Raw genomic sequence first — 57,671 nt, forward strand, 5'->3', positions numbered from 1 at the left:
CAAATACCACTTGATAAATGGGTTCTTTCGGAGCAAATTCCCCTTGCTAATGGGGGGCTTTCGGAGCAAATTCCCCTTGTTAATGGGGGGCTTTCGGAGCAAATTCCCCTTGTTAATGGGGGGCTTTCGGAACAAATTCCCCTTGTTCAAGGGGGGCTTTCGGATCTTTCTTCACCCCCCTTAGCAAGGGGGGCAGGGGGGGTCGAATTAATCCTGGTTTCCGGTTACTCCGGCATCGGCAAATCCTGCTTGGTAAATGAAGTTCAAAAACCCATTGTTCGGCAGCGCGGCTATTTTATTACCGGTAAATTTGACCAATTCAAGCGCAATATTCCCTACGCTTCTTTGATTCAAGCATTCCAGTCACTGATTCGGCAGTTGCTAACAGAAAGTGCAGCATCTATCCAGACTTGGAAACAAAAATTACTAGCCGCTTTGGGAACTAACGGCAAAGTTGTCACAGACGTGATTCCCGAAGTAGAACTAATTATCGGGAAACAGCCGGAAGTCCCGCAATTGGGGCCGGCAGAATCGCAAAACCGATTTAATCTGGTGTTTAAACAATTCATTAGCGTTTTTACTGCCAAACAACACCCGCTAGTTGTTTTTCTCGACGATTTGCAGTGGGCAGATTCCGCATCGCTGAAATTCATTGAACTGCTAGTGACGGATTCAGAAAGCAAACATTTGCTGCTAATTGGAGCCTGTCGAGATAACGAAGTCAGCGCCACCCATCCGCTGATTCAAACCATCGAAAACATCCAAAAAACTGAAGCAGGACTTCCAGAAAAAATCAGCAATATTGTTCTGAATCCCTTATACTTGAGTCATGTAGAGCAATTAATTTCCGAAACTTTAGAAAGCCAAATTTCCCCAAGAATCAAACTTTTAGCAGAGCTACTTTTTAACAAAACCCAAGGAAATCCCTTCTTTTTGACTCAGTTGCTGAGAACTCTTTATCAAGAAACACTGTTAGTTTACGATTTTCCATCCAGTAGGTGGCAGTGGGATATCGGGCACATCCAAGCAATCGGAATTACTGACTGCAATGTCGTGGAGTTAATCGCTCGAAATATTCGGAAGTTGTCGGCTGCAGCGCAGTCATCCTTAAAATTAGCGGCCTGTATTGGCAATCGGTTTAATTTAGAAATCCTGGCAATTGTCGGCGAAAAATCTCAAAAAGAAACAGCATTAAGTCTCTGGGATGCTCTTGGGGCAGGGCTAATTTTGCCTCTGAGCAACGATTACAAAATTCCGCTGGTTTTTGAAGGTTCGGAAACGGGGCTGTCTGGGCTGCAAAATGTTAAGGTTGGCTACAAGTTTTTGCACGACAGGGTGCAGCAAGCAGCTTATTCTTTGATTCCCGATGAGGCCAAGCAAGCAACGCACCTAACAATCGGTCAACTGCTGCTGGAGAATACTCCCGTCTCCGAGATTGAAGAAAATGTCTTTGATATTGTCAATCAACTGAATTTTGGTGTTGAATTACTCACAGAAAAATCCGCAAAATATGAACTGGCAAAACTGAATCTGATTGCTGGTAAAAAAGCTAAAGCATCCAATGCTTACGAAGCTGCTGTCAGGTATTTGAATGTCGGTTTGGAACTGATTAATTCCCCTCATTCCCCCGTAAGTATAGGATCGAGTTGGCAGACTGATTATGACTTGACGCTGAACCTGCACGTAGAAGCAGCGGAGGCTGAATATCTCAATACTAACTTTGGGCGATCGCAAGAATTAGCAGATATCGTGTTACAAAAAGCTACAAACCTGCTGGAGAAAATTAAAGTATACGAACTCCAAATCCAGTCTTATATGGCTCAAAACCAGATGTTGAAAGCCATCGATACTGGTTTAAAAGCTTTGGAAATATTGGGATTTTCCCTGTCGGAAATCCCCCCAGAGGGTTTGGCTGGACTTAAGTTACCTCAGCTTGAGGAACTAGAAAACATTCCGGTAATGACTGATGACTATGAATTGGCAGCAATGCGTATACTCTCAATTATTATGCCTCCTGCTTTGAATTCAAAACCAGAACTCTTGCCGAAGATCATCTTCACAATGGTTAATCTTTGTCTGGAACGCGGTCATTCAGCACTTGGGGCGATCGCCTATAGTTGGTATGGCTTGCTGCTGACTGGGGTATTAGGAGAAATAGAGGCTGGATATCATTCGGGACAACTAGGCTTGAAGTTATTAGAGCAATTTAATGCTAAAGAACTTAAATGCAGAGTTTACAATATGTTTAACAATTTCATCCGATCCTGGAAAGAACACGCCCGGGAGACAATTGCACCATTAATAGAGAGTATTCAAAGCGGTATCGAAACTGGAGATTTAGAATTTAGCAGTTATTCTGCTTTCAATACTTGTTTGTTTCTTATTTTGATTGGAGAACCTCTCGAAAAAGTAGATATAAAACAAGTGCAATATTTCAATTTGGTAAAGAATTTCAAACAAGAGTATCAGATAGAATTGCTGAGCGTATGGGGGCAATTTATTTGTAATTTGCAAGGCTTCTCCGCGAATCCATCTCAATTAATAGGTGAAAAATTTAATGCAGAAGAAATATTGCCTAGGTTGCAAGCAACCAATAATCGGATGTCAACTTTTAATGTTTACTTTGCTAAATTGCTGCTTGCGTACTTGTTTAAAAAACTAGATTTAGCAGTTATTAATGCTTTTTTAGCAGCAGAATACGCGCCAGCAGCAGTAGGCTTCATAATGTTCGGCACGCACAATTTTTACTATTCGCTGGCTTTGCTGGCTGTGTATCCAACTGCTGACAGTGCAGAACAGGAAAAACACTTGCGCCAAATTGAAAAAAACCAGGAAAAAATGCAAAAATGGGCTTTCCACGCACCGATGAATTACCAGCACAAATACGAGTTAGTTGAGGCTGAGAAAGCGCGGGTGTTGGGAGAAAAAGACCGGGCGATGGATTATTACGATCGCGCAATTCAACATTCCGGCGAACAGGGATACATTCAGGAAGAAGCTTTGGCTAATGAATTAGCCGCCGAGTATTATCTCTCTCTCGGTAGGGAGAAAGTTGCTAAGGTTTACATGACAGATGCTTACTACGGTTATATCCGCTGGGGTGCGAGTGCTAAAGTTGCTGATTTGGAGGAACGATATCCGCAGTTGATTTTACGGATGCCGGAAACTGATAGTTTAACAATTAGCAACCCGACTCTGATTGCAACTTCTGCAACCGTTACCGGCAGTCACAAAGCTTGGGATTTCGCTACTGTGATGAAAGCATCTCTTGCTATTTCTGGCGAAATTGTGCTCGATGCTTTGCTGGCAAAATTGATGCAGATTTTGCTGGAAAATGCGGGTGCCCAAAGTGGGTGTCTGATCGCGCCGAAAAATGGTGATTTTGCGATCGAGGCTGCGGGAGAAGCGGGCGCAGATGTGCGAGTGTTATCGGGCGCGGGCTTGGATTATCCGTATCCGCGATCGGTCATCAATTTTGTCGATCGCACTCTCGAAGATATTGTCCTCCACGATGCCAGCAGCGAAGCAATTTTCAACAACGACCCCTACATTATCGAACACCAGCCGAAATCGGTGTTATGCGCGCCGATCGTCTATCAAGGCAAATTAACAGCCATCCTTTATTTAGAAAATAATTTAATCGCCGGCGCTTTTACTCCCGATCGTTTGGAAGTATTAAAACTGCTTTCTTCCCAAGCTGCGATCGCCCTGGAAAATGCCCGCCTTTACACTAACTTAGCAACGGCCAACCAACAACTAGCAGAATACAACCTTACCCTAGAAGCAAAAGTCAAAGAACGCACCCAAGAATTAAACAAAAAAAATGCCCTGCTTTCTGCAGAAATTCAAGAACGCCAAAAAGCCGAAGCCGCAGCCAGAGATGCCAGTCGCGCCAAAAGCGAATTTTTAGCTAACATGAGCCACGAATTGCGAACACCCCTCAACGGCATTTTAGGTTACACTCAAATCTTTAAGCGCGACAAACATTTCTCACCCCAACAACAGGATGGAATTGGCGTTATTCACCGCTGCGGCGAACACTTGCTAGCTTTGATAGAGGATATTTTAGACCTTTCTAAAATCGAAGCTAGAAGAATGGAACTCGTACCCACAGAATTTAATTTTCCCGATTTTATTCAAAGCATAACTGCCATTTTTAGCATCCGAGCCGGTCAAAAAAATATAGCTTTTAATTGCGAATATCTTTCATCTCTTCCCGCTACAATCTTGGCTGATGAAAAGAAGTTACGGCAAATTTTAATTAATTTAATTGGCAATGCAGTTAAGTTTACTGAAAGGGGTGGAGTTACTTTTAAGGTTTCTGCAGTCCATTCTGTAAAGGATGGAACCCAGACTGAAGTTCTTACTGCGAACGTGAAGATTCGGTTTCAAGTAGAAGACACGGGAATTGGCATCGCTGCCGATGAATTGCTAAAGATATTTGCACCTTTTGAACAGGTAGGCAATAGTCCGCGCCATACTGAGGGAACAGGCTTGGGATTGGCGATTAGCCACCAATTAGTGGAAATTATGGGCGGTGAATTGAAAGTAGAAAGCACTTTAGGCAGAGGTAGCATTTTCTCCTTTGAGTTGGAGTTGCTGGCTGTTGACAACCCAGCTCAAAATAACAAGTATTATCCCAAAAATATTAAGGGTTTCAAGGGTGCTAATAAGAAGCTTTTGGTGGCGGACGATCGGTGGGAAAATCGCTCGGTTTTAATTCACCTGCTGGAACCGTTGGGTTTTGAAATAATTGAGGCGAGCGACGGTCAAGATTGTGTGAATAAAGCTCTAGAATTTCAACCGGATTGTATTTTGATTGATTTGGTGATGCCGGTAATGGACGGATTTGAAGCGATGCGGCAAATTCGCAAGTTGCCCCAACTGCAAAATGTGGTGGCGATCGGCACTTCTGCTAGTATTATGGAAGCGGAAAAGCAGGAAAGTCTAGCAGTAGGATGCAATGCTTTTATTCCCAAGCCGATCCGGGCTGAGGAACTTTTAAATTGCTTGCAAGTTCATTTGGGCTTAGAATGGATTTGCGAGGATCTGCAATACCCGAACGCAGAATCTGAAGTTTTTCACAACCAATCTCAAATTCAGCATGAAGAAATCATTGCTCCTCCGGCAGAGCAAATCGATTTACTCTTTGAATTAGCCATGATGGGTGACTTAGGAGGTATTCAAAAACAAGCAGAAAAATTGGCAAAACTTGATATTAAATATGTCTCTTTCGCCAACCATCTCAATCAATTAGCTAAAAATTTTGAAGAAGAAAAAATTTTAGAATTTGTCGAACAATACAGGAATTACTAAAAATATGAGCATTTCACCTTGGGAAGAAAGCGCAATTTTGATCGTTGATGATAACCCGAATAATTTGGCAGTGCTGTTTGATTTTTTGACGGAATCGGGGTTTAAAGTGTTGGTGGCGCGGACGGGAGAGAGCGCTATCAAAAAAGCTGAATACTCGCTGCCGGATTTGATTTTGTTGGACGTGCTAATGCCGGGAATTGACGGTTTTGAAACTTGCCGGCGTTTGAAGGCTGGCGATTTGACAAAAGAGATTCCGGTGATTTTTATGACCGCGCTGAATGAGACGGAAGATAAGGTAAAAGGATTTAGTTTAGGGGCCGTTGATTACGTTACCAAGCCGATTCAAAATGAAGAAGTTTTAGCTCGCGCTAAAGCGCATTTGAGCGTCTGCAAGCTGACTCAAAAACTTCAGCAACAAAATGTGCAGATGGAGCAGGAAATTGTCGATCGCAAACTCGCTCAAATTAAGCTGGAACAACTGGCTGCTGAGTTGGAACAACGGGTTGATTCGCGCACGGCAGAACTTTCTCAAGCCAACCAGCAGCTACAAGCAGAGGTTAACCACAGGCAACAAATACAGGATAATTTGCAGAAGTCCCTGCACGATCTCAAGCAGGCTCAATCGCTATTAATTCAAAGCGAAAAAATGTCGGCTTTGGGGCAAATGGTAGCAGGAATTGCTCACGAAATTAACAATCCGGTGAATTTTATCTGCGGCAATCTCAATTACGTTCGCGATTATGCTGAAGATATTCTCAAGGTGCTGGAACTTTACCAACAGCACTATCCCGATCCGGCACCGGAAATAACATCAACAGCAGAAGCCGTGGAGCTAGAATTCATTCAGGAAGATTTGATGAAAATACTCAGCTCGATGCAGATAGGGGGCGATCGCATTCGCGAGATAATTCTGTCTCTGCGGTATTTTTCGCGGCAAGAAGGGCGAGAAATGGAGTTGATTGATATTCATGAAGGTATCGACAGCACGCTGATGATTTTGCACAACCGGCTGAAATTTAAGGCGAACCGCCCCGCGATTGAAGTTATTAAAGAGTATGACCCCAATTTAAAAAATGTAGAGTGCTGCGGCGGGGAAATCAATCAGGTATTTATGAATATTTTAGCTAATGCGATCGATGCGATAGAAGAATCCTGCAGTGAAAAAAACTTCGACGAAATTAAAGCAAATCCCTACGTGATTCGGATTTGTACGAAAGTCAGCAGCTCCAACACGGCAATCATTAAAATTTGTGACAGCGGGCCGGGAATGAGCGAGGAGTTGTGCGATCGTATTTTTGACCCATTTTTTACGACAAAGCCGATCGGCAAAGGTACCGGAATCGGCTTGTCAATTAGCTGGCACATTGTCACAGAAAAGCACGGCGGCAGTTTGCAGTGTTGTTCGACACCGGGCCAAGAAACCGAATTTGCGATCGAACTTCCAATCCGACAAAAAGCACGACAAATGGCTGCCTCCGGTGTCCAAATTGGAGGCTGCTAACCCATCGCAGATTAGACATCTTGCATTCATACCATATCCGGTCAATTACCATAATAAAAGCCGTTCGTAGTGCGAACAGTTGTCCGCATTACGAACCTTGACAAGATCGGCATTAAAAGAGCATTGCATCGGCCTTCAATCTGCGTTTTACGTATTAATCAAATATTTAGGCAATTGCTCACCTAGAGTAACAACAAATAAACCTATAAATCCGGCTGTTCCTGATGATCTTCCGCAGAACTCGGGTCTAATTCCCACCGACTTTCATCTCGATGTTCCAGCATATCTGTTGTGTGCAAAATAGCTCCGTCCGCCATTTCAATGCCCGCTGCAGCTCCAAGTTCGTCAACCATATCTTGGTCGGGAGTTGGAGCGCTTCCCCCCACCAATTCCTCGCCAGTCGCACGTTCTTGTTCCGCCGCAGCAACCTCGCCATCGTCGCCGCTGAGTTGGGAACTGCTCGAACGGTATTCCGAACCGCTGTCGTTCAAGGTTGTGATTTCATATTGGTTCAATCCCGGTTCAACGATAACGCCGGTGCCGTAAGATTCAGTAATTTCTTGAGGCAAATCGCTGGAATTATCGCGTTCCTCTGCTATTTCTTCAGCTCGTTTATTTTGCTGTACCACGATATTTTCTCCTAATTTTTTTTGATTTTATTCAATAGTTCGGAATTTAGCTATTGGCTTTATCTAAATAGTCATTAATTGCCAAATTCTTTAATTAATTGTCAGTATAACTGCTTTTATTTTTTTTAGCTTCTATCCCAAGAAATATCTTGATTTGGATCTGCTACAGCGGTTCGATCGCGTTGTGAGATATGCCCTATGCCCTATGCCCTATGCCCTATGCCCTATGCCCCAGGCCCGATGGCACCTTATCTTTCTGAGAAATGTTATATTTCATTGGGAATACAAAAAACATCGCCCATTTGAAAGGGCGATGCTTTTTCTAAGTAGCGCTAACTTTATTCGGGAAAATCAGGAATTACCCATTTGGGAGGTTCCGTCCGTTTCCTTCTGATCGCTTCCTCTGCCATTTCCAGCATTTTGTCAAGAGAGGTATTTTCAATAAAGTTTGACGTTGCCGCCGCGTATTCTCGCTTCGGGCATTTGTCGCCCAAAACGCAGCCATTGACGCAAGCTACAGCACAATCGACAGTGTTCTCCACCATAACTTTTTTCCTTTCACGGTTCCAACAACAAGCAGGCAGATGCTCTTGGTGAATTTGTCAAGAGACTGCCATTTGTCTTCATTTTACTTTACAAATAGTCGTTAATGTCGATCGCCCGGGCAAAACTGTTATAAAATCAAAGCAACCTACCGAATCAGCCGATCGTGAGTAATTTTCTGCGCCGCTTAAAACTTTTACCTTGGCGAGAAATGCTGCAAATCGCCGCCCTCGTCAACTCAATCGTGATTGGAGTCGAGCTATTTTTAGCCTGGGGTTTCACGCAATCGCGCGCAATCCGCAACGTCGTGACGCTTCTCTACAACCCCCCCCTCGGACTCTTGATACCTTTCGCCGCCGCAGTGGGAATGGGAGCTTTAGCAGTGTACTTTTTAGAGCATTGGCACCAGCAATATTTGCTCAATAAAATTAATTTGTGGGTTTTAGTTTTGTGCGTGCTATTCGGTTTGGTGTTAAAGTCATTTCTGCCCATACCTCCTTTGTTAGCAAGTTTATCGGAAGCCGCACTAATCGGAATTACGGTAGGAGTTTTTTGGAAAGGCAGGCCTTATTGGCGATAGCCCATGCGATTTGAGATTTGAGATTTTAGATTGATTGTCGATTGTCGATTGTAGGGTGCGTCAGGGGAGTGAATATCTTGACTGTAGATTAAGAACTTTTCCCCCTGACGCACCCTACGATTAGTTACTTCCTTCTTCCTTCTTCCTTCTTCCTTCTAATTACGGCAGCCAAAAATCGGGAATAAAAGTATTAGTCAAACTGCGAGCAAACTGATTAATCTGTCTCCCGATTTGAATGTGCGGTTCATCAGCCTCTACAGGAATAACTGCCGCTTTGCTGCCAATTCCGAAACGCGAAATTACCAAATTTGCCGCCTCCAAACCAGTAACATAAGCCTTTTCCTGCGACCAAGAACCGTGACGGGTAACAACCCAATCGCCGCTCATCAATACATTATCATAACTTGTTACCGCCGGCAACAAATACTGATAACTTCCCGGTGCAAAATGCGTCACCGCCCGCGACAAGCGAATCGCGCTGCTGTCAATTACTTTGGCATCCCGAAAAGCGGGAATACAAGTCGCTAAATCCCGCTGCACTAAAGCAACAATTTCCTCATCTTTCAGGGGAATTAATTGATTGGCGTGATAAAAGTCAGCTTCAACAACTGTTCCCGGTTCCGCTCGAAATTCGTCGTGCAAAGCATTCAAATCAAAAAATGTCCAACCCGTAGTCGAACTAAATCCAAAACAGGCATTTGAAGGCAGCGGAATGTTGATTTTCCTGTCAAACCAGAGACGGACAGCTAACACGTCAACAGCACCCAAATTCATTACGTCCCTAAATTCTTGGCGGCTTTGCAAAGCTGGGCTGCTGCTAATAATTTTTTGCATTCCAGTAACGCCAACTGCAAAAATAACCGCATCTGCTTCGAAGGTTTTATCGCCGCAAACCACGCCTGTAGCTCGGTTGTTGCTGTCAACAATTAAATCAGTAACTCGTTGATTTGTCAATACTTTAGCGCCGATTTTTTCCAGGCGATCGACCCAAGGGCGAAAGATTTTTTCTCCGACAGTGCCGCGACACCAAACCACATCAAAATCGGGTTGGTGTGCTAAGATGAAATAATAAAGCATTCCCAAAGCTGCGGCGGCAGAACATTGTTCTCCTGGTGCAAATAAACCTACTAATAACATCGGCTCGAAGGCATCGCGGTACAGCCTCGCAGACACGCCAAACTGTTTGAACAATTCGCGGGCTGTAACGCGATCGTACCTGCGCCAAGCTTCGTCGGAATTGTCGAAATCTAGGACGGCGTAGAGTAAAGGTAAGGCTGAAAGTCGATCGACTAATGGCAGCCTTTTAAATTTGGTGTAGAGAAAGGTTCCTAACGGTGTGGGAAGGATCGGCTCGTCCTGAAATATTGGCGATTCTACTTCCAATCCGGCGGGGGAATACTGACAGGAACGAGTCCAAGGTGTAAACGGATCGAGTCCTAATTCCTTGACTAATGAAAAGATATTTTTGTAGGGATACCAGAAGCCGTGAATGCCTGCTTCTACGGAACGCCCGCCGGCGGTTTTCCACCCCGCAACTAAGCCTCCCGGCTGAGGGCCCGCTTCTAACAAAGTTACGTCGTAGCCTTGCTGGGCGAGGTGATAGGTGGCTCCTAAACCGGCCCATCCTGCGCCGACGACGACTATTTTTGGGGCTGGCGATTCTGCTGACATTTCGTACCTCTTCATTTATGATTTATGATGACACAATTTATGAATAAAAGTGAAATATGCGAGAAATTAGCTAAAATTTATGGTGGTTTTTTTGACGTTGGGAAATGTTATATTAAAACGTTAAGGTTGGTTTTTTCCAGAATTGAGATGAGAGTAAAATACACAAGTTAAACGGGTTGTCAATATGCAATTAATTAATTATTTGACTGCTGTTTTTGGGGTAATTTGGCAGAACAGCATTTTTCACTGGGCGGCGCTAATTTTGCTGTGCGCGGCTGTTTGGGGCGAGTATACTTCTGTGAAGCAGTATCAGCGCTATCTGGGGGCGAAAAGCCGATCGACTTCTGATGCGATCGACTATTTGAACTCGAACTCAGACAGCGGTACATCAGGGGCGATCGCACTGCACCAGTGGGAAACACCTGCAGATACCTGGAAACTGCTGCTAGACTGGTTTAGCGAACACTTGGCGGGCGAAATTACCGCCGGTGGCGAGGCTTACAGGGCGCAGGTAAAATCCGGGCGGTTTGTGTTGTTTCAGTATCCCGCAATTTTAGGGCGATCCGCACCTCGGAGTCAGTGGCGGTTTGTACCGAGCACCTTAGTCGCGCTGGGGGTTTTAGGTACATTTTACGGCATTCAAACCGGCTTGCAAGATGTTAATTTGGGTTCTTTGCAAGATACCAAAGAACTGCTACCGTCGATCGGCACGTTGCTGGAGGGAATGAAAACAGCGTTTTCGACTTCTTTGATGGGTTTGGGCTCTTCTAGCATATTTACGCTTGTCTTGGCTTGGGGCGATCGCGCGCGCATTGCTCAGCGCGACCATTTACGCAATAAATTAGATAAAATCGCCAAATTAGAAACCCCAGAACAAATATTGTCCCGCGCCAATTCTAGCGGCGGTGTTGAAAGTGCGATCGCCCTTGCAACAGAAACAATGAAAACCGGCTTTGCTCAAATCGTTGAAGCCCAAAGCAATGTCAACTCCCAGGAACTCGGACAGCAAATTGGCTTAGCAATGGCCCCAGTTTTTCAAGACATCCGCCAAGAGTTATCCCTACTAAAACAAATTAAAGCCGACCAAGGCGAAGAGATATTAAACAACCTGCTTTCTGGACTCCGCACCGAAGTAATCGAACCAGTAGTAGGGCGATTAGATCAAAGCGCCCAGTTAACTCAATCAGCATCCGAAGCTGTCAGAGAACTGAAGAACGAATTGGGCGGAATATCTTCTAGTTTAGCACAATCTATCCTGACAATTCAAACTTTCCAGCAAGATACATTAGTGCAGTTGCAGGAATTTGCCGCCAACTTGCAGCAGATTTTAGGACAGTTTCAGACAGACACCCACGGCGTTTTGCAAGAAATGGCTACCGAAATGCGATCGGGAGTTGGAGAAAGCATTGAAGGCATGAAAGCCCAAAGAACAGCCTTCCAAGAAAGCGCCCGAGAAGCCGCCAACACCTTTAGAGGAATCCAAGATAACTTGCAAGCATCTCTCCACACTCAAGCAGCACAAGAAAAGGAAATGCTAGAAAAAGTTGAAGCCCGAATGACCAATATTTTAAGTGCTACCCATGCAGCTTTTCAAACTCAGTCAGACACCATAAAAGCAGTAGGCGATGAAGCTTCGGAACTAATGGACAAAGCGCGAGAAAATCTGGTGGGAAGCTTGCAAAATGTTGACACCATGCTGCAAAATACCCGTGTCACAGTTCAAGAAGAATTAGATAACTTCCGGGTAACATATCAATCCTCTCTCCAGCAATTTTTTGCCGCACAAAATAACTTATTAGAAGGTACTTTAGGAAAACAGCAAAAAGGTTTAGCGCAGGTTGTACTGGGGTTGCAAAAAGTTTTTCAAGAAGAATCCCAGAAACGCAAATTGATGTCGCAGCAAGTTGACGAAAGTATGGACAAAATTTTGACAACAGCCGCAGAAGTGAGTCAGTTTGCTAATTCTGTGGGGTTGAATTCCAGCCAGCGTTTGGCACAGTTACAGGAACTAGCCAAGATAACCGGACAAGAAGTGTTGCGGGTAGAAAGCGTGTATGAAAAAATGGCAAATCAGTTCAATGCAGAAGGGGAAAGATTGCAAACTACCTATACCAGTTTGGTGAATCAATTAAATACAGCTTTGCAAGCGGAACAAGAACAAGTGCGGCGGGTTGAGAGTGCGTATCAAAATATGAGCGATCAGTTCGATCGCGCGCTGCAGTCTGGTAACAATCAATTAATTGGCTATTTGGAAAAAACTACGTCATCCCAGCACAAGTTTTTTGAAGAGGCAGATTCTTCGATGGCGAAAGTGTGCAGCGGATTGCAAGAAAGTTCTGATGGTTTAATGCAGGTTGCTCATTATTTGGTGGCGGCGGCTGATAATTTGGGAACGAAGAAATAAGCTGTTAACAGTGAGGTTTGTATTTAGGACTTTACTCATCATAAAGTAAGGACTTCAGTCCTCATTCAGTTAGAGAATACGATCGCGTTTAGGATGATATTTAGAAATAGGTTGAGGACTGAATTCCTCACAACAAACTAATTAACAGTGCAAAAATGAAAGATTTATCCGATTTAGATAATTTACCGGAAATAGAAGAAGAGGAAGATTCCAGCGTCCTGCTGTCCATCGGCGATTTAATGTCCGGCTTGCTGATGTTGTTCGCCCTCCTGTTCATCACTGTGCAAATTCAACTCAGCGAAAAGGTGAAAATGCTCGATGAAAAAATTCTGCAGGTGGAAAAACTGCGGCAGGAATTGCAGCAATATCAAAACGCATTTAAAGGATTACCGCAGATTATTGTCAATGCTTTAGAAGGGAAACTTGGAGACAAAGATATTTTTACAGTTGACCCCGGAACCGGAGATGTCAGCATTCGCGATCGCATTTTGTTTGATAATAACAGTTCTGTCCTCAAACCAGAAGGAAAAAAGTTTTTGCAAGCCTTCATTCCCATTTACAGCCAAGTGCTTTTTGCTAACCAACAGTTTGAAAAACAAATTTCTCGCGTTGTCATTGAAGGACATACCAGTTCTGCCGGTTCCGATTCAAAAAATCTGGAACTGAGTTTGCGGCGGGCTTTAGCTGTGTCTAATTATATGTTTTCCAATGAGGTAAATTTTCCTAAAAAAGCCCAATTGCAGCAGAAAGTATTAGTTTCTGGGCGGGGAGAATTAGATGCGAATCCGAATCAAAATTCAGCGGGCGATCGCAAAGTCGTCTTCCGCTTCCAATTCCGCCGCGAAAACTTGAATGTTGACTTAAACCGCCAATTACCATCCTCCGAAGCCAAACAATGAAAATTCCCGATCGCAATTTACCGCTGAAACCGCTACCGCACGACTCTCATTTGCCTCCGCAGACTGAGAAATCAAGAAAGTATTTAAGCCTGATTTGATATAAAATGTGTTGCATCATTATTAGCCAGAACACGCGCGGGTAGCCACAAACCCTTATGAAATCGCTCCTTCCCAATCGAAAATCGAAAATCGAAAATCGAAAATTGTATAGCCTGTTACTGCTATTATTTCCCGCCACTGCATGGCTGCTCGTTTTCTTCATTTTGCCAGTGCTAATTGTACTTTTGTACAGTTTCTTAGAACGCGGTACTTACGGCGGCGTTACTGCGATATTTACTCTCAACAATTACCAGCGTTTGTTCAGCGGACTTTTTTTAGGAGTAATTGGGCGATCGCTCTTTTTAGCTTTTTTAACAACCGTTGCTTGCCTTTTAGTTGGCTATCCCCTCGCATTTTTCATCGCCACCCGTCCTCCCCGCTGGCGAAATGCCTTGCTTTTGCTGGTAATTATTCCATTTTGGACTAACTTTTTGGTAAGAACCTACGCCTGGATAATTCTGCTGCGTAGCGAAGGAGTAGTTAACACAGCCCTGCAAAGCCTGCAAATAATTAGCGAACCGTTAAACTTGCTTTTTACACCTTTCGCTGTGGCGATCGGTCTGATTTACGGCTATTTACCTTTCATGGTTCTACCTTTATATTCTAGCATAGAACGCTTTAATTTTTCATTAGTAGAAGCAGCTCAAGATTTAGGAGCAAATGATATTAGAACATTCTGGCGCGTATTTTTCCCATTAACAACTCGCGGAATAGTTGCAGGTTCGATATTAGTATTTGTCCCCTCAGTTGGCGCTTTTATTACTCCCGATATATTGGGCGGATCTAAAACAGTAATGGTGGGAAATTTGATTCAAAATCAGTTTATGAAAGCCCGCGATTGGCCTTTTGGTTCCGCCCTTTCTATGTTATTAACAGTAATCATATTGATTCCTGTTTTGCTTTACTTCCGCGTCTCTGATGAAACTTAAAGATGTATAGGTTTTCGAGCGTAGCATGAGGTGCTAGGAGTGGGCATTGGGCATACCTCACTAAGCTTGAGAACCGCTATAAATTGAGATTTACAGTTAGGTGAGGGCGGGTTTATGAGATTATTTATTTGAGGCGATGTTTTTTGGTAGTTGATTGTTGGTGGCGGGGAGTTGATTGTTATTTGTTATTTGTTGGTTCTAATTCCGAATTACCAATGACTACTGACTACTGACTACTAACTACTGACTACTGATTGCTGACTGTTGACTGTTCACTAATAATTACTAATAACCACTAACTAATAACCACTAACTAATAACCAGTAACTAATAACCACTAACTAATAACCACTAACCACTAACTAATGACTAAAACAAAACTAGATTTGCTCGTGCGGGCGACTGGAAAAAAATGGCTGTGGGTACAAGCTGCACTAGCATTTGCCTTTCTTTACTTGCCAATTCTCATCTTAATTATTTACTCCTTCAACGCCTCCAGATTCAATGCCGTCTGGCGCGGTTTTACCCTCGATTGGTATCGCAGTTTGTTTAGCAATACAGGTGCGACGATTGCTAGCAGCAGCGCCGGAATTTTGCCCGCACTCAACAACAGCTTGCTGATTGCAGCTATTTCCACTGTGGTAGCGACAATTTTCGGTACAATGCTGGCGCTAGCATTGGAACGCTTTCATTTTCCGGGACGGAAAGCAGTAGAAGCTTTGCTGTTTTTGCCGATTATTATGCCCGAAATTACGATCGGCATTTCGCTGCTAGTTTTCTTTACCCTCGCATTTCGGATCGTAGAAAATCTCACCGGAATTCGCCTCAATCTCGGCTTACCTACAGTAATTATCGGTCACGTTGTCTTTAATATTTCATTTGTGACAATTACTGTCAGGGCGCGTTTGGCAGAACTCGATCCTCAATTAGAACAAGCAGCTTTTGACTTGGGCGCTAACGAATGGCGGACTTTTTGGCGCATCACTTTTCCGCTGATTTGGCCCGCTATTTTTAGCGCAGCATTGCTAGCTTTTACTTTGTCCCTAGATGATTTTGTCGTGACATTCTTCACCACCGGCGTCGGTTCCATGACTCTGCCGCTATTTGTTTACGGCATGATAAAATTTTCAGTAACGCCAGCGATTAATGCTATTTCAACTTTGATGTTGCTGGCTTCCTTGTTGCTGGTTGTATCATCGCTAAAAGTTAAAAAAAGTTAAATAAATGTTTTTTGTGTCATAATTATTGTTCGATATAACTCACCAAACCTATGAAACGCCTGCTGAATTTTCTACTTTTGTTTGTGATGAGTGCAACGGTAGCTTTCGGCTGCAGCCCCACAGGTGGCAACCAACAGCAAGTCCTCAACATTTACAATTATGCAAGTTATATCGCCCCAGAAGCGATCGCCCAATTCGAGAAAGAGAACAATGTTAAAATTCAATACGACACTTTCGAGAACAGCGACGCACTATACGCCAAACTAAAACAGGGAAACCCCGGTTATGACTTAATATTCCCCGCCGATTACATGGTAAAAGTCATGGCAGCGGAGAATATGATTGAGCCGCTAAATTTGCAGAACATCCCCAACAAAATCCACCTTGATGCTAAGTTTATTAATCAATCTTTCGATCCCCAAAATAAGTATTCTCTACCCTACCAGTGGGGAACAATGGGAATTGGTTACAACTTGAAAGCCACCAAGGGCGATATCAACAGTTGGGCGGCGATGTTCGACTCCAAATATACCGGAAAAGTCGCATGGCAAGATGATGCCAGATACACTTTTGCAGGAGTTTTAATGTATTTAGGATTTGACCCAAATACCACAAATCCCGAAGAAATTAACAAAGCCCGCGATTTGCTGATTAAAAATAAAAATATCATTGCCGCATTTGTCCCAGACACTGGTCAAACTCTGCTGGAGCAAGGAGAAGTCAATCTGACAATGGAATGGAGCGGCGATATTTTTCAGGTGATGAAAGAGAACCCAAATCTCCGTTACGCTATTCCCAAAGAAGGAACCATTGTGTTTTCTGACAATATGGCAATTCCCAAAGGTGCAGCCAACAAAGAGTTAGCCGAGAAATTTATCAACTTCACTTTGGAACCAGAGATAGGAGCAAAAATTTCTAATTTTACCCACTTTGGTTCGCCGAATAAAGCAGCCCTCGATCGAGGTTTAATCGATCCTAAAGATTTAAAAGATCCTCAAATTTATCCGCCGGCTGAGGTGCTTGCTAAAATGAAATTTTTGCAGGATGTCGGGAAAGCAACTGCATTGTACGATCGAGCTTGGACGGAAGTTAAAGCAGGATCGGGAAAGTAGATATCAAACAGGTGGCGGAGCTGGTTTGCTTAAATTTTTAGTTTGTATTGGAGTTGCGCCATCGTTAAGAACGGGTTCTCGGGCCCGTTCCACAATAAAATTAAGTTTTGTGGAACAAGCATCTTGCCCGTTCCTAAACAAGTAATTAAGAATAGTAAAATATATCAGTTTAACCGGACTATAACTCAGATTTTTTATTGCTCATATAGCAGTTCGATCGCCTTGTGAGGTAATGCCCAGCGGCACCTCATCTTTCGCTCGAAATGCTATAACTCATAGATACTAACACAATGCACGCAGTCGAACTTGTCAACATTTCCAAAATATTTAAAAGTGTCCGCAGTCAAGATTTCTTAGCTGTAGATAACATCAACCTGCAAATTTTCGATCGCGAATTCTTTTCTTTGCTAGGCCCTTCCGGCTGCGGCAAAACTACAACTTTGCGAACGATCGCAGGTTTTGAAACTCCCACAGCAGGCGAAATTTACATTCACGGCCAACCGATGCAAAATCGCCCGCCATTTCACCGCCCAGTGAATACGGTATTTCAAAATTATGCTTTATTTCCGCACATGACAGTAGCACAAAATGCTGCATTTGGGTTGGAAATGGAGAATTTGCCTCAGCCAAAAATTCGCGATCGCGTGGCGGCAGCCTTAGCATTAGTACAGTTGACAGATGTAGAAAAACGCTATCCCCGCCAACTGTCAGGGGGACAGCAGCAGCGAGTAGCGCTGGCGAGGGCGTTGGTCAAAGAGCCTTCTGTTTTGCTGTTAGATGAACCCCTGGGAGCGCTGGATTTAAAATTGCGTAAAGAGATGCAATTAGAATTAAAAAAAATGCAGCGAAAATTGGGAATTACATTTATTTATGTAACTCACGACCAAGAAGAAGCGCTCACAATGTCGGACAGAATTGCAGTGATGGAAGGAGGAAAACTGCAACAAGTCGGGACCCCTGTTGATATTTATGAATATCCGAAAACGCGGTTTGTTGCTGATTTTATTGGCGACAGCAATTTTTTGACCGGGCGAGTAGTAGAAAGGCAACAGGGTCAAGTAGTCGTGTTGGTTGACCAAGAGTTGCCCGTGTTAGTTGCGACTGCTGAAGATTTGCCGGCCGGGAAAACTGTTACCTTGGTGTTGCGGCCGGAAAAAGCTGCTATTTATCCGGCTAATTATGATGCTGAAAATACCTGGCCGGGAACAGTAGAAGAGGCGATTTATATTGGCACTGATACGCGCTATAGGGTGCGCTTGACTGCTAAAAGCTCGATCGCCCTTCGCCGACAAAACTTGCACCGAGATGACTTGCAGCGGCACCAAATTGGCGATCGAGTTCGAGTTGCCGTGCCGCCGGAAAGTATCTGCATTCTTTAAAACGTCCCGCTGATTGAAATCTCCCTTATTGCGGTGAAGGCGAAGGAGTTTCCGCTTCCGGCGCGGGAATTTCGGCAGGAGTTGATTCGGGCGACGGCGCGGGAATTTCGCCAGAAGTTGATTCGGGCGACGGCGCGGGAATTTCGGCAGGAGTTGATTCGGGCGACGGCGAGGGACTTTCAGCACCGGGCGAGGGACTCTGTGAACCGGGCGAGGGACTTTCAGCAGGGCTTGGGGCGGAAGTTTCCGGCGGTGGCGGAAGTTGTTCGGGCTCTGGCTGAGGGCTTTGGAGGCTGCGTACCCACAAACCTAAACCTGCAAAGGCTAACATCAGCCCCAACAGCCCCAGCAGCGGCAACCAACGTTTGGACTGTTGTTTTTGAACTGGTTCCGAGGCGGGGGCTGTTTCGGGATACAGCAACTGTTTGGACGATTCTGAAAGCTGAGATTCTGGGATCTTCCCGGTCTTCTGGAGAGATGCTGACCCTGACATTGGCAGGGACACCGACTGGAGAGACACTGGCGCTGACACTGCTGCTGAGGTTGGCGCTGAGGCTGGAGGAAACAGTACCAATCTCTCCGGCGACATCCGACAGTAAGTCGCCACGACAGAGGTGTTATCGTAACCGTTTTTCTCGTTGGCGAGGCTAATCCAAGACTGAACTGCAGCTTCCAAAGACATTTGACCCTCTAGCACCGGAGGGCCGTAATTCTCCCAAGATTTCTCTACCCAGTCGTTGTCGGCCAAACCGTCGGAACACAGCAGCAGTAAGCCTTCCTCTTCGAGAATAAATCGCTGAATCGTCGGGCGCAGGAAATCGCCGTCTCGCGTGCCCAAAGCTTGAGTCAGAGCTCCTGCATCCGATCGCAATTGAGTCTCCCAGTATAAACTGTGTCCTAGCTTGACCTCCCTTGACGCTACGTCATCGTCCACAGTCAGCCGCTGACAGTAATTTTTACCAATCCAATAAGCGCGGCTGTCTCCAACATTGATCAAATAAAGTTCGTGACTGTTATTCGACGGTAAATCATCGGAAACTTTAATTTTTTGAGGCAACTGGAGGGCCATCACCAAAGTCGTGCCCATCCGCTGCCGCAACTCTTTTCCCTGCTCGTTATTTTGATTGGAAATCACATTGTTCACAACTCTGACTATTTCTTCGAGTTGTTTAATTACCATTTCTGGTGTCATCAACTCTTCTTGTTCAGCGATTTCTGCGAGCAAATTTTGAACTAAAGCTTTCAGGGACTGCACCGCTAATTGACTGGCAACTTCTCCTCCTTCGTGGCCTCCAACCCCATCGCAAACCATTGTTAAGTAAGGAATTAGTTTGTCGCCATCTGAATTTTTGCTAAATTGTAAATCCGCAGCAGTCGGATAGCAACTGTCTTCATTTTTGGCGCGCTGCGGCCCGGTATCAGTCATGCCTACTACTTCTAAGTGCAGGGGCAATAAAGCCGCTTGTTCTAATAATAAATCGTTGAGTTCTAGGGCGATCGCCTCTAAATTCATGCTGCTGCGGCGCATAAACAGACAAATCTCTCCGAGTCTCGACTGCACCTCTGGCGCGGCCGATTCCACCAAACCAGACCAAACCTCTCCCAAATCCTTAACCGTCGGTACAAAATTTCCAGGGTGCAGTTGCAGCAGGCGCACCCGCCAACCTTCCACCCGCAAATTTTCCGGTACCAGCAAACTCGCAGCGACTCCTTGTTCCGAAAGCGGTGTCCACAGTTGAAGCATTTGCCACAGCCAGTAAACTTGGCGCGCCGCACCGGTGTGAGCCCAAGCTTCTAAAATAGAAGGATGCAGGCTACCAAAATTATTAACTGGCACATTTTCCAGCAACAGCACCTCAGTGGCTTCGGGTTCTTCCCCCACGGAACAAAAACCGTATACTTCCGGCGTATGCAGCCGTTGGGGATACAAATGCAGGTATGGCGCGATGCTATCGGGCAGTTGTTCGGGGACGCTAGGAGGCACAGATGGACGGCTTTCTAGCCAGAGTTGGGGTGCAATGACAAAATATCGATCGGCTACTACCTTACCCGCCGGTACTTCCTCGGCTGCTGGGCCCACCGCCCACAAATACCGATAAATTAAAGTGGTTTCGCAAGCTGCACAGTGCTGGCGGCCAAAGGTATTGCGGGGTTCGGAACAGCTCAGATTCGGGCAATAAATGGGTTCTGAGAAACTACTAATCATATCGAAATAGTTTGTGTAAAAACATTCTGAAGATATTTGATTCTCCTGCTCCAATTCACGAGCTGAAGAATAAACTGATTTTAGCCCCTATCAATTTTTTAACTGCCTTTGGGGCCCTAGAAATTGTAGTTGCTGTCAATGGAGACCGGCTAAAATTGTAATCTAAGTTACTAAAACTTTAACTTTGAGTACGATCGAACCCTGACGGGGGTCGGAGCAGCCTCAACCCGATACCGCGATCGCGATCGGGCAAGCAAGTCGCAAACCCTTGCAGGGTCTGTTGTTGGTACTTTTTAAATCTCAAATTTCCAATCTAAGATATTTCATAGTATCACCAATTCTTTTATGATCTTGACTCCCACGCTTCTTTGGCTGCTAGCTGGGACTTTGCTCTGTTTGGCAGAGTTATTTCTCCCGACTGCTTTTGTGGCTTTTATGATGGGGCTGAGCGCCTTCGCTGTAGCTGGATGCTCTCTAGTTTTACCTTATGTTAATTTACAGATATTCCTGTGGATGGTATTTTCGACAGTTTTTGTGCTAGTGTCCCGGCGCTTGATACCAAAAGGCAAGGTAAGGGCGATCGCAGATTCTCACGAAGCTAAAACTTTAACAGAAATTCCCCCCGGCGAAGCTGGACGGGTGATTTATGAGGGGAATTCTTGGCAAGCTCGTTGCGAAGACACCAAGGCCACCATCGCTCCCAACCAAAACGTCATTGTCGTGGGACGAAAAGGCACTACTTTGATAGTTTTACCAGAAAACTTATTGCATTCTTAAACCAAATGCGTAATTAGTCAGTAGTCATTAGTCAGTAGTCATTAGTCAGTAGTTAACAGTCAACAGTTAACAGTTAACAGTCAACAGTTAACAGTCAACATTCAACATTCAAAATTGATACGAGGCAACTGTGGAACAATTATTTTTACTCGTGTTTTTAGCATTAGGCGGTTCAGCCCTCGCAGGTTCCGTCAAGATTATCAATGAAGGAAATCAAGCATTAGTAGAGACTTTAGGTAAATATAATGGCAAAAAACTTGAACCTGGTTTGAATTTTGTGAAGCCGTTTCTCGATCGCGTAGTTTACGAGCAAACTATTCGGGAAAAAGTTTTAGATGTTCCCCCGCAAGCTTGTATCACCCGCGACAACGTTTCGTTTACAGTTGATGCTGTGGTTTACTGGCGAATTGTAGACTTGGACAAAGCCTGTTACAAAGTTGAAAATCTTCAGTCAGCAATGGTAAATATGGTGCTGACTCAAATTCGTGCGGAAATGGGTCAACTGGATCTCGAACAAACTTTTACGGCTCGTTCTCAAATTAATGAAATCTTACTCAGAGATTTAGATATTGTTACCGATCCTTGGGGAGTAAAAGTAACGCGGGTAGAATTGCGCGATATTATCCCTTCTAAAACTGTACAGGAATCGATGGAATTGCAGATGGCAGCCGATCGCCGGAAGCGGGCGGCCATTTTGACATCGGAGGGCGAACGGGAGTCGGCTGTTAACAGCGCCAAAGGTAAGGCGGAAGCGCAGGTTTTGGATGCAGAAGCGCGCCAAAAAGCTACTATTTTGGAGGCGGAAGCTCAACAAAAGGCGATCGTCCTGAAAGCGCAAGCAGAACGCCAAAGTCAGGTTTTGAAAGCACAAGCTACTTCTGAGGCCTTGCAAATTATCGGCAAAACCCTGCAAAACGACCCCAATGCGCGGGAAGCTTTACAGTTTTTGTTAGCTCAAAACTATCTGGATATGGGCTTAAAAATTGGCAGCAGCGACAGCAGCAAGGTGATGTTTATGGATCCGCGCAGCATCCCCGCTACGATGGAAGGATTGCGATCGATCGTTGGGGAAGGTAATAGTAATGAGGTGAGCAAATAGAAAGAAAGGGCGATCGAAATCGCCAAGTAAGAACGGAACGATATAAGTTTTTTCTTCTTCCTTCTTCCTCCTTCCTTCTTCCTCCTTCCTCCTTCCTCCTTCCATCTTCCGACGGACTTACATCCGTTATATCCGTTACATCCGTTACATCCCGTACATTGCTCGTTGCCGAACTTCCTTCTTCCTTCTTCCTTCTTCCTTCTTCCTTCTTCCTTCTTCCTTCCCTAAGATTCTTGAGCCAAAGTACACCGATCGCACAATCCGAAAAATTCCAATGTGTGATAATAAATTTTGAAAGAATGAGATTGTTGTAATTGGCTTTCTAAGTGATGAACCGGGCACTCATCGATCGTGATGGATGCGCCGCATTCGAGACAAGTGAGGTGATGTTGGTCTTGATGGGCGGCACCGTAGAGAGATTCGCCGCTAGCAAGGGTTCTGACGTGAACGAACCCCTCTCGCTTTAAACCGTCGAGGGAGCGGTAAACGGTTGCTAAGCCCATGCTTTGGTCGCTGTTACGCAGTTCTAAGTAGATATCTTGCGCTGAGAGCGATCGATTCATGACTTTGAGCAAGTTTAAAATACGCTCCTGACTGCGGGTGCGGTTGGTTCTCATAATTTTTTTGTGTAATCTGCTGGAATCACATTTGTCCCTGCTTCTAGGCTATCTTACTCGGGAGAGTCGGTCGATTTTAGATTTTAGATTTTAGATTTTAGATTTACTTGCTGCAGATTAATCTGAGAGTAGCAACAGCAGTCTAAAATTTTTGGTACTCCACCACGATTTTCCGGGGGTGGTAGCAGTTTATTGGAGTTCCAAGGTCGATCGCGCGCAACCTGGTTGTAGAATACAATGGCGCTAACTTGCACATCACCCACCGCAACATTCCCGTGACTCAGAAATATCTTGCCCAAATCTATGTTACCCTCCGCCCTTCGGTTTTAGACCCGGCCGGCACTGCCGTACAGTCCGGTTTGCAACACATGGGATACGACAATGTTGAGGGCGTCCGCATCGGAAAGTACGTTGAATTGACGCTGACTGCTGCGGGCGAATCGGAGGCCCGCGAACAACTCGATCGCGTTTGCGACCAACTTTTGGCGAATCCAGTTATTGAGAATTATCGCTTTGATTTGACTGCAATTCCTGTTGCTGTGGAGACAGCGGCGGCATAAATGCGATCGTCCCTACCGTGTTTTTAAACCCGGAGACCCCCCTAGCCCCCCTTAGTAAGGGGGGGACAAGAGCGATCGCAGTCTCTATTCAAAAGGCGAGGACAACAGTGTTCAAAGTCTTTGTTAAAAACACGAAAACTCCGAGCAATCAAAGTCTCCCTTCTTAAGGGGGATTTAGAGGGATCTAGACTTTGATACAAGCGAGAGAAACCTAAGATTTCAGTCTTAAGTTAACACCTCTTCCCTCGGACTTCTTCCTTCTTCCTTCTTCCTTCTTCCTTCTTCCTTCTTCCTTCTTCCCTCGGACTTCTTCCTTCTTCCTTCTTCCTTCTTCCTTCTTCCTTCTTCCTTCTTCCTTCTTCCTTCTTCCTTCTTCCTTCTTCCTTCTTCCTTCTTCCCTCTTCCTTCAACATCTGCTTATGAAATTTGGAGTTATTGTTTTTCCCGGTTCAAATTGCGATCGCGATGTGGTGTGGGTAACTCAAGGGTTGCTGCACCAACCGACGCGGATGATTTGGCACGAAGATACCGATATTTCGGATATTGATATCATTGTAATTCCCGGCGGTTTCAGTTACGGAGATTATTTGCGATGCGGCGCGATCGCCCGTTTTTCTCCAGCAATGCGAGCTACGGCAGAACACGCCAAACAAGGTAAACTTGTACTGGGCATCTGCAACGGTTTTCAGGTGTTGACAGAAGCTGGTTTGCTCCCCGGTGCTCTGGTGCGGAATGCGGGATTAAATTTTATTTGCGATCGTGCTTCCTTGAAAGTCGAACGCGGTAATACTCGTTGGACTGCGGCTTATACTACGGGTGAAATCATCGATTTGCCGATCGCCCACGGTGAAGGCAACTATTATGCTGATGCGGATACTTTGGCAGAGTTGGAAGAACACGATCAAGTGTTATTTCGCTACTGCACAGAGGCGGGCAAAATTAACGATGCAGGGAATCCAAACGGTTCGTTAAATAATATTGCGGGCATTTGCAATCGGGCTGGCAATGTGTTAGGAATGATGCCACATCCAGAACGGGCTTCCGATCCGATGTTGGGCGAAACTGATGGAATCAAATTGTTTCAAGGGTTGCTGATGTCAACTGTGGCGGCTGTTTTGTAGTCCATCTTTGCCTATAAAAAAACTGTTTGTAGTAAGGAATTTAGTCCTTCTCAATATGTTAAGAAAGCAAGGAGTACGGAAAACACATCGAAACTCAGCAAAAACTAATACAGATTTTGATGGGATTCGGGGTGATGTGCGGTTTCTGGAGTTGTTGGGATAAAGGCGTGTCAGTAGTTACCCATTCCGACAAAGAAACCGGGTTTTCACCTAATTTTTGGACGAGAATCAAGTATTGTCCTAAAAAACCCGGTTTCTGGCGCCGAGCCACCTAGCAAAGAAACCGGGTTTTTACCTAATTTTTGGATTTTAACGAGATATTGTCGTAAAAAACCCGGTTTCTGGCGCCGCGCCACCTAGCAAAGAAACCGGGTTTTTACCTGATTTTCAGGTTTTAACGAGGTTTTTTCGTAAAAAACCCGGTTTCTGGGGTCGCGCCACCTAGCAAAGAAATGGTTGAGGGGCGATCGGTTTTTCACCGCCGGGAATCTAATCATTTTCATCCAATCCTAGTGGCACAAAATACTGACTGTAAACCACACTATCAGGCTCCCAAAGGGGCCGCCAATAGACATTCTGGATCACCGCCTTCTCCCCATCACCCTCAGCCGGCCACTGAAAACTGACGATCGCAATATTACTGTATCCCACAACCTCATCACCCTCTTGCAGCCAGCGATTGCGCCACAACAGCGCTATAAAATTCCACAACCTGTGCAGCCACGACAATTGTTTGTTTTTGTGAGTTCTAGTTGACATTTCACCATTTTCATGATGCAAAAACACCCTAGCTCTTTGTCGTTTAATCCAATCAATGCGATAGCCCCAGTCAGGAAAAGATTGCCTATTCCTCACAGCAGCAGCCACAGCTTTCTTCCTGCCCCTTCTCGAAATCTTCACCAACTCCAGCGGCTCGTTCCATCCCAAACATTCGTGCGATCGCTCTGGAAACACCGACTTAACCTTAGTATGAATCACATGAGTTTTCCACTCTTCATTAATCAAAGCACTAGCCGTTAACTGCGCCAACACAGAATATTTTCTACCTGCGCTTTGAGATTTTAGATCGAACTCAGATGCAGGGGACAAACACTCAACATCCGGGCGATAAATGCCAAAATTCTTGTCAGACCAATAACTCAGCCGCACAGCAGCAGCATAGTGAATATCCCCAGTCAAAACAACCACCCGATCGCGCTGCTTAAAAAACTCCGACAACAGCTTCATAAAAGCCAATTCATGAAAATTCCAAGCATCCCCCGCATCACTATTAAAAACCTTTCCCTGTTTCAAATCTAACTTTTGCACCGCATCAATAATCCACAAACCCACCAAATTAGTCGGCAAAACTACCAGCGTCGCCTCAATCTCAAACTCCCCAGTTTTATTCAACAAATCAGTCTCCCGCAATGGCTGCTGAATTTGCTCTTCAAAACCCTTGTGAGTCAAAAGCATCGGCGGATCGATCGCACTTTTCACCGGATATCCCCGCCAAGTCCGCGTATCCAGCACAATCACCTCATGCTTAAAACTTCTCACAGTAAAATGCCAACTCAAAACCTCCCTTACACCGTCACAATCGCGATCCAAAATCAAAACATCATCATCTAACTTTAACTTCGACAAACCAGTCTCAATATCAACTGCCGGAATCCCCAAATACGAAGCCGCCTCTTCCCAAACAGCAACATCAGTCCCCGCCGAATCCGACCATTTTTGGGCAGCCTTTAATAACTTATCTCCGACGTTTTCGCGATCGAACTGTGCGGGCGTATTTCCCCAACCCTGAAACACAGCATAGGCCAGCAAAGCATTCTGCACCACCCGGCGGCCAAGCGGCTTACCCAGCACCCGGTAACACCACTCCCGATTCAAATACCAATCATCACTAACATCATGATCGTCACAAATCATATAAGTCGGAATATTAGCCAGCGCCCGCCTCACCCTCCACAAATTGCCAGCAAAACCGCCAAGTTCAACAACTTCTCTATCCCAGACTTTTGCCAGCTTAGAATCTAGACAAATATCCTTACCCTTCGGAAAATTATCGCACCAAAGTACAGGCGACCAAACTAACAAATACATCGCGCAATATTCGCCCAAACCAAACAAATGACTTTTCGCCTTATCCGGTTTATTCACCAACATCGCCGTAAAGCCGCCAAAATCTCTCGCAATATCGCTGCGAGTCCCCGGCTTTAACTCAATTGGCTTTTTGTAGTCAGACTCAGCTTTAGATTGTTTCGGAATAGGCGACTCTCTAAAAATTTCCCTTTTTTGGCCAACTACATTTTCGTTTTCTGAATTTTTAGGTATACTGATACACAAATTCAAATTCTTTTTAATTTGGGCATCATTCATCAGGGGCAAATTTTCTTCCCAGCCCAAAAGTGTATCGCCAGCATCCGTCAAAGCCCACAGCAGGGGATCTGCAACGTCATCCCCGTAAATTTGGTCGCCTGTTAAAAACAGTTGGTGGGGACGGAAATTTGCCATTCCTGCAAACTGTGCGATCGAATTATCCAAGATTGGCAGCGCATCTCTGCCGTCTCCCTGGGGCTTGCGACAAGAACCGTGAACAATACGCAAATAGTTTAAATCCTGCGGTGGCAGGGCAAAAGTCGGCAACCCGTGAGGGAAATAACCGATCGTCTCCGGCGAGGAAACTGACAAATTAGGGGATGCAGGCCACAAGCAAGAAAGGAGATTTTCTTTCTCTTTGTCTGGAACTGCAACCTCCGAGGGCGAATCAGGACTCGCAGCAAACTCTATGTCATAGGCATAAATTTTTCCGTATGTCAAGACTTTGCTGTCGATCGGTTTAGCCGTTACGGCCACTACGTGCAGGTATTTCCCGATCGCCACGGTAGTGTTCGTACCTTGGAGCAACGGTGCACCGAGAATTTCGCAGGTGCCGCCCTCAGTCGCATAAACCTTGAGTTCTACTTCGCGGGGTGCTTTCAGAGCCAGCCAAACTGTCACCGCCCCTGTTTCAGTCCGGCGCAAAATCGGGCCGGCCAGGATGAGCGGCAAGTGATGAATTCGATGATTTAATGGTGTCCACGACATAGGATTTAAACAAATAAAAATTAAATCAGAGGTTTTCTAGCAATCACATTTGAGGCGATCGATCGACCGTAAGTCAATTTTCCATTTTCTTTTTTTTATTCACTCCATTTACTTCACAGATCGATCGCCAGAGTCCGAACATCAGTCTAAAATTTGGGGCTTTCCACCACGGCCAGGGGGAGGGTTGTATCTGTTTATCGGTCGGGTAAACCGCTTAATTAATGCTAATTCTGGCAACCCGCGCGCGCAAAATTGTAACAAGTCATTAAGAAAAATTAATAATCACCATGCTACAAGAAGAACATTTACAGCATTTCCTAGATTCAGTCCCGCAACAAGTAATTAAACCATCAGAATCCCCTGTAGAGCGCAACAGCCCACCGCTCTACTTCTCACCTTTAGATCGGGCGATCGACCGCCACCCCCTCACAGTGGCTCCAGAAACCCCGATCGCCCAAGTGTTAGCTCTCATGAACCCGATGCGCGTCTCGTGTCAGCTTTGTAGCGAAAAACAAAAAGCTCTTCCGGGCCCGGCAAAGCGCAGTTGCGTCATAGTTGTGGAGGACGATCGCCCGATCGGCATTTTTACAGAAAGGGATATCGTCAAGCTAACAACCGTCGAAGCTTGCGCCATCAAACTGACAATTGCTGATGTCATGACTCGATCGCCAATTACTCTCAAACAATCCGAGTCTCAAGACATCTTCACAGCTATGTTCACCTTGCGCCAGTACCAAATCCGGCACTTACCCGTAGTCGATGACGGCGATCGACTCGTGGGCATCATCACCCGCGAAGCCATTCACGAAGCCCTGCAACCGGTCAACTTACTCACGAATTTACGCTCTGCAGAAGATGTAATGACTAAGGAAGTCATTTGTGCCCCAGAAACTGCCTCAGCCCTCGATTTAGCCGTGCTAATGGTCAAACATCGAGTTAGTTGTGTCGTCATTGTCGAAAAACCAATTCAGCATCCACAGCGGGCGATCGTACCAATAGAAAATTACCTTATTCCCGTCGGCATTGTCACCGAACGCGACATCGTGCAGTTTCACGCCCTCGAATTAAACCTCTCCCAAATTTCCGCCGCTGAGGCGATGAGTGCGCCTTTATTTTGCATATCTCCTGCCGATTCCCTCTTCCGGGCCCACCAAGAAATGCAGCGACACGGAGTCCGGCGTTTGGTAGTAGTTGGCAGTCAGAGAGAACTTTTGGGTGTCATCTCTCTCACAAGTTTGCCACAAGTTTTTAACCAATCTGAAATGTACGGGACGATCGAGCTTTTGCAGCAAGCAGTAGACGATCGAGCCGCCCAATTGCAGAAAACAAACCAACTTTTGCAGCAAGAAATTTTAGAGAAGCAGCGCGCCCAAGAAGCCCTGCGCCAAGCCCACGACGACTTAAAAAAACAAGTTGAAGAACGCACGGCCCAACTTTTAGAATCAAACGAATTATTGAGACGAGATATTATTAAGCGCCAGCGAGTCGAAGAAGTGCTGCGGACAAAGCAAACTTGCTTGAAAAATCAAGCACAGCAATTAGAAGAAACAGTGCGGAAATTGCAGCAAACTCAAAGTCAATTAGTCCAAACCGAAAAAATGTCTTCTTTGGGACAAATGATTGCCGGCATCGCCCACGAAATTAACAATCCCGTGAATTTTATCTACGGCAATCTTTCCCACACCAATCATTACATCAAAGAATTGCTCAAGCTCTTGGATCTTTACCAGAAACACTATCCCGAACCAGTCTCGGAAATTCGGGAAGCAGCAGCAGAGATGGAAATCGATTTTTTGGTGGAAGACTTATCTAAGATGCTGTCTTCAATGCAAGTAGGAACCGAACGCATCCGCCAAATAGTTTTGTCCATGCGTAATTTTTCGCGATCGGATCAATCTAACGTCAAACCCGTTGACATTCACGAAGGACTCGACAGCACTTTGTTGATTTTGCAGCACCGACTCAAAGCTCAAGGCGGACATCCAGCAATTCACATTATTAAGGAATACGGCGATTTGCCCCGCGTCGAGTGCTGTGGCAGTCAAATAAATCAAGTCTTTATGAATATTCTCGGTAATGCGATTGATGCCTTAGATGAAGAAATCTATAACGGGGAGTGGGCGAAGAGAAACGGGGAAAATCCACCACCGTCAATTCCTAGTTCTCCATTGACTATTCCCGCTATTACCATTCGCACCGAAGTTGTTGGCGATTCTGTAGCGATCCGGATTTCTGACAACGGGCGGGGCATACCGGATGACATTCGCCGCCAATTATTTGACCCATTTTTTACTACCAAACCAGTCGGTAAGGGTACGGGTTTGGGGCTGTCTATTTCTTACCACTTAGTTGTAGAAAAGCACCGAGGGCGGCTTGAATGCGTTTCCGAAGCCGGACTCGGTACTGAATTTGCGATCGAAATTCCGATCGCCAGCACTCATTAGTTGTTAGTTGTTTGTTGGCACTCATTAGTTGTTAGTTGTTTGCTGGCACTCATTAGTTGTTAGTTGTTTGTTGGCACTCATTAGTTATTAGTTGTTTGTTGGCAGTTGTTTGTTGGCAGTTGTTTGTGGGCAGTTGTTAGTCATTAGTCATCTGTCATTAGTCTGATTTTGGAGGAAGAAGGAAGATTTTCCTCATCTCCCACTCTCCAGCAATCTGCCAAATCTGCCAAATCTGCCAAATCTCCCAATCTCCCCCAAATCTCCCAGTCCCCCAGCCCGTCGCGCTAAATCCTAAAAATTCACAATTTTTTACATAACACCAGAAACCCCAGCAAAATCAATCTTTCCCAATCTCAAATCGAAAAATGCCAAATCTCAAATCGTCTAACTTTGGCATCCCCATACCCAATTAATCGAACTCACTCTCCCCTTTGGCTCATCTACCAGCGCCTTTGTGCGCGTTCCCCTCGCGCCGTACAAGTCATCAACTGCCCGCATCAGAACCCCAAAGCCAAAAGCCCAGATTGTTGGAGAAGTTAATTTTTGTTTTATTTTTGTTCCTCTTTAACCAAAAAAAACATTATAAAATTAACTTAGAATCTAAAAAAAAGCTAAAAATTGATTTGTAAATCAAAAAAGCAGCTAAGATTCCTGAAGATGCAAAATAAATCAAATTACTAGCATTTTCATTTGTCAGCCCCCTTTCTTTTCCTCGCAAGTTAGCTAATAATGCTTTCAACGAGCTAAGACACGGCCGACCCCCAAATAGACAAAAATGGCATAGCAGTAGGGGCATTGGAGGAAAGGCTATTTCATTTGGGCGATCGCAACATCAAAGTGCGAAACCCCAGCCCCGATCGTTTTGATAGAAACCTATAGGAGAACAAAGAGTGAAACTCGCAGTTTACGGAAAAGGTGGAATTGGCAAATCGACAACAAGCTGCAACATCTCCGTTGCCCTAGCCAAGCGCGGCAAGAAAGTTTTGCAAATCGGTTGCGATCCAAAACACGACAGCACATTTACCCTCACAGGCTTTTTAATACCCACAATTATCGACACCCTTCAGCAAAAGGACTATCACTACGAAGACGTTTGGCCTGAAGATGTCATCTACAAAGGCTACGGCGGCGTTGACTGCGTAGAAGCAGGCGGCCCCCCCGCAGGAGCTGGTTGCGGCGGCTACGTAGTCGGAGAGACCGTTAAACTGCTCAAAGAACTCAATGCCTTCGACGAATACGACATCATCCTGTTTGACGTGCTCGGCGACGTAGTGTGCGGCGGTTTTGCCGCCCCGTTGAACTACGCCGACTACTGCATGATCGTCACCGACAACGGGTTCGACGCATTATTCGCAGCCAACCGCATCGCCGCCTCAGTCCGCGAAAAAGCCCGCACTCACCCGTTGCGACTCGCCGGTTTAATTGGCAACCGCACATCCAAGCGCGACTTGATTGACAAGTACATAGACACCGTACCCATGCCGGTGCTAGAAGTGCTGCCCCTGATTGAAGACATCCGCGTTTCTCGCGTCAAAGGTAAAACATTGTTTGAGATGGCCCAAAGCGATCCATCCCTAAACTACGTCTGCGATTACTACCTCAACATCGCCGACCAGATTTTGGCAATGCCTGAAGGAGTAGTGCCCAACGACACGCCCGATCGCGAATTATTCTCCTTGCTGTCAGATTTTTATCTAAATCCTGTGCAACCAGTGGTCAAGAAGGAGGAAGATGAGCTAGACCTGATGATGGTTTAATACGTCTAGCGATCAGGATGAGGATGAGGTTATGGCTTTTTTTGATACTTTTTCAGTTGCTCTCAAACAGAAGTGGTTGGACTACTACCAGACGAATCGCGCTTGGCTGCTCCTGCACATGACGGCTGACAACACGGTCGCTACACCCGACGGCGGGAAAAGGCCTGTTTCTTACCTCATCCTGGGAATTGCGGCTGCCCTGGAGCCGGAACTCCAGCAACTAATGCTGCCCTTCTCAAAACTAAAGCCGGATGCAGACAGTCTGATAGAAGTGTTGGGGCTAAATTTTGACCCAGACATGGCGCTGGGTATGCCCTCAATTACCGGACTGCAGACTGCCGGCGAATCTCCCGCACCCACAGCAACTCCAACAGCAACTGCTGCACCCACAGCAACTCCAACAGCAACTGCTGCACCCGCAGCAACTGCTGCACCCGCAGCAACTCCAACAGCAACTGCTGCACCCACAGCAACTCCAACAGCAACTGCTGCACCCGCTGATGCGAAATCGAATCAATTGGGCGGTGCGGTATTAGCAGCCGGAGTAGTCGCGGGAGTAGCCGGAGTCGCCGGTCTGGTGGCTGCTAATGCACTCAGTTCGGAGGATGAATCCTTCGATGAGTTTGAGGAAGAAGCTGTCTCTGACTTCGACTTGGGCGATGACGAGGAAGAAGTTGTCTCTGACTTCGACTTGGGCGATGACGAGGAAGAAGCTGTCTCTGACTTCGACTTGGGCGATGACGAGGAAGAAGAAGCCTCGGCTTTGGACGGTCTCGGTCTAGGCGACGATGAGGAAGACGCCTTATCTGACTTCGATATGGGCGATGACGAGGAAGATGCCGTATCTGGCTTCGATATGGGCGATGGCGAGGAAGAAGCCTCGGCTTTGGGCGGTCTCGACCTCGGCGATGACGAGGAAGAAGAAGAAGAAGTCTTGGCTTTGGGCGGTCTCGACCTCGGCGATGACGAACTCGACCTCGGCGATGACGAGGAAGAAGAAGAAGCCTTGGCTTTGGGCGGTCTCGACCTCGGCGATGACGATGACGAGGAAGAAGCCTTGGCTTTGGGCGGTCTCGACCTCGGCGATGACGAGGAAGAAGAAGAAGCCTTGGCTTTGGGCGGTCTCGACCTCGGCGATGACGGTCTCGACCTCGGTGATGACGATGAGGAAGAATCCTCGGCTTTGGGCGGTTTCGACCTCGGCGATGACGATGAGGAAGAAGCCTCGGCTTTGGACGGTTTCGACCTCGGCGATGACGATGAGGAAGAAGCCTCACAATTTGGGACTTTGACCTCTGGAGACCTCGAAGCGGCGATATCCGATCCGTTTGGGGAAGAAGAGCCAGATTTTGTCGCCGAAGAAATACCCGATCCGTTTGGGGCATCGACTTCAGATGACCTAGACCTAGACCTGGATCTGGGCGACTTGGACGATGACGGTATGGACGATTTCTCTCTGTCTGATGATGATGATGACCTCGACGATCTCGGACTTGACGATCTGGGAGAAGCAACTACCGGAGATCCTGATGAAGATGACTTAGATGCTCTAGGTCTCGGCGATTTGGATGTCGATGATGAAGATGAAGAAATTTCGGGTTTTTTGTCTGATTTTAAATGAGGTTGTTGCGATCGCCCAAGGCTATCTTAGTCTGAAATTTGTCCGCTCTATTTGTGAGTTGTGAGTTGCGAGTTGTTAATTTTTAATTAACTCAAACTCACAACTATCAAAAGGGTTTTTAGCTTAGCGAGTTGAAAAACAAGGCTCTCCCCGCAGTGAGAGATTGTAAACCCTCGTACCGAATTTTTGAAGTTCAATTTGGGATGCTGCGGCTGCAAATATATTCAGTTTGCTGCATCTATATTGTCAGAGGACTTGCGCCAAAACCAGGTATTTCTATTATTGTTCGCTGCAAGAAAAGCGCGATCGCACAAAACAGATATTTTCTCGCCGCTGCAGCTTTTCTCCTTAGAGATGAAAACAATCTATGCTTTTCCGCAGCAACAGATGCGATCGCACAAAACAAGTATTTACTCGATCGCCCGCCTGTCAATTTCGAGACGAAAAACAATTTAAAGGGAGAACATTTGAGATATGACCGCTATTACTACTACCGAACCAGAAGCTTTAAACTTTGAATGCGAAACAGGCAATTATCACACATTTTGTCCCATTAGCTGCGTAGCTTGGCTTTACCAAAAAATTGAAGACAGCTTTTTCCTAGTCATCGGTACCAAGACTTGCGGCTATTTCTTGCAAAACGCAATGGGCGTAATGATTTTTGCCGAACCCCGCTACGCGATGGCTGAGTTGGAAGAAGGCGATATTTCCGCTCAGTTAAACGATTTTGATGAGTTGAAGCGGCTGTGCTTGCAAATTAAGCGCGATCGCAACCCCAGCGTCATTGTCTGGATCGGCACCTGCACCACCGAAATCATCAAAATGGACTTGGAAGGCTTAGCACCTAAGCTGGAAGCCGAAATCGGCATTCCCATCGTCACAGCCCGCGCTAACGGCTTGGATTACGCCTTTACCCAAGGGGAAGATACCGTTTTAGCAGCAATGGCCGCTAAATGCCCTGACAAAGCTCCTGTAGTAGAATCTCAGAAGCAGGAAAGAAACGCCATCTCTCAACTGCTAAACTTCGGCAAGAAAAAAGAAGAAGTTGCAGCCGATGAATCCGAATATGTCAACCACACACCGCTGGTACTTTTCGGTTCCTTACCAGACCCGGTTGTGACTCAGCTAACCTTAGAATTGAAGAAGCAAGGAATCAAAGTTTCCGGCTGGCTGCCTTCCAAGCGCTACACTGAATTGCCAGTATTGGAAGAAGGTTATTATGTATCGGGCATGAATCCGTTCTTGTCCCGTACCGCTTCTACGTTGATGCGCCGCCGCAAGTGCAAGCTAATTGGTGCTCCATTCCCGATCGGGCCAGACGGAACTCGCGCGTGGATTGAAAAGATTTGCTCAGTGTTGGGAATTGAACCCAAAGGTTTGGACGAAAGAGAAGCACAAATCTGGGCGAGTTTAGAAGATTACCTGCAAATAATTCGCGGCAAATCTGTCTTCTTCATGGGCGACAATTTGCTAGAAATTTCTTTAGCGCGTTTCTTGATTCGCTGCGGCATGACTTGTCCCGAAATCGGCATTCCTTACATGGACAAACGCTATCAAGCCGCCGAACTAGCCTTGTTAGAAAAAACTTGTCACGAGATGGGAGTTCCTACTCCTCGGATTGTCGAGAAACCAGACAATTACAATCAGCTGCAGCGGATTTACGAGCAAAATATCGACTTGGTGATTACTGGTATGGCTCACGCTAATCCTTTGGAAGCGCGGGGAATTAATACTAAGTGGTCAGTTGAGTTTACTTTTGCTCAAATTCACGGCTTTGGAAATGCGCGGGATATTTTGGAGTTGGTGACTCGCCCGCTGCGCCGGAATAATTCGCTCAAGGATTTGGGTTGGGGTAATTTGGTGAAGAATGAAGCGAAAGTTTAATCGTTTTTTGTAAGATGGTAAGGTGGGCGTTGCTCACCTTATTTTTTTTGAACCGCTGATGTAGGCGGATGAACGCGGATGAACGCGGATGAAAGTCAATTCACATCTCTGGATTATTATTTGAGTCTGAAATATCCTATTACTTTTTATCCAGAATCGGAAGGTTATACGGTGATAATTAAAGACCTTCCGGGTTGTATGTCTGTGGGCGAAACTTTGTCGGAAGCGATCGAGAATATTGAGGAAGCTAGGGAATTGTGGATAGAGACTGCTTATGAGTGCGGAGATGAGATTCCTTTACCTTCAACGGAGGTTGAGTATAGTGGAATTTTATCGCTGCAAATTCCGAAATCGCTGCATAGGAATTTAGCATATCAGGCTGAAAGGGAAGGAGTTAGTATTAAAAAATATATTTTGGCTTTATTGAGTAAGGCTGGCTAAATTTTAACCTTCGGAGTGACGGGATATTCCGCTGACGTACTTTTTCCCCAACCCTTCCAGAATCCCAGCCCACACGCCCGCAACACAATTCAGGAAGCGCCGCCTATAATCGAAACTAGCCCCCATTCTCATCACTTGCAGAACCGCCATGAGTCGAGAAAACGAAAAAATCAGCTATTCCGAAAAAACAGAACGCCTCAAGGTGCTCGCTCAGTTTATCAAAACCGTGACACCGATGATTTGGACAGTTGTCATTCTAGTAGTCATCATTCCCCTATTAGGTAACTTTCTCATATCCCAGTCCCTAACAAATACTGCAACCACAGCCGTTGTAGTCTCCCCGCCCCACGACTTCAGCAAAGTCAACCAAGATATTAAAAACGCCATCCAACAATCCCATACAACAGCCGAAGCTTTTGCATCAAAAGAATTGGACAAATGGGAAACCGAAGTAATTGCACGAGTAGACAATAACTTCCTCGATTGGTACTTCGATTACTTCAATCAAAAAAAGATGGAGTTTACAGTCCCTTTCACTTTCGTCAAATCCGCCGTATTCAACAAATTTGACATGACAGCAGCATCTCAATCTGTTGCTGAAAAATTAACCGAAGACTTCCAAAGAGAATTTGCTAACCGCGTGCTGGTTCCCAAAAACGCTCAGATGCGATTTCAATTGATCACTCAAGATACTGCTAACTTGTACATAGCCGAAGTTAGCAAAAATGTAAAAGTAGTTCAAAACAATTATAACATACCGCAAGTACATTGGGACAAACATCTCAACGATATTGCCACCACAATTAACGACCAAGGAAACATTTCTAATTTATCATTAAAAGTATTAGTTGGCGGCAGCGGTTACTTAATTGCCAAACCCTTAATATTAGGAATGGCTGCAAAAATTGGCAGCAAAGTTACCGCAAAAGTTGCCAGCAAAGCCGCAGCCAAAGTCGCTACAAAAACAGGCGGTACGGTTGCAAGTCAGTTGGGAGTAGGTTTAATCGACCCGATTGTCGGCATCGGCATAATCATCTGGGATTTGTGGGATTACAATCACACAGTCACAGTAGAAAGACCGATTTTGCGGGAACACATTGTAGAATACTTGAAAGATGTCAAAAAATCCCTGCTCACAAATCCTGAAACTGGAATTATGGCAGCAATTTATCAGTTGGAAAGCGGCATTTTAAAGTCTGTTTCATAGACTGTAACTCCCTAGGATTTTCCAAGCAAATCTCTCTAGCCAATCACAGCATCATCTATCAACAAAACCCCTGCAAAAGCAGATGTCATATTATTTCCGTTCGATTTACCGCAATCAGATTCGTTCGTAGTGCGGACTTAAGTCCGCAAAATGAAAGCGTATGCAAGTCCGTACTACGAACCTTTTTTGTGACGATCGCAAACCGGAAATGATATCATGCTTTTAGGGCTAGAAGTTGTGCTAGATAAGTTTAATATTGAATTTAGGCAAGCCAATGAGGAAATTATATTTACCAAACGTGAAGATGTTCTCGCCCTTTAATTATCTCACGTTCTCAAAAACAGTTTCAATCTGGTAAACACCATCACAATTAACGCCAAAATCGCCGTATATCCAAAACCCCTCAAAAATCCCATAAACGGATTGCTTGAAGTCATCTCAACAATCACCGGTTCCCATTTAGTTAAAACCAGAATCGGCCAGATAATATTCGCAAATCCTGCGTAGCCAATCATCGGGTTTAACCCATTATCAATAAATAACTGCAAAAACCATCTTTTCTGAAACACATCGATAATTACCGTCAACCCAATTAACAGAAAAATCGCCATTCCCGCCGTTACAAAAAAGTAACTCATCGTCGCCGAATCTTTCTTGATTCCCCCTTGATAAGGCTCAAACAGCAAACCCAAAGCCAACCAATAAAACCCCCATTTGTAAAGGTAGTTCAATAAATTTTCCGTGACATTTCCAGGTTTTTTCAACAAAACCAAACCGCACAAACACAGCATCAGCGTCACTAACGAAGTCTGCCACACCCATCTAGCTTGCAGTCCAATTAACAAGATTAAATCAATCGCCAACATCAAAACCAGAATGCTAAAATAGCGCCAACTCTTCCACTTCGCATAACTCGACTCTGCCGGCGAATAATACTCTATCCACCGATTCAGTAAATCCCCGACAACAGTACCCGGAATCACCACAAACAAATACTTCAAATAATCAAATTGAAACAGCCAAGGTGCAGGAGAGGACGACCAAACTAAGTTAATCCAACCGTCAGCAGAAGAAGACAGTCGCGCCGCTAACAACAGGCCCAAAATTCCTACTCGCAGCCACACATTTGAACGAGTAAACAGCCAAATTAGCGACCCGAAAACGGCCATATTTGCAAGTACCATTAAGATGATGTCGCTGCGGTCAACTGAAAATCCTACACCGCTGGGATATTTGATGTGAGATACGAAGACTATTCCCGCACTCCAAGCAGCCAGAGTCAACCCCCTACGCAGCCATGCAGACCACTTTTGAGACCAGCGAACGTACATCAAAAATAATAGGAAAAATCCGCACAATCCCAGCCACCACTTTAGCCTGGTTGCTTCGTCCGGGCTAATTACAGTCGGGCGAATGTGCTGGAGAAATATTGCAAAAAATGCCAATAAACAGCCTCTTTGCAAAATAAATAAAACTACTTTTTTTGTATCCCATCCCTTGGCGATGCGGCGGGACAAAGCTAGGGGTATTGCGGCACCCATTGCAAACAGAAAAAAGGGAAAAACTAAATCAACCCAGGTTAATCCTGCTAGTTTGTTATTAAAAACGTGGTCTGGTGGAGGGAGTTGGGCGTGATACATCCACGCCGGCAATGTTTTGCGGGCTATGGTACCTGATAAAACCATTGCTAAAACTGCTATTCCCCGCAGCGCATCCAGCGCGTCGGCGCGTTGGGAAACCGCAGCAACTGCCAAAATCTTTTCGTTTTTCACCGTGTTTTGTGACTCTGATGTTGTGTATTCCAATGCACTTACCGATTTGTTTTGACTGCTGTATAGTTGCCAAATTTTATTTGCCAATTAATTTGTGCAGCCAACTTCCTGAAGCTAAGCCGCTTAGTCTTTTTGTCGAATGTTTTTTATTCACCGTCAACCTCGAAATTCGGTATTGATTGGCTGGGAAAAAGCGCAATTTTAGTTTTAAGCTGTTGTACAAGTATCCTGATGTGAAATATTGGGCAACGTATTTTTCAACTTGTTTGTTGACAGCGCCAAACGGGTAGGCTATGTGCGAGGCGACTGTACGATTTTGGTCTAAATCTTGGGTGCATTTCCTCAGTCTAATTTGGTCTTGAGATAATTCTCTGTCTAATGCTTTTAGAGAAATTTTTGTGAGGTTTTCGTGGTTCAGCCCGTGGGATTGAATGTCATAATAACCTTGCTGCATTCCGTCTCTCAAATTTTGACAAGTTACCTTTTTGATGAGGGAGTCTTGATGGCCCAAGAAGCCGGAGTTGATAAATACAACTACTTTAGTTTTTTTGCCGTATTTATTTTCGAGTCTTTGTAAAATCGGCAGTACGTGGGTATAAATGCTTTCGTTTCCATCGTCAAAACTAATCATAACTTTTTTGCGTCCGCGATATTCACTCGGTATCGGCTTTTTGGGATTGGCGATGAAATATTCGTAAAGTTCTTGGGTTGACAAAAACCAATAGTTATGAATGACTAAATCTTCTAAAAAAGGTTCTAAGTTTTGCTGGCTGTAGTCGCCGGGAGAATCTCGCCGCTGCGGCGGTATTTCCTGGGGATTCTGAAGGTTTACAATATCGTGAAAGCCAAAAATCGGAATTTCTACTGTGACGATTTCTAAGATGGTTTGATAGGTGATAAAAGTTAGGAAAAATGCTAGTAAAAAGCTAATAATTCGTTTTTTTTTGGACGTAATACCAGGCTGAAAATACTCGGGCCATTTGTTAATTAAATAATTTACCATTGACAATTACAACCTTATGAGGTAAAGGGTTATGGCGGCAGTATGAGGGTTTTTCGGGGCCTGGTGCTGGGAGCATTGAGATTGTCGATCGCCCGTGTCGTCCTTAAATATCGGCTAAGGCAAGTCTAGCATGATACAATTTATACCGATCGCACTTTTGATGCAACTAGCGCCCAAAGTTGACCGTGCTTATTTCTTACCCGAAGTTTTACCTGTAATTTTTGACTTGTGATTTCCCGCCCTAGGTGGTAGTATCTTTGAGCGATCGCCCGAGCGAACAACAATCACGAAAATCGCAGTAATTAAGCCTGTTTACGACAAAACAAACTGCATAGAGCAAACCTGTGACAAAATTTTAGAAATTTCTCAAAAAAATCACGGTTAGAATTTTATCATTGTTAACGACGGCTCGACCGGCAATACCCAAAAAATCATCTAAAATAAACTGAAAGCTTTCCCCACACATCACATATAACTAATTTCTTACAGCCAGCGTTAAGGCAAAGGATATGCGTTCAAAAAATGATGTAAATATTTAGAGACAGACTGCATCTTTTCATGAATGGCGACTTAGCGTAATCCCTCGAACCCTGAGTATAAAAATTAGAAAAATTTGATATTTTCAACTATCAACTGTTGAAAAGATTCTCCTTCAATGCAGAAGTGCTATTTTTAGCAAAAAAAAGGATAACTTCTCAGCCTGATGTTTTGGCGGCTTGGTCCAAATTGCGGCAAGAAATTCAACCTTTGATGAAGGAGTCGAAAGTTAAGGATGTAGCAGGCAGTTGCGATCGCCCCGCCAAAGAGTAAAATCGAGTAAAATTGCCAAAAGGTCGTTAAACGTAGCTATCCCGAGCGTGAATCGCCCCCGCTGCCAGACAAAATTTTGATTCAAGGTTTGCTATACTCACAGAAATAGACACATATTAACCTTTGGAAAATCAATAGGCCGGAGCTATGACATCCTATGCAACCTCTACAGCAAGAGCCGAGATGAGTGAGATCCGGCGCTTGAAAAATATACTGCCCCCAGAACTCCAAAGTTGGGTAACAGTAGAAAAAACAATAGAAGTTAATCCAACCCTGATCCGCAGCGAAGAAATAGGCAAAGACCAGGTAGAAATTCAAATAGACCTGATCCGCTGGGAACAGCTAGCAATGGATCAGCGCAATCTTTTATTTTGGCACGAAGTCGCCAGAATCCAAAACGACACCATCCCCAGAGACGGTTGGGAAATGGCAGCCCTCGCCATTGGTTTAGGCGGCGCAGTCGGCGAACTTTGGGTACAAGACGGCTTGTTACTGCTGTTGGCCCTATCTTTGTGCGGCGTCTCCGGCTGGAGGCTTTACCAAAAAAACAACGGAGAGAAAAGTTTAAAAGAAGCAGTAGATGCAGACGAAAAAGCCCTCGCCCTCGCCACCCGCTTCGGTTACACTCTCCCAAACGCCTACAAAAGCCTCGGTAGCGCCTTAAAAACCTTAATCGAGCAAACCTCCAAAAAACAGCAGCGGGCTAAATACGAAGCTCGTCTCCAGGCCCTCAAACGCAACGCAGCCAAGGCCAAAGCCAAAGTCAAACCCATCACCCGCGAAACCTCCCAGTCAGAAAACGTCTACAATTCTTAACCTCATTTCCCGACGTTTGGTGCAGGGATTTTTTAGTTAACGGTTAACTCTTGACTTTCCAGTTAACTGTTAAGCGTTAACTGCGCTTGCTATCCCGCTACAAGACAGACATCGGAATTTTTCAAGACAAAATTAATCGGCCAGAAGCGATCAAAATCTTGATTCACATCATGTCCGGTGGATTACCAGAACAAAAACGGATCGCCCGTTTCCAATGCAAGTCCTCCGGCTGAGGCCGGACGGTCGTCCGCACTACATATTCCGGTCAATGGAACGTATCTGATATCAAAGATGAAAGTTGGGCGGCGGCTGCGTTCAAAATTATTTTTCCGCCCAAACAGGGACTGGTAGACTAGAGTTTACCTCGGCCTTCGATATCGGGACGATCGGCAACCAGCTTTTCTGGCATTTTTGTAAAGTTGCGATAAAGCTAGCCCGGTAAAAACAATATTTGGTAAAGGTGGAGCGGGTAAGACAGAATAGGTTAAAGATATCAGTTTGAAATTTGAAACTAGGACTTCATGGTCAGCACAACCCCAGAGGCAGAAGATTTTCGGGTTACGTACTTCGACGAGATTCCCTCGGTTCACATACCCGTGCGCTTGAGCGTACTTGAAGCCGTAAACTTCAAAAAAACCTGCCAGCAACTTTTCTCTGAAAGCACCGTTCCCAGCAAAATTGTCCTAGACTTCACTCACACGACGTTTATTGACAGTAGCGGAATTGGTGCTTTAGTCAGCAATCTCAAATTTGCCAAACAGCGCGGCAGCGACTTGGTGCTTCGCAGCCTTAAGCCGCAGGTGATGGCAGTATTCGCTCTCACCAGTTTAGATCAAGTGCTAACGATCGAGCAGACCCCTGCCACCTCAACTCCGGCAGAAACCAACTCCCCGGACAACCACCTACCGATGACGCACCCCTCAGTGCAATCGTTGGTGAAACGGCTGATAGACATTCTTGGGGCCATAGTCGGTTTGGTGATTACAGCAATTTTGTTCGTACCCATAGCCGCAGCCATCACCATCAACGATCCAGGCCCGATATTTTTTGCACAAACCCGCTGCGGCTGGATGGGGAGAAAATTTCAGATTTGGAAATTTCGATCGATGTGTACCAACGCCGAAGCTATGAAAGACCAAATTACAAACCAAGCTTCTGGCGCATTTTTCAAAAATGACAACGACCCCCGGATTACCAAAGTCGGGCGCATCTTACGCAAAACCAGTCTCGACGAACTGCCGCAGTTTTGGAACGTGCTCAAAGGCGAAATGAGTCTAGTCGGCACCAGACCGCCTACTCCAGACGAAGTAGATCGCTACGAAGTCCCTCAGTGGCAGCGTTTGGATGTCAAACCAGGGATGACTGGCGAATGGCAAGTCAACGGTCGCTCTCAAGTCCGCGATTTTGAAGATGTCATCCGTTTAGATTTAAAATATCAAGAAAACTGGAGCCTGATCTATGACTTGAAACTAATTGTTAAAACTATAACAGTCCTGTTTAACAAAAATAGCGGTGCTGTGTAGGAGTCCTCAACAACTCATTGCTGAACTCTCGGGTGCTGTTGCCGAGGGGCTGCTGGAACTAGAATTCGATATTTAGTTAAGCAGACTCGGTAGCGATCGCTAAGTTACTATTAAGTGTTAAAATTCACACCGAAAAAATGGGCAGCTAGTTGCTAAATAGGCGATCGAACTACGAATTAGCAATTTGGCAGTTCTGGTCAGGCTCGAATTACGCCACCAGGGTTTTCAATGACGACAAAAACTAACGTATGTTTAGCTAGCGGGCGCGGGAATCCCCACGACCTAATCTTTGATAGGTGGGTGGGATGAAAGCCGGGTTTGTGTGTGGGATGGAAGGTTAACCGATGCCGTTGGCGTAGCCCGCCCAAGCCGTAGGACGGGAAAACCTTCACAGCCTGAACAAACAATCTTTGATATACTGCAAAAACAGTGGGGCCCGACGTGTTCCTCACTATAAAAAGCCGAGCGAGAGAAACATTTTGGAGTACCTCGAAGGAAGATCTCGATATCCTTAACAGGACTCAGATGCCTACGCTGTAATCTTTGATTCAGAGTAGGATCGTCACAAAATTACCGACTGCTAACACGGTGGAAACTCAAACCACTCGTCGCAAGCTGAATCGGGAATTTTCCCCATTTAAACGCCCTATTGAGGCGGGTTACAGTATCGGAAGTCTCTCATTTTCTGTGCGAGTAAATGGTGCGAAAGGAATGCTCACCTTGAGGCAAAACGAGCTTCTTCAACTCAAGCTTGACTTAACTAATATGTTGCCAAGACAGAGCCCTCATTTTCCTCTATTTCCGGTGCTGAGTATAGTGCTGGTGGGGGCCGACAAGGGGGAAAAAAAATGAAAAACGAGCAACCAAAGGCCGAGTCGCACCTTCAAGTTGAAACAGACTTGGAGGCTTTAACATCCATTTTGGAATGGTTGGAGAATATAGTTTTGCCGCTGCTGCCGGCGGATTTCTGGTGGCAGTGCAGGCTGATCGTCAACGAAGGCTTTACAAACGCTGTCCGCCACGCTCACCAGAACTTGCCCTCCGCGACGCCGATCGACATTGAGGTAAAAGTGTTTGCCGATTACTTAGAAATTAGGATTTGGGACATGGGTCAACCCTTCAACCTGGAAGCAAAGCTGCACTCGATCATGCAAGAGCAGCGCGATCCCTTAGACAGAGAAGGAGAAAGGGGACTTGTGTTCATGTACAAGCTCACAGACGATCTTCGGTATATCCGTACCGACGATCGCCGCAACTGCTTGGTAATGCGAAAAAACCTTACCTGAAAGCGCTTGCGGCTCGCCCGATCCAGAGCGGCTTCTTTTGCAAAAAGTGGAAGGTTCCAGCACCGCCCCCTGTTGTGCTACCCGGAACCCAACCACATCCTCTGCAACTCACCGGGTGTAGACTCGCGTCGCGGCAGGACAATTTGCTGCAAAATAAATTTATGCGTATTCTAATTTATTCCTATAACTACTATCCAGAGCCGATCGGCATTGCCCCCCTGATGACAGAACTAGCGCAAGGCTTAGTCAAGCGCGGCCACCAAGTGCGAGTCATCACCGGAATGCCCAACTATCCCCAGCGCCGGATTTATCCCCAATATCAGGGCAAATTTTACCTCACCGAAGAACACAAAGGCGTCACAATTCAGCGCAGCTACCTGCGCGTCAACGGCCCCCATCCCAGCCTCCTAGACAGACTTTTACTAGACGGCAGTTTTGTCCTCTCCAGCGCCGTCCAAGCCTTCAGGGGCTGGCGTCCCGATGTAATTTTCTCGACAATGCCCCCTTTACCGATTTGCGTCCCTGTTGCCCTCTACGGCTGGAGTCGCGCTTGCCCGATCGTCCTCAACGTACAGGATATAGTCTCAGAAGCAGCCGTGCGCGTCGGCTTGGTGAAAAAAAACGGACTGCTAATTAAGATTGCTGACGCCTTAGAAAAATTTGCCTACAGCACAGCCAGCCAAGTCAGCGTCATCGACAGCGGTTTTATCAAAAAATTGCACTCTCAGGGAGTACCCCCAGAAAAAATAGTTTGCCTTCCAAATTGGGTTGATGTCAATTTCATTCGCCCCTTACCCAAAGAAAATAACCCCTTTCGAGAAACCCACAAACTCAAGGGCAAATTTGTCGTTCTGTATGCTGGAAATATTGCCCTGACTCAGGGATTGCAAACAGTTGTCAAAGCAGCAGCCCGTTTGAAACACATAGTTGAAATTGCTTTTGTAATTGTCGGAGAATCAACAGCACTAGCGCGCTTGCAAAAAGATTGCGAAACTTATAAAGCTACTAATGTAATGTTGCTACCCTTTGAACCGCGAGAAAAATTGCCGGAACTGTTAGCTGCTGCTGATGTGAGTTTAGTCGTACAAAAGCTGCGCGTTACTAACTTTAATATGCCTTCAAAAATTCAAGTAATTCTCGCCAGCGGTAGGGCAATTTTGGCGTCGGTTCCCGAAACTGGTACGGCGCACAAAGCAGTCCAGCAAAGCGGTGGCGGGGTTGTAATAGCGCCGGAAGATGCGGAGGCTTTGGCTGATGCTGTGGAGGATTTGTTCTTAAATCCCGATCGGGTGAAGGCGTTGGGCGAGCAAGGTAGAAATTATGCTGTTGAGAATTACGGATTTGAGGAAGCTTTGAATCATTATGAGGCTTTATTTGCGACGGTGGCGGCGAGTCATGCTGAGAAAATATTGGCACCGCTGCCAAAGTAATCAGATAATTGGGTTAGTGTAATAGGTAGCGCTCTTTTGTAGTAAGGACTAAAGTCGCGATCGACTAAAAGGCTGATGAAAAAACTGAAGTCCTCACTACGAACTTGATGATAGTCATATTATCTGAGATAATATAATTCAATTTTTCGGTATGTTCCTGATTCCGACAAGGCTTGATTTAGTGCGATTAGTAATAATAATGCCACAGACGATCGCCAATGCACTAAAAATATGCACCAACGAAATCGCTTCACCGAGAAACAGCCACGCAGCAATACCGCTAAACACTGGAATCAGGTAATAGATTAAGGCTGTGCGGTTCGGGCCAATCAGGGCGATCGCCTGATTCCACGCCAGAAACGCCATCACCGACGACAGAACCCCCACATAAAGTAACGCCAGGGCGATCGAAGGATTGAACGCCACAGGGTGATAAATCCAACATTCCAGTGCATAGAAGGGCGATAAAAACAACAGCCCCAAGCTAAAAGTGCATAAAGTGAAAGTTGTCATCCGCAGGTTTGGTGGCTTGCGCTTCACCAGCATAGTGTAGCCAGCAAAGATGATAGATGCCAATAGCATATACAAATCGCCGATCGCAAAGGAAATACTCAGCAGCCTTTCTAACGAGCCTCCCGCGATTAACAATACAACACCGCTGACGGCGATCGCAATGCCGGCAGCGCGCGTTAACGAGATAAGTTCTCCGTAAAAAATACGAGACATAAGTACAATAAAAACCGGGGAACAAGTGGCAATTAACGCCATATTCACCGCCAGGGTTGTGTGACCGGCAACGTAGATCAAAGTGTTAAAAGTAGTCACACCTAACAGGGCCGATACAGTCAAGTAAGGGAGAGATTTTTTAATCAATTTCCAATCTGCAACTGCCGCCCGCACGGTGAATGGTGCTAATGTAGCCACAGCAATAGTCCATCGCCAGAAAGCTAGACCGATCGGCAAAACATCCTGATTCAAAGCTCTAGCAACGATAAAGTTACCGGCCCAAATAGCAGTCGCAACTACTGCCAAAACATAACCGATTGACATTCTATTATTCATTTATTAGTAAGGCAAATTTTTACGAGGTTTAGCCAATTTAATTTGAATTAAGTTAAACAACGGAATGAGATACAAATAAAAGGCATAAGGGATAAAATCTGCATTTACACTCAAGATAGTTGCAGGCACTAATCCGGCAATATTCCAAGGAATTAAGGGAGAAATCACAACAGCGGTGTTTTCTAAATCTACAGCAAGTTGATAATTATCTAATCCTTCTTTTCGGTATTTTTCCTCAACTAACTGATGAGTCAGAAGGATGGCGATTGTTTGGGTACAGCCAAATGCAGCCGATAAAATTCCTATGATTGTCGTTCCACAAAATAAATCGCCTCTCGTTCGAGCTTTGTTTAGATACAATTCAATAAATTCTAGCGTTTTTGTTCCTGCAAAAAGACCGGCAAATGCTGTCGATACAATTACAATTATTGAAACTTTGACCATCGACAAAATCCCTCCTCCCGCCACAATATCTTTTAAACTCGAAGTTGATTCTAACTTGAATCCGGCGATCGCGAATTGCAGAATGTCCAGCGGCGAATAACCTTGCACGAAAATGGCGATCGCACTTCCGGCAATTAGACTAACAGCCATAGCAATTTTGACCTCAACTCGCAAGACACAAAGAATTAAAATTGTCAAGGCTGGCAGCAAAGCGATCGAGTTGAGATTGAAGGCTTTGCTAAGTTCAAAAGCCAGGTTATTGCCAGCAACTTCTACGGGATTTGCTAAGGATAAGATTAAATACAAGATGCTGGAAACTATCAGCGGATAAAAAGCTGTTACCGCCATATTTTTGAGGTTCGTATAAATGTTTGTGCGGGTAATGGCGGCAATCAAATTAGCGCTAGAAGACATGGGAGAACACCGATCGCCAAAATAAGCTCCGGCAATTATTGCCCCCGCGATCGTATTGGGATTTACACCGCTGCCCTTGGCTGCGATCGTTAAAGCAATGCCGATCGTGCTCGCAGTACCAAAGGAAGTTCCCAGCAGCACAGAAACCGTGCTAGTTAAGATAAACGCCCAAAAAATAAAATATTGAGGGCTAATTAATTTAATTCCCCAATATACGAGAACCGGAACCGTCCCCGCAGCCATCCATACGGCCATGACTGCCCCGATTAACAGTAAAATACCGATTACTGAAAAAGACTTTTGACTGCCAGCCACAGCCATTTTGATTAAGTTGTTTATCTGAAATCCCCTTCTCAACAAAATGGCAATAAAAATTGCCATAGAAGCTAGCAACGGATAAAGTACAAAATAACCTTTGATGGCACTAAATAAAAGTAAAACAAATGAAATAATAACAAAAAATAGCAAATCCATTATTGATGGGCTTTCATGTATTCTCGCAGTAAGGTATTGATCTGGGTTTGATAACCACGACCTTGAGATTTAAACCACTCCAAAACATCACTGTCAATGCGTAAGGTAACTTGAGCTTTAGTCTTAGGGTTGGGCAAGCCTCGCCCAACTACGGCTTTAGCAAACATTTCAGGCGTAATTTCAGGGCAATCAGAGAAATCAATATCTTCATCAGTCATGGCATCTAGGCGTTGCCAGTCAGTTTGAGATTTGCTCGAAGTAAATTCGTTGTTCATATTTAGTTGCTTTTCTAGCAGAAATAATGCGGGTACATTCCTCTCGTTCTGTATGGACGATAGCGACTACTCGCCCTTGCAACAAACCAAAAGTCACAAACCTTTGCTCTCCATAACTGAATCGTTCATCCTCAACTGTTACGATTTCTCCATCAAAAACTAATGGAACGTCGATAAAGTCAATTCAATGTTTGCTAAGGTTGGTAAGACGTTTCGTCTTATCCCACTCAAATTCCATACCTTGATTGTCACTAGATATTGTAACTACAATTTGTCGTTACAGCCACTTACTTTAACAGATATTTGGATTGTTCAGGTAAAGCCGATCGCCCCCTTCGCCCACTTCACCCCAATCATCCCAGATATCCCAACACCGCTGCTACCCGACGCCGCAGTCCATTAAAACAAAACGCTAAAATAGTAGATCCTACAATTTGGGAGTTAATATTTGACACTTGCACCTACGCGCGAAAACGTCCTAGCTTGGCTCTCGCAGCGCGTTCCTGCTGCCCGCATCACACACATCCTCGGCGTCGAACAGACAGCAGGTGACTTGGCCAGACATTACGGCCTCGACGAAGCAAAAGCTCGATCGGCCGGTTTGTTGCACGACGCAGCAAAATACTTCAAACCCCAACTGCTGCTGCAAATGGCTCAGAAGGAAGGTTTAGAGTTAGACTCAGTGTTGGAAGCACACCCGCATTTGCTGCACGCAGACGCGGGCGCGATCGTCGCTAGAGACGAATTCGGGGTGGTCGATCGAGAAATTTTGGACGCAATCGCCAATCACACCCTCGGCAGACCAAGCATGAGCCAGCTCAGTTGTGCCGTATTTGTAGCAGACTCTATAGAGCCGAGCCGCGGCAACACCGCCCAACTAACAGCACTGCGCGAGGCAAGCTGGCAAAATCTTTATGCAGGCGTGTGGCAAACTAGCGATTATTCTCTGAAATATTTGCTAGAAACTCGCTGCTACATTCACCCGCGCACCGTACTTACGCGCAATTGGGCGTTGCAAATGGCTCGCCAATCGCCGGAAACAGGAAATTCGACAGGGAAGTCGATCGAACAAATCACCAGTTAAAAGTAAAATTTACCAGCAATCCTTTACTTACTTCTGACTTCCACCTAACTCCTATTTCCAATCTCAAACCGCCAACAACCGATTTTCCTTTACTGTCTCAATTAGGAACTTAAACACTTAATGTCAGATCTAACCCAACTCGAATATTCCAGAACTCAGTCTACAGAAACAGACAGCGCCACCTCAGACGAAACGCGCGGCCTGATAGTGACGGCTGCCCAAGCTGCCGATGACCGCAAAGCCGTTGATATTGTATTGCTCAAAGTGTCAGAAGTATGCTATCTGGCAGACTACTTTGCGATCGTCACCGGATTTTCCAACGTCCAAGTACGAGCCATCTCCCAAGCCATCGCCGACCAAGTAGAAGAAGAATGGGGACGGTTGCCGCTGCGTACACAAGGGCTATCAGACGCAAGTTGGGTAGTCATGGACTACGGCGACGCGATTATCCACATCTTGAAACCCCAAGAGCGCGAGTTTTACAATTTAGAAGCGTTTTGGGGACACGCCGAACGGATTGATTTTTCCACCGCAGAGGAATGCTAATGTGAAAAACGCTTCTGTTTCTATTTGTCCTGTTCCGCAAGAACAGCGCCCGGTTAATGAATACCAAGAACTTACAGAATCTGGGTTTTTTAGCTGGGTAACTCTCGATTGGCCTGAGTATTTGGCAAAACTAGCTTGGGTTTGGGGTTGGAGTTGCTTGGTATCCGGGCCGATAGCTGCTTCTAGCTTTGCTCCCTTCAAGTATCCAGTTCAGTTTGCCCTGTGCGCGGCAGCCGGTGCCAGTTTTATTCTAGGATTGGCTTTGCTGCGACTTTACTTGGGTTGGTTCTACGTGCGATCGCGCCTTGTAAATCCCACCGTCGTCTACGAAGAGTCAGGCTGGTACGATTGTCAATCTTGGCCTAAAACACCGGAGATTTTAGCTCAAGACCAGTTGATAGTCAACTACGAACTAGAACCAATTCTCAGGCGTTTGCGGCAGACATTTTATGGTTTGACTGTATTGCTGGTTGCCGGGGGACTAATTTGGAATTGTTTGTAATCGGGAATCGTGACAAGGAAGTTTTGAGTTGTCGGGGCGGTGTGCTTTTGTCGCCGCCCCCTTACAACTTCCTCCACCCAATCTAAAATCTAAAATCTAAAATCTAAAATTGATATGACAAGGGGAAAACGAACCCAAGCTCCCGAACTGGAAGTCACACTGCTGCGCGAAGGTATTGTGGAATCTAGGCATCGCGCCCAAGCCGCTGTCTGTGACAAACGCGGGCGCGTTCTGTCCGTTGCGGGTAACTCGGAAACGGCGACATTTGTCCGTTCTTCTCTCAAACCGTTTCAAGCTTTGGCTGTGACGGCGAGCGGGACTTTGGAACGCTACGAATTGACCGATCGAGATTTAGCGATTATTTGCAGTTCTCATCAAGGTACGATCGAGCAATCGCGACAGGTATTTAACGTCCTGTGGCGCTGCGACATAGACCCATCTAAACTTCAATGCCCCATTCCTGAAGGCAAAAAAAGCCCCCTGCAATACAACTGTTCCGGTAAACACGCCGGAATGCTGGCTGTCTGTCAGCAAATGCACTGGCCGCTGAATACTTATTTGAGCCGCAAACATCCCGTCCAGCAACTTATTTTGGGCAAGGTAGCTGACTTGCTGGCCATGCCTGCCGAAGAGTTTATCAGCGCTCGCGACGACTGCGGAGCTCCTACCTATTTGTTGCAGTTGGGACAAATGGCATCTTTGTACGCTAAGTTAGCCTCCGGCGACAATGTGGATATGGAGCGGATTGTCCGCGCTATGACTCACCACCCGATGATGGTTGCCGGTGAGGGAAGATTTGACACGGAACTGATGCGCTTGACTCAAGGAGAATTGGTCAGCAAGTCCGGCGCAGAAGGGGTGCAGTGCATTGGCCGCGTTGGTGAAGGTATGGGCTTGGCCATTAAAATCGCCGATGGTGGCAAGCGCGCTAAATTTGCTGTGGCAATTCACTTGCTCAAACAGTTGGGGTGGATTACTCCGACTCAGGCCGAAACTCTTTCGGACACTTACCTGACTCTCAGCGATTTTAAGCGCTTGGAGGTAGTGGGGGAAGTTTCGATGCTTTAAGTTGTTCTACATCCAAATTATTGTAGATCGACATCACCGACCAAAAATCCTCTCCCCCTCTCCCCCTCTTTCTTAAGTCGGTACGAGTTCGCCCGGCCGCAATGAGGCCCATTTGCCGGTCTCTTGCGTAAAACTTTCACAGCCGACTACATCCCATTCCATTTCTATTTCGTCTTGGCGGGGGCGGATGTTGACGTTGATGGTGGGTTCTACGGGGTCAAAATCGGGTGTTTCGGTGAGGTGAATCTGTTCGTGCTGTTCTTCTACGGCGTGGTAGGTGAAGCAGCGGTCTACATAGTGGCAGTTAATACAAATACACATTCTTGATATCCTCTGTGCATTTCAAAAAAATTGGTGAATTCTGAGCTTTCTGTTAATCTAGCTTAGCAAGAGTTTAATGGTTTGTAAGGAAAGTAGATTTTTGTTGCGATGCCGATTAATTTGCCAACTGCGCTATCTCCTGAGACTTGGCCGTTCGATTTGGAACTGCTGACACCGCCTGTTTATCTGGTGGGCGGTGCGGTGCGGGATGCGCTGCTGGGACGCCGATCGCACTATTTTGATTTGGATTTCGTTATGCTAACACGGGCGGTGAAGACTGCTCGAAACATTGCCGATCGCACGAAAGGCGGATTTGTCTTGTTGGATGCGGAACGACAGATTGCGCGGGTGGTGTTTGCGGGCGGTACGGCGGATTTTGCGGAGGCTTTGGGGGGGAGTCTGGAGGGGGATTTGTTGCGCCGGGATTTTCGGATAAATGCGATCGCCTGCAATCCTTTTACCGGAGAAATCATCGATCCTTTGGACGGTCAAACTGATTTGCGGTTGGGTTTGCTGCGGATGATTTCGCGATCGAATTTGGAAGACGATCCGCTGAGGTTATTAAGAGCTTACCGTCAAGCGGCGCAGTTGGGTTTTGCGATCGAACCGGAAACTCAATCTGCGATTCGAGAATTAGCGCCGTTGTTGAGTCGGGTGGCGGTGGAACGGGTGCGGACGGAATTAGGTTATTTGTTGAGCAATCATAACGGTATTCCTTGGATTTGTCGCGGTTGCGAAGATGGTTTGTTTTCGATTTGGTTTGCAAGTGCGATCGACCGTTTCGATATCTTGACAAAAATCGATTCCTGTGCTGCTGATTTGGCGGCAATTTATCCAGACTTGGGGAGAGAATTTGGGCGATCGATTCGAGATACAATTAAAACGCCGTTGTTGGCAGTTGGGAAGTTAGCTATTTTAGCAAATTCCGACCCGACAATCGCTGAAACAGAGTTGCTGCGGTTGAAGTACAGCAATGCAGAGATTAAAAGTGCGATCGGGCTTTTGAAATACTTGCCCAAACTGCAAGCAAAACCCATTGCAGAAATGTCCCTGCGAAAACAATATTTTTTGTTTCGGGATGTAGGAATAGTATTTCCAGTCTTAGCAGTTTTAGCCCTAGCCGCGGGAGTCGCAGTTGATGATATTTCCCTGCTAATTAATCGCTACCTCAATGCCGATGACATTATCGCTCATCCCACCCAATTAGTTAGCGGCAATGAATTAATGGAATCTTTGAAGATTCCCAGAAGTCCGCTCATCGGTCAATTATTAATGGAGATTCAATTAGCGCGGGTAGAAGGGAGAATTGCGACTCGCGAAGAGGCGCTGAAACTGGCCGCCGACTTGATTGAAGTTGATTAATCTTTGGGAAATATCGCAACAACAATCTTGCTAGAAGCCAGTTCACCAACCATCTGTAATTCATATCGTTGACCGTTGCATCGTCAGGTGATTTAACCGGTGCTAGAACACAGAGGACACAGAGAGAGAGAATAGAGATATGAATACAGGACGAGGAAGAGAGGATTTGATATCACATCCCAAATATCTATCAACCAGCCCCAGCGACAATCAGTAAATGCGCCTACATTTATCTGCGTTGCATCTGCGTTGCATCTGCGGTTTAATTATCAATCAAAAAACAATGCAATAAGTTTATTTAGGGCTAGCTGTTAATTCCGCAGGCAATTGAAACTTACCATCTGCACCCGCTTCCAACTCAAAAACTTGCAACACAGCATCAACATTAAGCGGCCCGTAAATGTGCGGGTAATCTTCACCAGCGGCAAATTCATACTTAACTTCAGATTCAACTTTCTCCGAATCAATCCACAGCAGCAACAATCCTGTTTGTCCCACAAAAAATTTATTAGCAGATTTCACAACTTGCGGCAAAGTTGAACAGTGGATAAATCCTTCAGTATCTAGCGTATCTCCGCGATAGAATTGCACTTTTTTGGCTTGTTCCCACTGTTGGCTGCGGGTGATGTGAAAGATAACGCTCATAATTTAGATTGGTTTTAAGTGCGACTGGTACAAAACTTACAAATGCGGGGTCAAAAACTCGGTTTCTGTACCAAAATATTTCGCTATTAGCGACAATTTTTCAAAGAAACCGAATTTTTTGCCTTTGTTGCGCCGCAGTACAATTCGACACGGAAAACTCCTGCCGCAACTTACTGTCAGCGTCTTAATTTTAGCACCGATCGCCCGCGCTGCACCCGGAGCCGCGCCAGTCGTTTTTCCTGTTTGCTGACGGTAATCCTCACTAGAAACTTAGCACGCCACCAGTACATCCGATCGCCCGAGAACCCTCATATCTTCCTCATCGAGTTCGACTGGCGTACCGCTGCGAATCAGTTCCACAAAATCCTCATTCGGCACCATAATGCACAAAGTGTACAAACGTTCATTGCCCGTATTTTCAATTACATGAGTGCCGGTTGGAGGCACTAACAAACTATCACCCGGTTTAATACTAACTGTTTTGCCGTCGCAGGTGGCTTCCCCTGTTCCTTTGAGTACAAAAAACATTTCTACTGCAAATTGATGGCGGTTAGGAGGAGTTTTGCCACCCGCATCGAAGATTTCGACGCAAACAGTTAATGAAACATTAGCTATTACCGGATCGAAGACAATCGCTAATCTATTAGTATCGCCCGGACTGATGCGAAATGCTTGGTAATCTTGAGGAGATTTTATCACAGGAATCATGCACTGGTTTGTCATTGTTTTATTGTTAGTTGTAAGTTGTCAGTTGTTATCTTTCTGCTGTCATTAGTGAGAATCCATAGTCATTAGTCCGTCGCTCAACTTCCAAAGTTTATCGCTAATGACTAATGACTGCAGGCTGACCATCCGCCCAAAAACGGATACTTGCGAACGACTCCTCTCGTAGTGCACCTTAAATTTTAGACCAAAGTTCAAGATCCCAGATTCATCTGTCGAGTCAATCTAAAATCTAAAATCTAAAATCTAAAATCGAATGACTGTTATTTAATTGCTTCTAAGATAGCCTGAGAATCCGACAAAAAACCAAAACATTGTTTAACATTATAAAGAGTAGCTTGCCAGCAATACTCTGGAGATGTGGTAGCTGTACAATCTTTGACTAAAATACAGTCGTAACCGAGGAAATTAGCATCTTGTAGTGTAGCCATGACGCACTGATCGGCGTTTACTCCTCCGAAAAAAAGTGTAGTTTTGCCGAGGTTCCGCAATATACTATCTAAAGGAGTATCCCAAAAGGCACTCATCCGATATTTGTCAATGCAAATATCTTCTGGTTTTTGTTCCAATTCATCGACAACCTGCGCCGCCCAACTCCCCGCCATCAACACAGATGCGCCGTTTTTTGGCAGGGGATCTCCCAAGCCTACGCCGTCGCCGGTGGGATTGTAAACGTGGCGGGAAGCAGCGCTAATATTCAGTAAATCGGGGCGGTTTCCCCAGTTAATCCAAATAATTGGCATTGCGTGCGATCGCAATTTGGGCAGCAATTTTTTTAAAGGATTAATTGGAGTTTGGGCGGGCGTTATATCCACGCCAATATGTGCTAGCCAACCGTCGGGGTGACAAAAATCATTTTGCATATCTATCACCAACATTGCTGCTTTTGCTAAATCCAAACGCAGGGTTTTAGTTTCTGTTTCTAGGGTAACAGGTTGAGGCGCGATCGGCGATCGGGTGATGTCGGCAATTTTTTCATCAACTTTCCAAGCATTCGGCTGCACGCCCAAGGTACGGAGAGAATCAGGATTCATATTTTACGTTTAAATCGATTGACTTACTTAAGATTAGCAGGCACTGACTAGAAGATTAAATGACATTGAACATTACAATAGTAATAGATGTGAATTCACCAGAAGGGGTCAATCTGTGAGCTTTACAATTCAAAATGTTTTAATTCCCGTTGAGGGTGGTTATGAAACCGTAGACGTACAGGTGGTGGATAATTGCATAAGTGCGATCGCCCAAAATTTAGATGCTGTGGGAACAATAATCGACGGCACTAATAAGCTGCTGCTTCCCGGTTTTGTCAACGCCCACACGCACTCTTCCGAAATGTGGCAGCGCGGCATCATTCCCCCTCTGCCGCTAGAATTGTGGATTGCCGAACTGTACGATTTTACACCTTTAGATCCCGAACAAGTTTACTTGAGCGCCCTCGGTACGGCAGTAGAAACATTGCTATCTGGCGGCACCAGCGTAGTCGATCATTTAGTTTTAATTCCGGGGCAAGAATTAGAGACGATCGCCGCCGCAGTTCGTGCTTATCAAGAAATTGGCATCCGCGCGTTTATCGGGCCATTAATTCAAGATGAATCCCTTACAGCGGGAATGCCTGCGGGTGATAGCACTATCGAACACAGGGCTTATATTCGCTCGACAAAGGCAACTTTGGAATTAATGGAATCAGCCATAAAACAGTTTCATAAACCCGAAAAAGGTGTTAATATGTTGTTGGCACCGACTGGAATTCAACTCTGTTCGGATGCTTTGTTTGAAGGCTGCGTCGATTTGGGCGATCGCTACAATCTTTGCCTGCACGCCCACCTCCTAGAAACCTCAGCCCAAAAACAACTAGCTCACGAAAAATACGGTTGCAGCGCCGTCGAACACCTGCAAAAAATCGGTTTTTTAACTCCTCGCACTTCCTTAGCCCACTGCGTCTGGCTGGAAGATTCCGACATCGCAATTCTAGCAAAAACTGAATCCACTGTTGTACACAATCCCCTCAGCAACCTGCGGTTGGGAAGTGGCATTGCACCGATTTTGAAATACCGCCAAGCGGGAGTCAACGTATCTTTCGGCTGCGATGGCGCTGCTAGCAACGATTCTCAAGATTTGCTGGAAGCGATTAAAATGGGTTCGATTCTGCACAATATTACGGATTTGGATTACCGCCACTGGATTACACCGCGCCAGTCGGTAGAAATGGCATCGCAGGGCGGAGCAAAAGGCTTGAATGTTGCCGAAGAAATCGGTTCGCTGACAGTTGGAAAAAAAGCCGATTTTGTGCTGTACGATTTAACCAGTTTATCATTGTTGCCGCGCACCGACCCGATTGGTTTGCTAATTTTGGGTCGCCCGACAAATGCGGTAAACAGTGTTTGGGTAAACGGCCAACAAATTGTTGCTGAAGGTAAGGTGACAACGATTGATGTTGATGATTTGAGACGGGAATTATTCGATCGCAGCGAGTGGAGTAGCCAGCGTCAATCGCCAATGGTGGGCGAGATTGAAGCGCACTACCGCCAAGTGATGAAATTGCCTGGTTATTCTTAGGGGGAATTGCAGCCAAATTCGGCGCTTGAAACCGATCCTGTACAAACAAAATCGGACGGGAATTGAATAAATTAAAGTGTACAGTGCTCACCCTACAGTATGATGTTAGATTGTGGTGTTTGCAAAAAATTGATGATTAAACTGTACAAATGGCAGCGGATACTGGCTTTAATAGTTGTTTTTGCGATCGCCCTTACCTCCTCCGCCATTTTCTCCCCCCGAATGGAGGCTAAAACCCCGCCCAAAAATCGAACAACCGAATTGCGCGGCATTTGGCTGACTAACATTGACAGCGACGTTATTTTTTCGCGCAACAACATCATTGACGCTGTAAATAGACTAGATAAACTCAACTTTAACACCATTTATCCTACGGTTTGGCAAGGGGGTTATACCATTCATCCCAGCGCTGTAGCCAAACGAGTATTCGGATATTTAAACGACCCCACCCCAGCATTAAAAGG

General features: G+C 45.6%; 50 protein-coding genes (1 of these 50 running past the window's edge). 33 read left to right on the forward strand and 17 right to left on the reverse strand.

Going from position 1 to position 57,671, the window contains the following annotated elements; all coding sequences use genetic code 11:
• A partial coding sequence (locus AACV78_RS12780; protein WP_194074294.1) for a hybrid sensor histidine kinase/response regulator occupies positions 1–5,316 on the forward strand: 5,316 nt, incomplete at its 5' end.
• 4 nt (positions 5,317–5,320) lie between these two features.
• On the forward strand, positions 5,321–6,817 hold the full coding sequence (locus tag AACV78_RS12785; RefSeq protein WP_194009346.1) for a hybrid sensor histidine kinase/response regulator: 1,497 nt from the start codon (positions 5,321–5,323) through the stop codon (positions 6,815–6,817).
• Between the two features lie 203 nt (positions 6,818–7,020).
• Here AACV78_RS12785 and AACV78_RS12790 read toward each other — a convergent pair whose 3' ends face one another.
• Both AACV78_RS12790 and AACV78_RS12795 read right to left on the reverse strand, forming a co-directional pair.
• On the reverse strand, positions 7,021–7,446 hold the full coding sequence (locus AACV78_RS12790; RefSeq protein WP_194009347.1) for a DUF6335 family protein: 426 nt from the start codon (positions 7,444–7,446) through the stop codon (positions 7,021–7,023).
• Between the two features lie 338 nt (positions 7,447–7,784).
• Positions 7,785–7,991, reverse strand: coding sequence for a hypothetical protein (locus AACV78_RS12795; RefSeq protein WP_194009348.1), 207 nt, complete (start codon positions 7,989–7,991; stop codon positions 7,785–7,787).
• Between the two features lie 164 nt (positions 7,992–8,155).
• Here AACV78_RS12795 and AACV78_RS12800 point away from each other — a divergent pair, with 164 nt between their 5' ends.
• A complete protein-coding gene (locus AACV78_RS12800; RefSeq protein ID WP_194009349.1) occupies positions 8,156–8,569 on the forward strand; it encodes a peptide chain release factor 1 in 414 nt (137 codons plus the stop codon).
• Between the two features lie 159 nt (positions 8,570–8,728).
• Here the strand turns inward: AACV78_RS12800 and AACV78_RS12805 are convergent, their stop codons facing one another.
• The gene (locus tag AACV78_RS12805) at positions 8,729–10,240 is read right to left on the reverse strand and encodes a hydroxysqualene dehydroxylase (RefSeq protein WP_194009350.1); all 1,512 of its coding nucleotides are present in this window, start codon (positions 10,238–10,240) and stop codon (positions 8,729–8,731) included.
• 184 nt (positions 10,241–10,424) lie between these two features.
• Here AACV78_RS12805 and AACV78_RS12810 point away from each other — a divergent pair, with 184 nt between their 5' ends.
• From AACV78_RS12810 to AACV78_RS12835, 6 genes are all read left to right on the forward strand, one after another.
• Entirely contained in the window at positions 10,425–12,644 is a 2,220-nt protein-coding gene (locus AACV78_RS12810) for a hypothetical protein (protein WP_194009351.1), read from the forward strand.
• Between the two features lie 155 nt (positions 12,645–12,799).
• Positions 12,800–13,543: an OmpA family protein gene (locus AACV78_RS12815; protein WP_194009352.1), complete on the forward strand. Its 744-nt coding sequence runs from the start codon at positions 12,800–12,802 to the stop codon at positions 13,541–13,543.
• A gap of 155 nt (positions 13,544–13,698) precedes the next feature.
• Positions 13,699–14,571, forward strand: coding sequence for an ABC transporter permease (locus tag AACV78_RS12820; RefSeq protein ID WP_228042215.1), 873 nt, complete (start codon positions 13,699–13,701; stop codon positions 14,569–14,571).
• A 365-nt stretch (positions 14,572–14,936) separates the two neighbouring features.
• Positions 14,937–15,791, forward strand: a complete 855-nt coding sequence (locus AACV78_RS12825) for an ABC transporter permease (RefSeq protein ID WP_194009354.1) — start codon at positions 14,937–14,939, stop codon at positions 15,789–15,791.
• 50 nt (positions 15,792–15,841) lie between these two features.
• On the forward strand, positions 15,842–16,903 hold the full coding sequence (locus AACV78_RS12830) for an ABC transporter substrate-binding protein (RefSeq protein WP_194009355.1): 1,062 nt from the start codon (positions 15,842–15,844) through the stop codon (positions 16,901–16,903).
• A gap of 290 nt (positions 16,904–17,193) precedes the next feature.
• Positions 17,194–18,282, forward strand: a complete 1,089-nt coding sequence (locus tag AACV78_RS12835; RefSeq protein WP_194009356.1) for an ABC transporter ATP-binding protein — start codon at positions 17,194–17,196, stop codon at positions 18,280–18,282.
• A 25-nt stretch (positions 18,283–18,307) separates the two neighbouring features.
• Here AACV78_RS12835 and AACV78_RS12840 read toward each other — a convergent pair whose 3' ends face one another.
• A complete protein-coding gene (locus AACV78_RS12840; protein ID WP_194009357.1) occupies positions 18,308–20,488 on the reverse strand; it encodes a protein phosphatase 2C domain-containing protein in 2,181 nt (726 codons plus the stop codon).
• Between the two features lie 345 nt (positions 20,489–20,833).
• Here AACV78_RS12840 and AACV78_RS12845 point away from each other — a divergent pair, with 345 nt between their 5' ends.
• Together AACV78_RS12845 and AACV78_RS12850 are read left to right on the forward strand one after the other, a co-directional pair.
• Positions 20,834–21,265 (forward strand): NfeD family protein, encoded by a 432-nt coding sequence (locus AACV78_RS12845; RefSeq protein WP_194009358.1) that lies wholly within the window; start codon positions 20,834–20,836, stop codon positions 21,263–21,265.
• A gap of 130 nt (positions 21,266–21,395) precedes the next feature.
• A complete protein-coding gene (locus AACV78_RS12850; protein WP_194009359.1) occupies positions 21,396–22,364 on the forward strand; it encodes an SPFH domain-containing protein in 969 nt (322 codons plus the stop codon).
• A 224-nt stretch (positions 22,365–22,588) separates the two neighbouring features.
• Here AACV78_RS12850 and AACV78_RS12855 read toward each other — a convergent pair whose 3' ends face one another.
• On the reverse strand, positions 22,589–22,981 hold the full coding sequence (locus AACV78_RS12855; RefSeq protein WP_194009360.1) for a Fur family transcriptional regulator: 393 nt from the start codon (positions 22,979–22,981) through the stop codon (positions 22,589–22,591).
• 275 nt (positions 22,982–23,256) lie between these two features.
• On the opposite strand from AACV78_RS12855, the gene purS reads away from it, so the two are divergent.
• A complete protein-coding gene (purS, locus tag AACV78_RS12860; protein ID WP_194009382.1) occupies positions 23,257–23,541 on the forward strand; it encodes a phosphoribosylformylglycinamidine synthase subunit PurS in 285 nt (94 codons plus the stop codon).
• A 230-nt stretch (positions 23,542–23,771) separates the two neighbouring features.
• Here purS and AACV78_RS12865 read toward each other — a convergent pair whose 3' ends face one another.
• Positions 23,772–23,954, reverse strand: coding sequence for a hypothetical protein (locus tag AACV78_RS12865; protein WP_194009361.1), 183 nt, complete (start codon positions 23,952–23,954; stop codon positions 23,772–23,774).
• A 6-nt stretch (positions 23,955–23,960) separates the two neighbouring features.
• Between AACV78_RS12865 and purQ the strand changes: the two genes are divergently transcribed.
• A complete protein-coding gene (purQ, locus tag AACV78_RS12870; RefSeq protein WP_194009362.1) occupies positions 23,961–24,662 on the forward strand; it encodes a phosphoribosylformylglycinamidine synthase subunit PurQ in 702 nt (233 codons plus the stop codon).
• Between the two features lie 489 nt (positions 24,663–25,151).
• Here the strand turns inward: purQ and AACV78_RS12875 are convergent, their stop codons facing one another.
• The gene (locus AACV78_RS12875) at positions 25,152–27,734 is read right to left on the reverse strand and encodes an alkaline phosphatase D family protein (protein WP_194009363.1); all 2,583 of its coding nucleotides are present in this window, start codon (positions 27,732–27,734) and stop codon (positions 25,152–25,154) included.
• Positions 27,735–28,021: 287 nt separating this feature from the next.
• Here AACV78_RS12875 and AACV78_RS12880 point away from each other — a divergent pair, with 287 nt between their 5' ends.
• The 7 genes from AACV78_RS12880 (at position 28,022) to AACV78_RS12910 (ending at position 37,088) form a co-directional block, all read left to right on the forward strand.
• A complete protein-coding gene (locus AACV78_RS12880) occupies positions 28,022–30,178 on the forward strand; it encodes a CBS domain-containing protein (RefSeq protein ID WP_194009364.1) in 2,157 nt (718 codons plus the stop codon).
• An 890-nt stretch (positions 30,179–31,068) separates the two neighbouring features.
• A complete protein-coding gene (gene bchL / locus AACV78_RS12885; protein WP_194009365.1) occupies positions 31,069–31,935 on the forward strand; it encodes a ferredoxin:protochlorophyllide reductase (ATP-dependent) iron-sulfur ATP-binding protein in 867 nt (288 codons plus the stop codon).
• Positions 31,936–31,966: 31 nt separating this feature from the next.
• Positions 31,967–33,556, forward strand: coding sequence for a DUF5331 domain-containing protein (locus AACV78_RS12890; RefSeq protein ID WP_194009366.1), 1,590 nt, complete (start codon positions 31,967–31,969; stop codon positions 33,554–33,556).
• A 282-nt stretch (positions 33,557–33,838) separates the two neighbouring features.
• Positions 33,839–34,012 (forward strand): hypothetical protein, encoded by a 174-nt coding sequence (locus tag AACV78_RS12895; protein WP_194009367.1) that lies wholly within the window; start codon positions 33,839–33,841, stop codon positions 34,010–34,012.
• A gap of 18 nt (positions 34,013–34,030) precedes the next feature.
• On the forward strand, positions 34,031–35,440 hold the full coding sequence (locus AACV78_RS12900) for a ferredoxin:protochlorophyllide reductase (ATP-dependent) subunit N (protein ID WP_228042217.1): 1,410 nt from the start codon (positions 34,031–34,033) through the stop codon (positions 35,438–35,440).
• A 78-nt stretch (positions 35,441–35,518) separates the two neighbouring features.
• Positions 35,519–35,881: a type II toxin-antitoxin system HicB family antitoxin gene (locus AACV78_RS12905; RefSeq protein WP_194009368.1), complete on the forward strand. Its 363-nt coding sequence runs from the start codon at positions 35,519–35,521 to the stop codon at positions 35,879–35,881.
• A 148-nt stretch (positions 35,882–36,029) separates the two neighbouring features.
• Positions 36,030–37,088, forward strand: coding sequence for a hypothetical protein (locus AACV78_RS12910; RefSeq protein ID WP_194009369.1), 1,059 nt, complete (start codon positions 36,030–36,032; stop codon positions 37,086–37,088).
• A 326-nt stretch (positions 37,089–37,414) separates the two neighbouring features.
• Here AACV78_RS12910 and AACV78_RS12915 read toward each other — a convergent pair whose 3' ends face one another.
• Together AACV78_RS12915 and AACV78_RS12920 are read right to left on the reverse strand one after the other, a co-directional pair.
• Positions 37,415–38,947 carry a DUF5009 domain-containing protein gene (locus AACV78_RS12915; protein WP_228042218.1) on the reverse strand — a complete coding sequence of 511 codons (1,533 nt, stop codon included), beginning with the start codon at positions 38,945–38,947 and terminating at the stop codon, positions 37,415–37,417.
• On the reverse strand, positions 38,937–39,863 hold the full coding sequence (locus AACV78_RS12920; RefSeq protein ID WP_194009370.1) for a polysaccharide deacetylase family protein: 927 nt from the start codon (positions 39,861–39,863) through the stop codon (positions 38,937–38,939). The genes AACV78_RS12915 and AACV78_RS12920 overlap by 11 nt, the downstream gene beginning before the upstream one ends.
• A gap of 636 nt (positions 39,864–40,499) precedes the next feature.
• On the opposite strand from AACV78_RS12920, the gene AACV78_RS12925 reads away from it, so the two are divergent.
• From AACV78_RS12925 to AACV78_RS12945, 5 genes are all read left to right on the forward strand, one after another.
• Positions 40,500–40,673, forward strand: coding sequence for a hypothetical protein (locus tag AACV78_RS12925; protein ID WP_228052080.1), 174 nt, complete (start codon positions 40,500–40,502; stop codon positions 40,671–40,673).
• A 147-nt stretch (positions 40,674–40,820) separates the two neighbouring features.
• Positions 40,821–41,489, forward strand: coding sequence for a DUF3318 domain-containing protein (locus AACV78_RS12930; protein WP_015178535.1), 669 nt, complete (start codon positions 40,821–40,823; stop codon positions 41,487–41,489).
• 521 nt (positions 41,490–42,010) lie between these two features.
• Positions 42,011–43,012, forward strand: coding sequence for a sugar transferase (locus AACV78_RS12935; protein ID WP_194009372.1), 1,002 nt, complete (start codon positions 42,011–42,013; stop codon positions 43,010–43,012).
• 848 nt (positions 43,013–43,860) lie between these two features.
• Positions 43,861–44,298: an ATP-binding protein gene (locus tag AACV78_RS12940; protein WP_194009373.1), complete on the forward strand. Its 438-nt coding sequence runs from the start codon at positions 43,861–43,863 to the stop codon at positions 44,296–44,298.
• 161 nt (positions 44,299–44,459) lie between these two features.
• Positions 44,460–45,728: a WcaI family glycosyltransferase gene (locus tag AACV78_RS12945; protein WP_194009374.1), complete on the forward strand. Its 1,269-nt coding sequence runs from the start codon at positions 44,460–44,462 to the stop codon at positions 45,726–45,728.
• Between the two features lie 138 nt (positions 45,729–45,866).
• Here the strand turns inward: AACV78_RS12945 and AACV78_RS12950 are convergent, their stop codons facing one another.
• The 4 genes from AACV78_RS12950 to AACV78_RS12965 all read right to left on the reverse strand — a co-directional run bounded on the left by AACV78_RS12950 (position 45,867) and on the right by AACV78_RS12965 (position 48,581).
• Positions 45,867–46,778 carry a DMT family transporter gene (locus tag AACV78_RS12950; RefSeq protein WP_194009375.1) on the reverse strand — a complete coding sequence of 304 codons (912 nt, stop codon included), beginning with the start codon at positions 46,776–46,778 and terminating at the stop codon, positions 45,867–45,869.
• A gap of 15 nt (positions 46,779–46,793) precedes the next feature.
• Positions 46,794–48,029 (reverse strand): Na+/H+ antiporter NhaC family protein, encoded by a 1,236-nt coding sequence (locus AACV78_RS12955; RefSeq protein ID WP_228042219.1) that lies wholly within the window; start codon positions 48,027–48,029, stop codon positions 46,794–46,796.
• A 92-nt stretch (positions 48,030–48,121) separates the two neighbouring features.
• Positions 48,122–48,397, reverse strand: coding sequence for a BrnA antitoxin family protein (locus AACV78_RS12960; RefSeq protein ID WP_194009377.1), 276 nt, complete (start codon positions 48,395–48,397; stop codon positions 48,122–48,124).
• Positions 48,360–48,581: a BrnT family toxin gene (locus tag AACV78_RS12965; RefSeq protein WP_339383615.1), complete on the reverse strand. Its 222-nt coding sequence runs from the start codon at positions 48,579–48,581 to the stop codon at positions 48,360–48,362. Before AACV78_RS12965 ends, AACV78_RS12960 begins: the two co-directional genes overlap by 38 nt.
• Positions 48,582–48,845: 264 nt before the next feature.
• Here AACV78_RS12965 and yqeK point away from each other — a divergent pair, with 264 nt between their 5' ends.
• The 4 genes from yqeK (at position 48,846) to AACV78_RS12985 (ending at position 51,597) form a co-directional block, all read left to right on the forward strand.
• Positions 48,846–49,481, forward strand: a complete 636-nt coding sequence (gene yqeK / locus AACV78_RS12970; protein WP_194009378.1) for a bis(5'-nucleosyl)-tetraphosphatase (symmetrical) YqeK — start codon at positions 48,846–48,848, stop codon at positions 49,479–49,481.
• A gap of 120 nt (positions 49,482–49,601) precedes the next feature.
• Entirely contained in the window at positions 49,602–50,027 is a 426-nt protein-coding gene (rsfS, locus tag AACV78_RS12975) for a ribosome silencing factor (RefSeq protein ID WP_194009379.1), read from the forward strand.
• Position 50,028: 1 nt separating this feature from the next.
• Positions 50,029–50,529 (forward strand): CGLD27 family protein, encoded by a 501-nt coding sequence (locus AACV78_RS12980; RefSeq protein WP_194009380.1) that lies wholly within the window; start codon positions 50,029–50,031, stop codon positions 50,527–50,529.
• A gap of 114 nt (positions 50,530–50,643) precedes the next feature.
• Positions 50,644–51,597: an asparaginase gene (locus tag AACV78_RS12985; protein WP_194009381.1), complete on the forward strand. Its 954-nt coding sequence runs from the start codon at positions 50,644–50,646 to the stop codon at positions 51,595–51,597.
• A 72-nt stretch (positions 51,598–51,669) separates the two neighbouring features.
• Here AACV78_RS12985 and AACV78_RS12990 read toward each other — a convergent pair whose 3' ends face one another.
• Complete coding sequence (locus AACV78_RS12990) at positions 51,670–51,918, reverse strand: Ycf34 family protein (protein ID WP_194012059.1); 249 nt, start codon at positions 51,916–51,918, stop codon at positions 51,670–51,672.
• Positions 51,919–52,026: 108 nt separating this feature from the next.
• On the opposite strand from AACV78_RS12990, the gene AACV78_RS12995 reads away from it, so the two are divergent.
• Positions 52,027–53,280: a tRNA nucleotidyltransferase/poly(A) polymerase-related protein gene (locus AACV78_RS12995; RefSeq protein ID WP_194012060.1), complete on the forward strand. Its 1,254-nt coding sequence runs from the start codon at positions 52,027–52,029 to the stop codon at positions 53,278–53,280.
• Between the two features lie 294 nt (positions 53,281–53,574).
• Here AACV78_RS12995 and AACV78_RS13000 read toward each other — a convergent pair whose 3' ends face one another.
• Positions 53,575–53,925 carry a DUF952 domain-containing protein gene (locus AACV78_RS13000; RefSeq protein WP_194012061.1) on the reverse strand — a complete coding sequence of 117 codons (351 nt, stop codon included), beginning with the start codon at positions 53,923–53,925 and terminating at the stop codon, positions 53,575–53,577.
• A 118-nt stretch (positions 53,926–54,043) separates the two neighbouring features.
• On the opposite strand from AACV78_RS13000, the gene AACV78_RS13005 reads away from it, so the two are divergent.
• A complete protein-coding gene (locus AACV78_RS13005; protein WP_255513016.1) occupies positions 54,044–54,175 on the forward strand; it encodes a hypothetical protein in 132 nt (43 codons plus the stop codon).
• Between the two features lie 20 nt (positions 54,176–54,195).
• Here the strand turns inward: AACV78_RS13005 and AACV78_RS13010 are convergent, their stop codons facing one another.
• Both AACV78_RS13010 and AACV78_RS13015 read right to left on the reverse strand, forming a co-directional pair.
• Positions 54,196–54,633: a cupin domain-containing protein gene (locus AACV78_RS13010; RefSeq protein ID WP_445329583.1), complete on the reverse strand. Its 438-nt coding sequence runs from the start codon at positions 54,631–54,633 to the stop codon at positions 54,196–54,198.
• A 278-nt stretch (positions 54,634–54,911) separates the two neighbouring features.
• Entirely contained in the window at positions 54,912–55,682 is a 771-nt protein-coding gene (locus tag AACV78_RS13015; protein ID WP_194012063.1) for a cysteine hydrolase family protein, read from the reverse strand.
• 115 nt (positions 55,683–55,797) lie between these two features.
• Between AACV78_RS13015 and AACV78_RS13020 the strand changes: the two genes are divergently transcribed.
• Both AACV78_RS13020 and AACV78_RS13025 read left to right on the forward strand, forming a co-directional pair.
• Entirely contained in the window at positions 55,798–57,207 is a 1,410-nt protein-coding gene (locus AACV78_RS13020; protein WP_194012064.1) for an amidohydrolase family protein, read from the forward strand.
• 132 nt (positions 57,208–57,339) lie between these two features.
• Positions 57,340–57,671, forward strand: the beginning of a protein-coding gene (locus tag AACV78_RS13025) for a glycoside hydrolase family 10-like protein (protein WP_194012065.1). The gene runs 868 nt beyond the window's last position; the window shows 332 of its 1,200 coding nt (coding positions 1–332); its start codon is at positions 57,340–57,342; the stop codon falls past the right edge of the window.

Origin of the sequence: Tychonema sp. LEGE 07196 (genome assembly GCF_963890365.1) — a bacterium.
In the GTDB taxonomy this organism is placed as follows: domain Bacteria; phylum Cyanobacteriota; class Cyanobacteriia; order Cyanobacteriales; family Microcoleaceae; genus Microcoleus.

Coding starts and splice junctions, on each gene's coding strand:
- AACV78_RS12815 (WP_194009352.1), top strand. CDS start 12,800: ATGAAAGATTTATCCGATTTAGATAATTTACCGGAAATAGAAGAAGAG.
- AACV78_RS12795 (WP_194009348.1), bottom strand. CDS start 7,991: ATGGTGGAGAACACTGTCGATTGTGCTGTAGCTTGCGTCAATGGCTGC.
- AACV78_RS12935 (WP_194009372.1), top strand. CDS start 42,011: ATGGTCAGCACAACCCCAGAGGCAGAAGATTTTCGGGTTACGTACTTC.
- AACV78_RS12910 (WP_194009369.1), top strand. CDS start 36,030: ATGAGTCGAGAAAACGAAAAAATCAGCTATTCCGAAAAAACAGAACGC.
- AACV78_RS12930 (WP_015178535.1), top strand. CDS start 40,821: ATGACATCCTATGCAACCTCTACAGCAAGAGCCGAGATGAGTGAGATC.
- AACV78_RS13000 (WP_194012061.1), bottom strand. CDS start 53,925: ATGAGCGTTATCTTTCACATCACCCGCAGCCAACAGTGGGAACAAGCC.
- AACV78_RS12940 (WP_194009373.1), top strand. CDS start 43,861: ATGAAAAACGAGCAACCAAAGGCCGAGTCGCACCTTCAAGTTGAAACA.
- AACV78_RS13015 (WP_194012063.1), bottom strand. CDS start 55,682: ATGAATCCTGATTCTCTCCGTACCTTGGGCGTGCAGCCGAATGCTTGG.
- AACV78_RS12865 (WP_194009361.1), bottom strand. CDS start 23,954: ATGTTGAAGGAAGAGGGAAGAAGGAAGAAGGAAGAAGGAAGAAGGAAG.
- AACV78_RS12855 (WP_194009360.1), bottom strand. CDS start 22,981: ATGAGAACCAACCGCACCCGCAGTCAGGAGCGTATTTTAAACTTGCTC.
- AACV78_RS12995 (WP_194012060.1), top strand. CDS start 52,027: ATGCCGATTAATTTGCCAACTGCGCTATCTCCTGAGACTTGGCCGTTC.
- AACV78_RS12990 (WP_194012059.1), bottom strand. CDS start 51,918: ATGTGTATTTGTATTAACTGCCACTATGTAGACCGCTGCTTCACCTAC.
- AACV78_RS12905 (WP_194009368.1), top strand. CDS start 35,519: ATGAACGCGGATGAAAGTCAATTCACATCTCTGGATTATTATTTGAGT.
- AACV78_RS12845 (WP_194009358.1), top strand. CDS start 20,834: ATGATCTTGACTCCCACGCTTCTTTGGCTGCTAGCTGGGACTTTGCTC.
- AACV78_RS12920 (WP_194009370.1), bottom strand. CDS start 39,863: ATGGTAAATTATTTAATTAACAAATGGCCCGAGTATTTTCAGCCTGGT.
- AACV78_RS13010 (WP_445329583.1), bottom strand. CDS start 54,633: ATGATTCCTGTGATAAAATCTCCTCAAGATTACCAAGCATTTCGCATC.
- rsfS (WP_194009379.1), top strand. CDS start 49,602: ATGTCAGATCTAACCCAACTCGAATATTCCAGAACTCAGTCTACAGAA.
- purQ (WP_194009362.1), top strand. CDS start 23,961: ATGAAATTTGGAGTTATTGTTTTTCCCGGTTCAAATTGCGATCGCGAT.
- AACV78_RS12810 (WP_194009351.1), top strand. CDS start 10,425: ATGCAATTAATTAATTATTTGACTGCTGTTTTTGGGGTAATTTGGCAG.
- AACV78_RS12835 (WP_194009356.1), top strand. CDS start 17,194: ATGCACGCAGTCGAACTTGTCAACATTTCCAAAATATTTAAAAGTGTC.
- AACV78_RS12825 (WP_194009354.1), top strand. CDS start 14,937: ATGACTAAAACAAAACTAGATTTGCTCGTGCGGGCGACTGGAAAAAAA.
- AACV78_RS12960 (WP_194009377.1), bottom strand. CDS start 48,397: ATGAACAACGAATTTACTTCGAGCAAATCTCAAACTGACTGGCAACGC.
- AACV78_RS12875 (WP_194009363.1), bottom strand. CDS start 27,734: ATGTCGTGGACACCATTAAATCATCGAATTCATCACTTGCCGCTCATC.
- AACV78_RS12820 (WP_228042215.1), top strand. CDS start 13,699: ATGAAATCGCTCCTTCCCAATCGAAAATCGAAAATCGAAAATCGAAAA.
- AACV78_RS12900 (WP_228042217.1), top strand. CDS start 34,031: ATGACCGCTATTACTACTACCGAACCAGAAGCTTTAAACTTTGAATGC.
- AACV78_RS12945 (WP_194009374.1), top strand. CDS start 44,460: ATGCGTATTCTAATTTATTCCTATAACTACTATCCAGAGCCGATCGGC.
- AACV78_RS12985 (WP_194009381.1), top strand. CDS start 50,644: ATGACAAGGGGAAAACGAACCCAAGCTCCCGAACTGGAAGTCACACTG.
- AACV78_RS12840 (WP_194009357.1), bottom strand. CDS start 20,488: ATGATTAGTAGTTTCTCAGAACCCATTTATTGCCCGAATCTGAGCTGT.
- AACV78_RS12785 (WP_194009346.1), top strand. CDS start 5,321: ATGAGCATTTCACCTTGGGAAGAAAGCGCAATTTTGATCGTTGATGAT.
- AACV78_RS12880 (WP_194009364.1), top strand. CDS start 28,022: ATGCTACAAGAAGAACATTTACAGCATTTCCTAGATTCAGTCCCGCAA.
- AACV78_RS12830 (WP_194009355.1), top strand. CDS start 15,842: ATGAAACGCCTGCTGAATTTTCTACTTTTGTTTGTGATGAGTGCAACG.
- AACV78_RS12950 (WP_194009375.1), bottom strand. CDS start 46,778: ATGTCAATCGGTTATGTTTTGGCAGTAGTTGCGACTGCTATTTGGGCC.
- AACV78_RS12955 (WP_228042219.1), bottom strand. CDS start 48,029: ATGGCAATTTTTATTGCCATTTTGTTGAGAAGGGGATTTCAGATAAAC.
- AACV78_RS12805 (WP_194009350.1), bottom strand. CDS start 10,240: ATGTCAGCAGAATCGCCAGCCCCAAAAATAGTCGTCGTCGGCGCAGGA.
- AACV78_RS12890 (WP_194009366.1), top strand. CDS start 31,967: ATGGCTTTTTTTGATACTTTTTCAGTTGCTCTCAAACAGAAGTGGTTG.